The organism is Aurantiacibacter rhizosphaerae (assembly GCF_009807005.1).
GTDB lineage: Bacteria > Pseudomonadota > Alphaproteobacteria > Sphingomonadales > Sphingomonadaceae > Alteraurantiacibacter > Alteraurantiacibacter rhizosphaerae.
The window spans coordinates 1,423,589-1,481,259 of record NZ_WUBR01000001.1; the positions used below are offsets into that span (position 1 = coordinate 1,423,589).

Genomic DNA, 57,671 nt, shown 5'->3' on the forward strand with positions numbered 1-57,671 from the left:
GCTGCGCCGTTCGCGGCTGGATGAGCTGCCCGGCCTGTGGAACGTGGTGAGCGGGGACATGAACTTCGTCGGCCCGCGCCCGCTGCTGCCGCCGACAATTGCCGAAAAGGGCGAAGTGGGCCGCCGCCGCGGCGCGGTGAAGCCTGGCCTTACGGGCTGGGCGCAGGTCAATGGCAACACGCTGCTCTCGCTGGACGAGAAGATGGCGCTGGACCTGTGGTATATCGAAAACCGCAGCATGGCGCTGGACCTGCGGATCATCATGCGCACGCTGCTGGTAATGGTGGGCGGCGAGCGGCGCACGCCAACCGTGGTTGGCAACGCCAAAAACTAGGTAATAACCGGCTGATAGCTAGCCGAACTGGCGCAGTATCCCGGCCAGTTCATCCAGAGAACCGATATACTGTTCAGCCGCATGATCAGGCGATTTCGGGATGGGTGAATGCACGCCGCCCTCCCGCTCTATCTGCACCGTGCGCCAGCCCAGCGCACGCGGAGCGATAAAGTCCTTCGCCGGATTATCGGCGATGTAGACATGCTCTGGCCCCGGCTCGCCAGACCACGCCATCACGTTCTCAAACGCGCGCGGATGGGGCTTGCCCATGCCCTGCGGCAGTTCGCCGGTGGGGATGATGAGGCCGAAGAGATCGCCAAAGCCAAGCGCGGCGATTTTCGATCGCTGCATCGCGGCAGGGCCATCGGTGATGATCGCGCGGGGCCTGCTGTCAGCGGCCAGAAAACGCATCGTATCAGGGCAGGGGGCGATCTGCGGCGGATGCAGGCGATACACCTCCACCAGAGCGGCGATCGCCTCGGCATCGGCGGGCAGGCCGAACTGATCCAGCGCGCGGTTGAATATCTCTCCGCGCACGCCCTGCTGGTAAAGGGACTGGCACGTACCCGGCGACACCTTGTCGCCATGCGTTGCCTGCAGATGCGCCTCCACCGCGGCAAAGCCGCTGAAGGCGAAGTCCCGTTCCAGATAGAGCGTATCGTCCAGGTCGAAAACCAGGACGCTGGGCCCCTTGCCGTCAGACGAAGACGGCATTGTCATAGCGCAGCATCGTCACCCCGTCGCGCCAGTCGGCACAATTCACCAGCGGTTCGCCCATGGCTTGGCGCAGCACGTTTTCTGCAAAATGGCCGCCGGCCTGGTCTGCCAGTGGATAGCCGCCGCCGAAACGGGCGTTGATCTCTATCACCCGCGGGCCAAGCACGGGATCGTCAAAAACCTGGAAACACAGAACCCCGCGCGCACCGGGCATGGCGGCGGCAAGATTGCGAGCAATCGCCTCGAAATCATCGCGGCGCACCGTGCGGCCCTTTTCCACCTCGCCCGCGCGGATGGATATGCGCAAATGCGGGATCGCGGCCTGCATCACGCCGTCTTCATCCACGAACAGGTTGATGGTGTATTCATCGCCGCGCAGCAGTTCCTGCACCAGCATCGGTTCGTCAAATTCGCGGTCGAGCGCCTTGATATCCTGCACCAGCTCCACCCCGCGGCTGGCGCTGCCCGATACGGGTTTCACGAAAAGCGGCCAGTCCCAGCCCGCGGGATCGCGGCGGAAATCTTCCAGCCGGGCAGTGCGGGGCACCGGCACGCCGGCCTCTGCCAGAACGTCCATCGTGCGCTTCTTGTCCCGCACGATATCGATCACCTGCGGGGAGGATACGTGGACGTATGTGCCCTGCGCGGAAAAGTCCGGCCGCGCGTCGGCCAGCGGTTGCAGCTCTGTATCGATGGTGGGCACGATCAGCCCGATGCCGTTTTCGCGCGTGTATTTGCGCAGCAGGGGGATGTAGCCATCATCGGTGCAGCGCGGCGCGGCGAAGCTGGCGTCTGCCAATGCGCAGGCGGCGCTGAGATCGGGGTTCAGGTCGCAGGCGTGGATTTCCAGCGCCACGCCCATGCGCTTTGCAGATGCGCGAAAGCATTCGAGCAGCCCTGCACGGCGACCGGCGGAGGTCACCAGCATCTTCAGTTCGCGGGTTGTCATGCGGCGGTTTCCTTCGTGTTCCGCGTGGGCTCATGCGGTATTTGTGCGTGCGGTGCCAGAGCTTCAGCCAAGGCCGCGTCCCATTGGCGCAAAACGCGCTGAGAAGAGAAAGCGGCGATATCTTGTGCGGCCTGTTTGCCGAGCCGTTCCCGCAAGGCAGGATCAACGATGCATTCGCGCATGGCATCGGCCAGCGCGGCGGGATCTTCCGGCGGCACCAGCAGGCCGGACTGGCCGTGATCGATCATTTCTTCAGGCCCGAAATCGCAGCGCGTGGATATCGCCGGAAGGCCCGCCGCCATCGCTTCGCCCAGCACATTGGGGAAGCCTTCATAGCGGGATGACAGCACGAACAGCTCTGCATTCTGTACCCAGCCGCCGGGCGCGGGGCTGTTGCCCATCAGTTGCACCTGATCGTTCAGCCCAAGCCGCGCGGCCTGCGCTTCCAGATCGGCGCGCTGCGGCCCTTCGCCGAAAATTTCAAGCCGCCAGCCTGCCGCCGCCGGCCCGATTCTGGCAAAGGCATCCAGCAGCACGTCGAAACCCTTTTGCTCGGTCAGCCGGCCAACCGCCACGATGCGCGGTGGATCGGCGGGTTGGCGCGTTTGCTGCCAGCCGCTGATCGGGTTGGGGATCACGCGCAGGCGATCGTGAACCTCTGGAGAGAAGCAGCGCTTAACCGCCTCTGTCTGGCAGATGATGAGTGTTGCGCGGCGATAGGCATGGGCCAGCATCATGTTCCACGCGGGGTGTTTCGCCTGCTTTTCCGGGTTGTTGCGTTCACAGCAGACGACCGGGATCGAAAGGCCCCTGGTGGCGATCAGCGCCAGCAGATTGTTCTTGGTGAGGAAGGATACCACCACATCGGGGCGCGACGATTTCAGCAAAGCCCTGAGGTTGCGCAGATTACCCAGCTTGGACAATTTGCGCGAAAGCTTGCCGCCCGATCTGCTGCCCAGCTGGTGCCGCACGATCTCGGGGCCGAAGTGATGAAATTCAGGGTCGCCCGGCGCATCGAAGCTGGCGATTTCAACCGCCACGCCGCGCGCGTGCCAATGGTCCGCGATCAGGGAGATCACCCGCTCCGCGCCGCCTGCACCAAGCCCGGAGATGACGAACATCACCTTGGGCCTTCCGCTGGGCGCTTGCTGGTTGCTGATCTTGGTCACGGCGCGCTGCACCCCTTTCGGATAATGGATCGGCCAGTTCGTAATCGAGAGAGCTTTTCTGCGATGCCGAGGCACCGCTGGCAGGTGTCAGCTTGCCTTTAACCACACAAGATTAACGGCCAACTGCCACATATTTGATGCCGAGCATTTCTATTTCCTCGCGGTCATAGATGTTCCGCAGGTCCACCACGATCATACCCTTCAGCTTGGACTGCACCTTGGCAAGATCCAGCGCACGGAATTCGTCCCACTCGGTGACGATGGCCAGCGCCTCTGCCTCTTCCATGGCGGCGTAGGGGTCATCGAAATAGACGACATCTTCCAGCACTTCACGCGCGTTTTCCGCGCCCGCCGGATCATAGGCGTGCACCACCGCGCCTGCATCCTGCAAGGTCTGCACGATGCCGATGGCAGGGCTGTCGCGCATGTCATCGGTGTTGGGCTTGAAGGTCAGGCCCAGCACAGTCACGATCTTGCCGCGCACATCGTGGCCGATGGCCTGGATCACCTTGCGGCCCATGGCGCGTTTGCGCTTTTCATTGCTGCGCACCACGGCATCCACGATATCCTGCGGAGCCTCAAAATCCTGCGCGGTTTTCAGCAGGGCCAGCGTATCCTTGGGGAAGCAGCTGCCGCCATAGCCGGGGCCTGCGTGCAGGAACTTGTTGCCGATGCGGTTATCCATCCCGATCCCGCGCGCCACGTGCTGCACATTGGCACCTGTCTTCTCGCACAGATCGGCGATTTCATTGATGAAGGTGATCTTGGTGGCCAGGAATGCATTGCCGGCATATTTGGTCAGCTCGGCAGAGCGGCGATCCATTTCCAGAATGGGGGACTTGTTCAGGCTGAGCGGGCGATACGCCTCTCGCATTACGGCCAGCGCACGCTCATCCTCGCTGCCCACGACGATGCGATCGGGCCGCTTGAAATCCTCGATAGCGGCGCCCTCGCGCAGGAATTCCGGATTGGAAACCACGGCAAAATCGCCATCGGGCCGGGTGCTTTGAATGATGCGCTCCACCTCGTCTCCCGTGCCCACGGGAACGGTGGACTTGGTAACCACGACGGTGAACCCGTCTATGGAGCGGGCAATATCCTCTGCCGCAGCGGCGACGAAGCTCAAATCCGCATGGCCATCGCCCCGGCGAGAGGGGGTGCCAACCGCGATGAAGACGATGTCGGCTCGCGCCACAGCCGGGCCAAGATCCGTGGTGAAGGACAGGCGGCCCGCCTTGGCATTGCGGGCGATCAGGTCGGCAAGGCCGGGCTCGTAAATCGGCACCTGGCCGTTTTGCAGAGCGCTGATTTTCGCTTCGTCCAGATCCACGCACACGGTGTCGTGGCCGAAATCGGCAAAGCATGCTCCTGACACCAGGCCGACATAGCCTGAACCGATCATCGTGATTTTCATGACAATTCCAATTCGCTGGATGCAGCGTGATGGCCGCAGGTGGCAATCTTGGCGCAGATCGCCTGCCGGTATCAATTGCCCATTCGGATGATTTTTCAATCCGATGGATAGGCTGGCACCGGCAACCTTGCCGTGTCAGGGGCGCGTTTGCCCCATGACATGCAAGGCTGGTGCGGCTTTTAGGTTAGATCGCCCATGCGATCTGCGGCCTCGTTTCAAGCCGCCGATTTACGCTCAGACTTCCGTTGCGTATTCCTTGGTGCGCTTGTCAGCCAGCATGAAGCTGCCGGGTTCATCGCTCTCGCAAGTTACGGCGACATCGTCCGTCATTGTGGAGGAAGTGCGCACTGCGCTTTCGGGCAGGGCAGCCTGCACGCCGTAGTTCACGCCGCAAATGGCGGCCTGCGTGCGGTTCTGGACATTCAGCTTACGCAGGATGGCCTTTACATGCACCTTTACCGTGGCCTCACCAATGTCGAGGCGGCGCGCGATAACCTTGTTGGGATAGCCCATGACAAGGCAGCGCAGCGTTGCGATTTCACGTTCGGAAAGGATGTCGGAAAGCTCACCCTCGGCCTTCACCTGGTCTGCCGTTGCATGCGCAAACTGCGGCAGTTGCTTCACCAGTTCACCCGGCACAACCTTTTCGCCGCATGCGGCCAGCTGCAAGGAATTCACCAGCGATTCGCAGGAGATGTTCTTGAGGATATAGCCGTCAGCGCCAGCCTCGAATGCATCGATCAGGCAATCCATCTCCAGCTCTTCACGCAGGATGACGATGCGCGTATCGGCAAAAGCCTCTCGCAGGGCAGCAACTTCTTTGCTGACGTTAAGAGATGCATCGGAATCAATCACGATCATCCCCACGTCCGATGCGCCTTCCACCTTGGCGTTGATCATCGCGGTGCAGGTCTTGTGCTGACCGACGATGGCGAAATCCTCGTCGATCAAAATCGACTTCAGCCCCTCACTCACGATAGAATTAGAGCAGATTAACGAAACACTTGTAGATACCTTGCGCATGATACGCACCCCCGGTTGCTTAAATTGTACTTTGCCAAACACCGTAATTACTTGGCAAAGGCACGATATACTTAATTAGGTTGCCCCCTAATTCACGAACCCTGCATCGTCGTGGCGCCTTGGCGTTGCTGCCAAAAGGCCGTTCGGATGCTCTGATTCGTTAAAAGTTAATTAACCCGAAATTGCCGCGGAAGCCAGTGGCTATGCTGCACTGCAACGCGCATGTGCCATATTGGGACTTGTTTGGACCCCGTATTCATACGTGCATACGGGCATCACAAATTGGCCTCCGAAAACATGCCCTTATTTGGCAGGCACCTGCTGAATGGAGAGTGTATGGGCGGCCCGCGATCCCCATTAGGGTAAGGCGCAAAGCCGCGTGAGGCGGGCAATTGCCCAAGTGGGGGCGCGGCAAGAGAAGACGGATCTGACGGGCAAAAGCCCTGCGCCAGAGTACTGGCGCAGGGCTTGCCACGCTATATTTACAGTAATGTGTCGCTTTTCTTAAAAGGTCAGTCGTACGGCATTGCCGCCAGCACCCGGTCGGGCGTCATCGGGAAGTCCATCACCCTTGCCCCGCAGGCGTTGTAGATCGCGTTGGCAATGGCCGCCGCGCCGCCGCACATGCCCAATTCGCCAATACCCTTGGCCTGGATGGGGCTGGCCGCCGGATCGCGTTCTTCCACCATGATCACATCCAGATCGGGCACGTCGCGGTGTACGGGCACGTGATATTCGGCAAGGTCGCAATTCACCAGATGGCCGTCCACCGGATCGAAATGCAGCGCCTCCGTCAGCGCGACGCCGATGCTCCATGTCATGCCGCCGATGCATTGGGAGCGGGCGGTCTTCTCGTTCAGCACCCGGCCAAAGCCGAATGCGCCCGTCATGCGTTCAACCCGCGTCTCGCCGGTAAAGCGGTTGACGCGCACCTGCGCGAAATAGGCGCCGAAGCCGGCGGCAACGAAATCCTCGTCAATATCGCCGGGCTCGTAATGGCCTTCCTCGGCCAGATCCTTGCCATCCAGCAGATCGACCAGCGATGTGCCGCCGGAGATTGCGCCGTCCTTCAAGGAAAGCTCGTCTTCTGAAACACCAGCACGTTCGGCCAGTTTCTTGCGCAAGGCCTGACATGCCACGAACACCGCAGAGCCGACCGAGGCCGCGCCCCAGCTGCCGCCGGAACCGGAGCCGCGCGGGAATTGCGTGTCGCCCAGTTCCACCAGCACCTTGTCGCGCGGCAAGCCGAGCATTTCGCCCGCTACCTGGCCAAGGATGGTGTAGGTGCCGGTGCCGATATCGGTCATATCGGTTTCCACCATCGCCGTGCCATCCGCCTTCAGCGTGACGCGGGCCTTGGCTTCTGAAACATTGTGCACACGCGCGGCGCTGGCCATGCCGGTGCCGATCCACCATTCGCCATCCTTCGTGTGGCGTGGTTTTCGCTTGCCACTGTCCCAGTTGAAAGCTTCCGCGCCCTGTTTCAGGCATTCGGCCAGCTTGTGGGAGGAGAAGGGCGTACCCTCCACCGGATGGTTTTCAGGGATGTTGCGCAGGCGCAGCTCCACCGGATCGACGCCAGCTTCCTCTGCCAGCATGTCCATCGCCACTTCCAGCGCGGGCATGCCCACAGCTTCACCCGGCGCGCGGACGGAGCCTGCGGTCATCCGGTGCACGCGGGCCACGTCCATTTCCAGCAGGCGGTTTTCACCGGCGTACAGGAATTGAGAGCTTTGCAGCACGGGTTCGGCAAATTCCTCTCCCGGCAAATTCGATACCAGCGCATAATGGCCAAAGCCCGTCAGCGCGCCATCATCGCCGGAGGCAAGCCGCAGCCGCTGCGTGGTTTCGGATCGGCGCATGATGCATTGGAACACCTGCTGGCGGCTCATCACCACGCGCACGGGGCGTTCCAGCTGCATGGCTGCGATTGCCGCTGCCACGGTTTCTTCCGAGATGCCCAGCTTCGATCCGAAGCCGCCGCCCACATAGCGGGAGATAAGGCGGACATCGTCCTCCTCCAGGTCAACTGCATCGGCCAGTTCGGCGATATTGTAATTTAGCATTTGCAGCGAGGCATAGACGGTCAGCTTGCTGCCATCCCACTCCGCAATCGCGGCATGGGGCTCCATCGCGGCGCTGGCGTGGCCGCTGGTGGTGAGCCGGGCATCCACGTTGCTGGATGCCTCGTTCATGGCTCTGGTCAAGTCGCCCTGGCTGGTGCTTTCCTTGTTTTCAGGATCAACCGCGTTCGGATCGAAGGCAACGTCATCAAGATCATCGGCATCGAAGCTGATGACAAGGTGCTTTGCCGCATCGCGGGCCTGCTCGAACGTCTCGGCCACCACCAGCGCGATGGGCTGGCCCCAGTAACACACGGTGCGCGGCTGCTGCACGGGCGCTTCGCCAGCGGTGCCCTGCGCGGCGCGCGCCGTCATCCGCTCATCTTCCACCACGGCCACAACGCCATCCATGGCGAGGCAGGCCTGGGTGTCGATATCGGTCACGGTGCCACGCGCGAAGGGCGCGGTTACCAGAACGCCTTCGAGGCAATTATCGACCGGATATTCCGCCGCATAGGGCGCGGTGCCGGTGACTTTTGCCAAGCCTTCGGAGCGGGCGATGGGCTTTCCCAGCAGATCCTGCGACATCTGGTCCAGCTTGCAATCCGTGGCGGGCTGATCCTGTTTCATATGATTGCTCACAGTTCTACTCCCGTCGCATCCGCAAGGGTTGCCGCAAGCGCGCGACGCGTCAGCGGTATCTTGAAATCATTCTCGCCATAGCCCTGCGCATCTTCGAGCAGCAGGTCTGCCGCCTTGTCGAACACGGCAGCAGAGGGGGTTTCGCCCACCAGCAATTCGGACAGGCGCGGATCGTGCCACGGCTTGTGCGCGATGCCGCCAAAGGCGAGATTGGCGCGCGATATGCGGCCATCTGTCATGGCGACCACGGCAGCGACGGAAACCAGCGCAAAGGCATAGGAGGAACGCTCCCGCACCTTGCGATAGATCTGTTTGCCTTCGACAGGCGCGGGCAGGGTTACGCCGGTGATGATTTCGCCGGCCTCCAGCACATTGTCCTTTTCGGGCGTATCGCCGGGCAGGCGGTGGAAATCGCGAACCGGCACGGTGCGTTCCTTCTCCCCCTCGCGGGTGATGAGCACCTGCGCATCCAGCGCGGCCATCGCGACGGCCATATCGCCGGGATAGGTGGCGATGCAGTGATTGCTGGTGCCGAGAATGGCGTGAAGGCGCGCAATGCCCTTTATCGCGCCGCAGCCGGAACCGGGATCGCGCTTGTTACAGGGCTGATCGATATTGGTGAAATAATAGCAGCGCGTGCGCTGGCACAGATTGCCGCCGGTGGTGGCCTTGTTGCGCAATTGCTGCGTCGCCCCTGCAAGGATCGCGCGGGCCAGAAGCGGATAATCGCTGCGCACCCGATCATGCGCGGCAGTGGCAGTGTTGGTGGCCAGCGCGCCGATGCGAAGGCCGCCATCGTCGGTATCGGCGATTTCGCCCATGGTAAGACGGTTGATGTCGATCAGTTCCTGCGGCGTTTCCACCTGCAGTTTCATCAGATCAATCAGATTGGTGCCGCCCGCAATGGCCATGGTGTCTTCAGGCGCGGTCAGCTGCGTGGCGTGGTCCAGGCTGTCGGGCCGGGCGTATTGGAACGGCCTCATGCTGCGTCTCCCTCTGCCACTTCGGAAATGGCGGCGATGATGTTTGCATAGGCGCCGCAGCGGCACAGGTTGCCGCTCATGCGTTCGCGGATTTCTTCGGGCGTTGGCTTGATCGGGCCGTCCAGGCTTTCACTCGCATCGCTGGGCATGTTGTTGGCAATTTCCTGCAACATGGCTGTGGCGGAGCAGATCTGCCCCGGCGTGCAATAGCCGCACTGAAATCCGTCATGCTCCAGAAAGGCCTTCTGCATGGGGGAGGGGGCATCGGGTGTGCCGAGCCCTTCAATCGTGGTCACGCTGTCGCCATCGTGCATCACGGCCAGCGAGAGACAGGAATTGATCCGCTGCCCGTTCACAATCACGGTGCAGGCGCCGCACTGGCCATGATCGCATCCCTTCTTCGTTCCGGTAAGCCCGCAGTCGCGCCGCAGGAAATCCAGCAGGCTGGTGCGGGGATCGTCGGGAAGGGGGTGGGCGGTGTTGTTGATGGTGATTGGCACGATAAACTCCAGTTTCATCATGCAACGCGCGGGATTGGCGAAGTGTCCAAGCGAGGGTCCAAAAGCTGGAAATTAGTTTCAACGGATAACAATTGTTGCGCGCGCCCATTCGTTTCCATCGCACAATCCCGCGTAGCTCTGCGCGAAATAGATGGGGTGACTCTCCCGCCGAAGCTGGCATTATCCCTCCCTATAAAAAGACAAATAGCTGGGAGTGTGAAATCATGCGTATCGCATTGGCTGTTGCTGCAGCCCTGCTTGTTCCCATCGGCGCCGGCACCGTTGCCGCCCATCATTCCATGGCGATGTTCGACAACACGCGGGAAGTGACGGTGCGCGGCACGGTGAAGCAGTTCCAGTGGTCCAACCCCCATGCCTATATCCAGATGGTGTCCACCGATGCGGGCGGCAGGAACGTGGAATGGAGCATGGAAATGGGCTCCCCCATGTATCTCTACGCGCGCGGCTGGCGGCCCCGCACCTTGCGTCCGGGAACGGAGGTGACGGTGCGCGCCCATCCCCTGCGCAGCGGCAAGGCAGGCGGCGTGGTGCTGGATGTGGTGGATGCCGATGGCAGAGCGATTGGAAGCAACCAGTGAAAGCCCCGCTGTTGGCGCTGGCGGCGATGCTGGGCCTTGGCGCGATGCCCACCATGGTGCAATCGCAGGATGCGCCCGATGCTCAGGCTGATCGCGTGGAGCAATTTTCGCAGCTGCCCTTCTGGCCGGGGTACTGGGTGGCGGAGGAGCAGGCAGGCACCACCGTCGGCGGGATCGCCCCGTCAGTGCTTGCCGCGCGAGAGAAAGGCGAGGCCGTCGCCAATTTCATGAACCTGCGCGGCGGCGCGGCGAAATGGAACGCGGAAGGCCAGCGACGGCTGGAAGCGGCGCAGGCCATCAATGCGGGGCGAAAGGCGGCGGGCTGGGGCTTCCCGATGATGATGAACGCGGCAACGCCATTGCAATTCGTGATCACGCCAGAACACGTCCTGATCGTGAATGCCTACAGCGAAGTGCGCCACGTCTACACCGATCGCGATATGCCGGACGAGTTCGACCTGTGGCCCACGGTGATGGGCACCTCCGTCGGCCATTGGGAAGGCGATACGCTGGTGGTGGAAACGACAATGGTGCGATCCCCCATCGAATATTTCCACGGCGCGCCGCCTTTCTCTGACGATGCGCATTACGAAGAGCGGATCAGGCTGGAAGGAGACCGCCTCGTGTCCGATGTCACCGTCACCGATCCCACCACGCTGGAGGAGCCTTTCGTCACACAAGTGAGCTGGATCAGAGACGAGGGTTTCGACCGGATGATCATGGTCGATTGGGACAATGATCGCACTGGAGTGGACGAAAACGGCGTGAATACAATCGAAGCGGAGGTGGTGGAATGATCCGCGCTTCCCTGGCCCTTGCTGCCCTTTTCCTGTCCGCCCCCGTGTTGGCGCAAACAGCGCCACTTGCGGGTGAGAAAAACGCCGAGATCGAAGCGATAGACGGCGTCGTTTCCGGCGATGCGGAATGGCAAATCGCGTGGTCCGGCCCGATGACGGCGGACGGCATGACCACCGCGCCCGACGGCCGTCTGATCTTCGCGCAGGAGCAGAGCAATGCGATATGGGCGCTGTGGCCCGATGGCGAAAATGGCGAGCGTGCCTTTGTGGAAGTGCCCTATGTGCTGGGCGCGGGCGCTGCCTCCTATGCCGCGGACGGTACGTTGCTGGCGGTGGAGCGCGGCTGCAGCGATCCGGGGCTTGGCGATCTGGAATGCAGCCAGCCAAGCGCGCTGGTGCAACTGCTGCCGGAACGGCGCGTGATTGCCGATAGCATGGGCGATGGCGAGACGCTGGGCCGCCTCAACGATGTGCTGGCCGATGGCGAGGGCGGGGCTTGGGTTACGCAAGGCGCGCTGTGGCATATCGACGCCGATGGCAGCGTGACGAAACTGTACGAGCCTGAGGCCTTTACCAACGGCGTGGCGATCAGCCCCGATGGCTCTCGCCTCTACGTCACCGATATGCGCACGATCCATGCCTTCGATCTCGCGAGTGGGGAGCGCACTATCTTCGCCACGCTGGACGAGGATAGCGAAGGTTTTGGCGGCGACGGCATGACCGTCGATACCGAGGGCCGGCTCTACGTCACAGGCGACGCAGGCGTCTATGTGTTTGCGGACAGCGGCGAAAAGCTTGGCGTGATCCCGGTGCCGCGCCGCTCCATCACGTTGGCGTTTGCAGGTGCGGATCGCAGCACGCTGTATGTCGGTGCCATGGGCGCGGTGACGCCCGCTGGGGAGGCCTGGGAAACGCCAGAGGGCGTGCGCAATGTGGCGATGACGATCTATCGCCTGCCGATGCTGGCCAGCGGTAACTAGAGCCGACTACCAGTATTTCTCGCTGGCGAGAGCGGCCCCTTCGGACAGCGCGGCCAGCTTTGCCCAGACGATTTCGGGATCGAGGCTGTTGCTGCCCGCGTGAACGCTGAAACCGCAATCGACGCCCGCCATCACGCGCTCTTTTCCCAGCAAATCCGCATAGCGACCGATCCTCTGCGCAATCAGCTTAGGATGCTCGATGTAAGGGCTTTGCGGCTCAATCATTCCGGGGCACAGGATCTTGCTGTCCGGCAGCTTGTGCTCCTCGAAATAGGCGAATTCATGCGCGTGACGCGGGTTTGCGCCTTCCACCAGCACGGTTTGCGGCTTGGCCTGCCAGACGAGATCCGCGATCAGCGCGAAATCCACGTCGCAATGGTGCGGGCCGGGGTAATTGCCCCAGCACAGATGCATACGGCACTGCTCAGCCGGGACATTTTTCAGCGCGTGGTTCAGCGCTTCTATATTGATGGAAATGCGCTTGCGAAATTCCGCGTTCGAAAGGCCGGTGAATTGGACATGGCGGCCCATCGCAAGGTCCGGGCAATCGACTTGCAAGGTGATGCCTGCATTGGCGATCGTCTCGTATTCGTGGCGCAATCCCTCGGCCAGCGCGAAAACATACTCCTCGTCACTGGCGTAATACTGGTTGGGGAAGAACAGCGCGGTCACGCCGGGCGATGCGGCGGACATGAAGGTGGCGTGCCCATCGGCCAGCCGGTTCAGCCGCTCCGCATCCTGACGCGGGGCGTCCATGTCGATCACTTCGATGGGGCCGGTGCAGGCGGGGGCGGAGCGTTTGGCGCGGCCCTTGTTGCCGAACACCTGGGCCTTTGCGCCGGGAAAATCCTCCAGGTCCTGGAATTCATACTGGCCCGCCTCGCCGCCGAATCCGGACAGGCGATGCTTGATATAGGTGGCGTAGCTGGGCTTCGACATTTCGCCATCGTTGATGACGGCGATGCCAGCCTGCTTCTGTCGCATCACCACTTCGGCGGTGGCGCGCTCAATCGCCTCGTCCAGCGGGGGCTGCTCGAATTCCTCTCCGCTTTCGCGGACAAACATTAGATCCAGCAGGTATTCCGGGCGCGGCAGGCTGCCCGTGTGCGTGGTGACGAAGCCGCTCACGCCAGCTCCTCTCGCACGATGCGCGCGCCATCTGTCATGGCCTTCATCTTCCCGAATGCGACATCGCGCGGCAGGTATTTGAGGCCGCAATCAGGCGCCACTATCACGCGGCTCGCATCGACATGCGGCAGCGCCTTACGTATCCGTTCCGCCACCCTTTCCGGCATCTCCACCTCATGCGTGGAAAGGTCCAGCACGCCAAGGATGATGGTCTTGTCCGGCAGGCTTTTCAGCACGGTGCAATCGAGGTTCTGCTGCGCGGTTTCGATGCTCACCTGGTCCAGCGCGGTGCCCGCCAATTCGGGCAGGAAGGAATAGCCTTCGGGCCGTTCATGGATCAGCGCGGCATAGCCAAAGCAGATGTGCAGCGCTGTGGTGCCCTCAACGCCCTCCAGCGCGCGAGCCAGCGCCTTCAGCCCGTATTCGCGCGCCGCATCGGGACGGGCCTGCATGTATGGCTCATCCAGTTGCACCACGTCCGCACCGGCTTCGTGCAGATCCTTGATCTCCTCATTCACGGCGGCGGCATAGGCCAGTGCCAGAGCTTCCGGGTCGCCGTAATGATCGTCCTGCGCCTGCTGGCTCATGGTGAAGGGGCCGGGCACGGTGATCTTGATCGGCTTGTCGGTGAAGCGGCGCATGAACTTCACGTCCTCCACCTGCACGGGATGCTTGCGGCTGATATCGCCCATCACGCGCGGCACAGGCACCGGCTCTCCGCTGCGATCCAGCGCGGTGCCGTGGTTTTCCATGTCGATGCCGTTAAGCGCAGTGGCGAAGCGATTGGAGTAGCTTTCGCGCCGCATCTCGCCATCGGTGATGATGTCGAGCCCCGCCGCCTCCTGCTCCCGAATGGCGACGATGGTGGCATCGTCCCATGCTTGCTGAAGCAGGTCCGGTTCCACCTTCCACAATTCCATTGCACGGGTGCGCGGAGGGAAACGACCGGCCAGCTTGGCACGGTCGATCAGCCAGTCGGGCTGGGAGTAGGAGCCGACCAGCGATGCCGGCAACAAGGGCGTCGCCATCAGGCGGCTTCTTCGTCGTGGCGGAAGGTGTTGTTGTTGGTGTGATCGCCGTCCAGCCAGCGCTTCAGCTCGGCATGGGCCTTGGCCTTCCGCTCCTCCGCACCATCGGCAGCGCGCGGATCGTCGCGGCAGAATTCCACGATCATGCCATTGGGATCTTCCACATAGACGCTGCGGCAATAGCCATGTTCGAGGACATAGGTCTTGGGCGGCTGAATGCCTGCATCCTTGATGCGCCGTTCCACGTCTGCCTGGAATTCATCGTCCACATTCAGCGCGATATGGCGGAATGGCGACGGCGGCAGGGGCGGGCCGAACTCGGCCTGGTCTTCAGGATCGGCGAAGGAAAAGAATGCCAGCGAGCTGCCATCGCCCAGATCGAAGAACAGGTGGCAATAGGTGCGATCCTTGCCGAACAGGTGATCGATCTCGGTCCAGCAGGCAGACAATGGCAGGCCAATCACGTCTTCGTAAAAGGCGCGCGTTGCTTCCAGGTCTTCGGTAACGAAGGCGGTGTGATGCAGGCGGCTTGGCAGCTTTGCCATTTTCTCTCTCCCATGTGGCCGATTCTTCGGCGCTTGTTTCGGACTTTATCAAAGAAGGCGTAGGTCGCCAATCACCCCTTGCGGCCGAGGATCTCCTCGTTGTGCTGGCCCAGTTCCGGCGGCGGCGTGACATCGCTTTCAACCTCGCCATCGAAGCGGATGGGATTGCGGATGGTGCGAAACGTGCCGCGCTGGCCTTCGCCGCTGATCTCCAGCTGGTGATGCTTGGCAAGATCGCCCTCCAGCACCTCTTTCGAGCTGAAGACGGGAGAATGCGGGACCTCGCAGCTCGCCAGCCTTTCTTCCCAATGGCTGCGCGGCTTTTCGGCAAACAGCGGAGCGAGGAAGGTGATCACCTTCTCGTAATTTTCGATGCGGGCCGGGCGGCTTTCAAATTCGGGCCGCTCCAGCATATCGGGCTGGCCCACTGCCGTTGCCAGGTTCTCCCAGAACTTTGGCGGGCTGGACATATGCAAGGCGATCCATCCGCCGTCCTCGCACTGGAACACATAGCTTTGCGAAACATGCGGGCGGCTCATCGGGCCCATCACCTCGTCAGCGCTGAGGTAATGGGTGAAATCGTCGAGATTGAAGTGCGACATCGCCTCGAACATGGAGGTTTCGACCTTGCGCCCCCTGCCGGTCGTCTCCCGCTCATACAGGGCGGCCAGCACGCCATAGGCGGTGTAGAAGCCGGTGATCGCATCACCGATGGCCGGGCCGACCACGCGCGGGTTGCCGGGGTTTACCAGCAGGCGAAGGAAGCCGCTGGCCGCCTGGCTGACGGTGTCGAAAGCGGGGCGATCCTTCCAAGGGCCCTCGTTGCCGAAGCCGGAGATATCCGCATAGATCAGCTGCGGGTTGATGCCCTGCAAACGCGCTGCATCAACATTCAGCCTTTCGGCCACGCCGGGGCGGAAGTTCTGGATGAAAACGTCGGCGGTCTTCACCAGCTCATCCAGCGCATCCAGGTCTTCCGGGTTGGCCTTGGTGTTCAGCTCGATGCTTTTCTTGTTGCGATTGTAGGTCTGATAATGGGGTGAATACAGATCGCCCTTGAAGGCGCGGAAGGGGTCGCCCGTTTCGGGCATCTCCACCTTGATGACCTCTGCCCCCAGATCGGCCAGCAGCATGCCGGCCGCCGGCCCGGTGATGAAGGTGCCCATGTCGAGCACGCGGATGCCTTTGAGTGGTTTGGCCAAGCTTTCTCTCCCTTGCCTCTTTACTGCATCGCTATAGGCAGGGGGGCAGCGCCGCAACCGGATAGAATCAAGGAGAGACACTTTGCGCACCAGCAAGCAGGACACGGGCTACTCTGCCATTTGCACATCGGATGCGGACACAATCACCGTGCGCGGGCGTGACCTGTGCGAAGACCTGATCGGGAAGGTCGATTTCTCCAGCTATTTCTGGCTGCTGGTGACAGGGCAGGAGCCTGACGAGAACCAGAGTTTCTTCCTCAACGCCACACTGGTGGCATTGGCGGAGCATGGCATGGTGCCATCGGTGGTGGCCGCGCGCATGACGCTGGCCGCCGCGCCGGAGGCGGTGCAGGGCGCGGTTGCGGCGGGCATTCTCGGCTGCGGATCGGTGGCGCTGGGGAGTGCAGAGATTGCTGGCAATTTCTACGCCGAATGCGTGGCCGACCAGCGCGAGAGCGGCGATCCGGTGGACCAGGTGGCCACGCGCAACATCAAGCGCTGGCGAGAGCACACGAAGGCGGTGCCCGGCTTTGGCCACTGGCAGCATGTGAATGGCGATCCGCGCGCGCTGAAATTGCTGGAACTGGCAGACGCGCGTGGCGCCAGTGGGGAGCATGTGGCAATGATGCGCGCTTTGCAGGCTGCATTGCCGGAAACGATCGGGCGCGAACTGCCCGTCAACGTCAACGGACCGATCCCTGCCATCCTGCTGGATATCGGCTGGCCGCTGGCGGCGCTGAAAGGCATCGGCCTGCTGTCGCGCACCGGCAGTTTGATCGGCCATTTGACGGAAGAGGCGGAGCGGCCCGTGGGCTTTATCATGAGCGGGGCCGCATCGGGCGCAGTGGAGTATGACGGGCACTGATAGCCCGCACTGCAATGGCTGATAGTGGCCGCTGACGGCGCCAATGGTTGCAGTTGCTACCGCTTTGCGTAAGGGTGCTGGCTTTCCAGAGTCTTAGAAAGCCCCCCACATGCTCGGCAAACTCCTCCTCCTCTCGACAACCGCCATGCTGGCGACTGCGGCAGCAGCACAGCAGCCCGATCCCGCGTCCGGCCCGACGCCGGATGAAGCATCCGAACCCATGTTCGAGCCCATGCCCGATCCGGTTGCCGAAACTGCGCCAGATGCGGGGGAAGATGATGCGAAGTGGGATGTGAACAACCCTCCCGGCGTTGAGATAACCGAAGTGCCCATCAATGTGAGCGAGGGCACGTGGATGGACGTCGATGTCTCTCCCGATGGGCGCACCATCGCCTTTTCCCTGCTGGGCGATATCTACACCATGCCGATCACCGGCGGCACGCCAACGCGCATCGCGCAAGGGCTGGCGTGGGAAGTGCAGCCGCGCTTCTCCCCCGATGGTAGCCGCATCGCCTTCACCTCCGATCGCGGGGGCGGGGACAATATCTGGATCATGAATGCCAACGGCAGCGATATGCGCCAGCTGACGGATGAAAGCTTTCGCCTGCTGAACCAGCCCACATGGTCTCCCGATGGGCAGTACATCGCGGCCAAGAAGCATTTCACCACGGGCCGTTCGCTGGGCACGGGCGAGGTGTGGCTGTACCACGTCAGCGGCGGCAGCGGCATCGCCCTGGTAGAGCGTGCGAACGAGCAGTTGCAGAAGGAACTGGGCGAGCCGACCTACGCGCCCGATGGCAGCGCCATCTATTACACGCGCAACATAACGCCGGGTAACACCTTCATTTATGCGCAGGATTCCAACACCGATCTTTTCAACATCGAACGCTACGATCTGGAAACCGGCGAAGTCACCACCGCAATCAGCGGGCTGGGCGGCGCAGTGCGGCCTCAGCCTTCGCCCGATGGCACGAAGATCGCTTTCGTGCGGCGCGAGAACACGCGGTCCCAGCTTCATGTGAAAGACCTGAAGACCGGGCTGGAACGCATGATCTATGCCGATCTGGATCAGGACGTGCAGGAAACCTGGGCCGTAACCGGCGTCTATCCCAATATGGACTGGACGCCCGACAGCCGCTCCATCGTGTTCTGGGCAGGCGGCAAGATCCGCCGCGTGAATGCCGATGGCACCGGCGTGGCGGAAATTCCCTTCACCATCGCCGATACGCGCGGCGTGCTGCCCGCGCCGCATCCGGTGATCCCCGTGGCAACGGACATGGTGGACGTCACCATGGCGCGCTTTGCCGAGGTTTCGCCCGATGGCGATACCGTGGTGTTTGAAAGCCTTGGCAAGCTTTATACCATGCCTGCCCGCGGCGGCACGCCGCGCGCGCTGACGGGAGAGGGGGACGCGCTGGAACTGTTTCCAAGCTGGTCCCGCGATGGAGAGCAGATCGTATTCGTGCGCTGGACCGACGATGGTCTGGGCCAGATCCGCACGGTGGGCCGCAATGGCCGGGGCGGGCGCACCGTCACCGCCACTCCGGGCCATTACGCACGGCCGCATTTCTCTCCCGATGGCAACACCATCGTGTTTGAAAAGAGCGCTGGCGGATATCTCACTGCACCGGAATATTCCGATAACACAGGAGTTTACCGCATCTCTGCCAATGGCGGAGACATGGTGCTGATCAGCCGCGACATGTCGGCTCCGCATTTCGGCGCCAGCAATGATCGCATTTTCATGACCGGGTCAGACGGTAACGCCAGAGTGCTCGTCTCCACCGATCTGAACGGCAACGATCCGCGCACCCATGCCAGCGGCGAACTGGTAACGGGCTATCACGTGTCTCCCGATGGCAAGTTCTTCGCCTTCAGCGAGAATTACGATGCCTTCGCCACGCCGCTGATGCCCGGCGGACAGACGGTGACGATTTCGGGAGAGGCGAAGAGCCTGCCCACCGTGGAGGTTTCCGATTCCGGCGCAAGCTACATCCATTGGTCCGATGGTGGGCAGCGCCTGAACTGGTCGCTTGGTCCTACGCTGTATTCCGCCACGCTGGCAGATCTGTTCGCCGATGCTCCCCCGGCAGAAGGGGAGACGGTGGACGCATTTACCCCGCCGGAAACCGGCGTGTCCATGCTGCGCCAGGTCGCTGCAGACCGGCATGACGGCAGGCTGGCCATCACGGGTGCGCGCGTCATCTCGATGGCGGGCGAAGATGGCGGCATCATCGAAAACGCCACCATCCTGATAGAGGATGACAAGATTGCTGCCATCGGTGCAGCTGGCAGTGTAACGGTGCCCGCTGGCACCCCCACCATCGATGCCGCTGGCCGCACGATCGTGCCGGGCTTTGTGGATGCACACGCGCATGGATCATATGCGGTGGACGAGCTGGTGCCGCAGCAGAACTGGAACCTGCTGCAAACGCTGGCGCTGGGCACCACCACGATCCACGATCCCTCCAACGATACGCCCTTCTTCGTGGCGGACGATATGCAGCGTACCGGCATGATCCTGGGGCCGCGCATGTTCTCTACCGGGCGCATCATCTATGGCGCGCGCAACCCCTATGCCTATGCGCAGATCGATACTCTGGACGATGCGCTGGATCACGTGCGCCGCCTGCGTGCAGAGGGCGCGCCCAGCGTGAAGAACTATAACCAGCCGCGCCGTGATCAGCGGCAGATGGTGGTGGAGGCCGCGCGGCAGGAAAACATGCTGGTGGTGGCCGAAGGCGGATCACTGTTCGGTATGGATCTGAACCTGATCGCGGACGGCAACTCCACGCTGGAGCATAACATCCCCGTGATGACGCTGTATGAGGATGTGCTGCAGTTCTTCAGCCAATCCAACACCAATTACACCCCCACGCTGGTGGTGGGATATGGCGGATTGGCGGGCGATCCCTACTGGCGTCAGGCGACCAATGTGTTTGAGCAGCCATTGCTGATGGCGCACACGCCGCCCGCGATCCTGCGCGCGGAGAATGCCCGCCGCACCACTGCGCCCGAAGGCGATTTCGTGGATGATGATATCGCCCGCGAATCTGCCAAGCTGGCCGACAGGGATGTTCTGGTGTCCATCGGCGCGCACGGCCAGCAGGCCGGCATCGGCACGCATTGGGAAATCTGGTCCTTCGTGCGCGGCGGTATGACTCCGCTGGAAGCCCTGCAGGCCGCCACCATCGTACCGGCAAAATCGCTGGGCATGGATCGCGAGATCGGATCGCTGGAAGTGGGCAAGCTGGCGGATCTGGTGATCCTGGATGGCAACCCGCTGGACAATATCCGCAATACAGAGCGGGTGGATACCGTGGTGCTGGGTGGCCGCGCCTATGATGCGCAAACGATGAATGAAATCGTGACAGGAGACGCGCAGCGCGCGCCATACTGGTGGGAATAGGCTGAGGTTAGGGCGGGGCGCCTAGTCCCGCCCGATACCGTTTCGCAGCAAGTCATTCGCCATATCGGCCACCCGGTCCGCATCGGTATCCTCGTCCCACACGCAATAGCGCAGGCCGAGGAAGACGTTCATACCCATCAGCGCCCATGCGTGCGCCTCCTCCATTCCGGGCTGGAATGCGCCTGCGGCCTCTCCCTTTTTAAGGCGGGTGAGGATGCGCCGGGCCGTGGTTTCATAATGTTCGCGAAAGCTTGCCGGATCGACGAATTCGGCCTCGTCAACGATGCGGTAGACTTCCTTGTTGTCGCGCGCGAATTCCAGGAAGGCGCGCAGGGCAGCACGCTCCACCTCGAACGGGGCGAGGTCTGGCGTGATGGCGCCGCCTGCATGGCTGGCAACCTGTCCGCTCATGTCTTTCACCAGCGCGCGGAAGATTTCATCCTTGCTGTCGAAATAGGTGTAGAAACTGCCCAGCGCCATGCCCGCCCGGCGGGTTATCCCGCTGATGGACGCTTCGTGAAAACCTTTTTCGCCAAATTCCTTGGCCGCTGCATCCAGCAGTTTGCGCAGCGTCTGCCGCCCGCGTTCGGTACGCGGAACCTTGGTTTCGCTGCTGGGTGCGGGCGGGGTACGTGTTGCCATTCTGCAATGGCTAACCGCTTTTCCGGGGAAGCGCAAAACTTAAAAGTTGAAAGGTGGTTCATGTTTCAATAAGAGGGCGGCAATAGAAAAGACGTTCTTGGGAGAATACTGATGTCGAAGGCCACTCTCTGGCAATCCGCCGCTACTGCCGCTGTTCTTTGTGCGACGGCCGTGCCCGCCCATGCGCAGCGGGCGGCAGACACCCCGCCGCAGGCAGAGGAAGCCACCGGCGGTGCCATCATCGTGACAGCGCGCCGCCGCGAAGAACGGCTGGTGGATGTGCCCGTTGCCGTCACCAGCTTCGGCGCAGAGGAACTGCAGCAGCGCGGCTCTGTCGACATTACGGATATCGCGCAGGTCACCCCCAACACCACGCTGGAAGAATCGCGCGGCACCAACTCCACCCTGTCCGCCTTCATCCGCGGCATCGGCCAGCAGGATCCCGTCTCCGGGTTTGAGCAGGGCGTGGGCATCTATCTGGACGATGTATATCTGAACCGTCCGCAGGCCGCCGTGCTGGATATCTATGATGTAGAGCGGATCGAGGTTCTGCGCGGTCCGCAGGGCACGCTATATGGCCGCAACACCATCGGCGGCGCGGTGAAATATGTCACCAAGGATCTGCCTGACGAACCCAGCCTGCGCCTGCGCGGAACCATCGGCACCTATGGCCGTGCAGAAGGCGTGGTAACGGCATCCACGCCGATCACGGACATGATCCGCATCGGCGGCTCTGTTGCGCGGATTTCGCGCGATGGCTTTGGCGAGAACCTCACCACCGGGGAAGAAAACTACAACAAGAATATCTGGGCAGGGCGCGGCACGCTGGAAATCGGCGCGAACAGCGAACCTGTGCTGATCCGCGTTTCGGGCGATTACTCGCGCGATAAATCCAATGCCCGCGGCGGCCATCGCCTGATACCCGGCGCGGCATCGGGTGCGCCTGTGCTGGACAATGTGTTCGACACGCGCGGCGGCCTCACCGATCCGGAGCAGGACGTGGAAGCCTATGGCTTTGCGATCAACGCCCGCGTCGACATTTCGGATGCGCTGACGTTCCGCTCCATCACCTCCTACCGCGAGGATGAAAGCGCCTCTCCCATCGATTTCGACGCGCTGCCTGCCGTCGATCTCGATGTGCCCGCATTCTATCGCAACGATCAGATCAGCCAGGAAGTGCAGCTGATCTGGGACAATGGCGGCCCCCTCAGCGGCCTGCTGGGCGGCTATTACCTGGATGCGAGCGCAGACACGCAGTTCGACGTGCGCCTGTTCACCACATTTGCCGGCTTCACCGCCTTCACGCAGGCGAATGTGGACACGGAAACCTATGCCGTCTTCGGTGACTTCTCCTATGATCTGACCGATCAGCTCAGCCTGTCGGTTGGCGGACGTTACACCTGGGATGAACGCACGGCCGACATCCTGCGCCAGAATTACCTTGGCGGCGGCTCCCCCGTATTCGGCGGCGCCGGCATCCCCTTCGGCGCGCCCAGCACCGATTTTCAGGGCAGCGCGGATTTCAACAAGTTCACGCCGCGCGTCTCGCTCAGCTTCCAGCCGACGCCTGATCACAATCTTTACGCCAGCTATTCGCAGGGCTTCAAGGGCGGCGGGTTCGATCCGCGCGGCGTGGGTGTGAACGCACCCTCCGCAACGCCGGGTGCACCTACGGATGCAGAGGTTGCCGACTTCCTCAGCTTCGCGCCTGAAACGGTGGATAGCTATGAAGTTGGCTACAAGGGCAGCCTGCTGGACGATGCCGTCTATGTCGCGGTGGCGGCCTTTTATGCCGATTACACCGATGTGCAGATCCCCGGCTCCACCGCATGTAACGTGGGCGGCATTGCCACCTTCTGCGGCGTGGTGACCAATGCCGGTGCGGCAGAGATCAAGGGTCTTGAATTTGAAACCAACGCCCGCCTTGGCCGCGACATGTTCGCCGCAGGGGATGCACTGCGGTTCCAGGGTTCGCTTGGCTGGATCGACGCGGATTATACGGAATATCTGACGCTGGTGGGCGGCCAGCCCACCGATGTTTCCGATCAGCGTGTGGTGCAGAACACCCCTGAATGGAGCGGCAGCGCCACGCTGGGTTATACGACGCCCGTTGGCTCTGGCGATCTGTACCTGGGCAGCACCGTGTCATACCGCAGCAAGACGACGCAGTTCGAAGTGCCAAGCCCGTTCCTGGATCAGCCCGCCTATGCGCTGGTTGATGCCAGCATCGTGTGGACCAGCCTGGACAGCGGTTTCAGCCTCGGCCTGTACGGGCGCAATCTGACGGACAAGGAATATCGCACGTCCGGCTACACCTTCGTGGCGGGTGATCCCCCCGTTCCGACGCTGGGCACCGAAGGCACGCTGACGGCGTTCTACGGCAATCCGCGCCAGGTCTATCTCACCGCCACGATCGAATTTTGATCCGCGTGTCTGCGGGCCAGAGCGAGATGGTGAGATGACGGCGTATTCAGAGCACCGCTACAAAAGCGCGTGCGGGCAGCTGGAGCTGTTCGCACGTGACTATCCCGGCGATGGCCCGCCATTGCTGCTGATGCACGGCTTGACGCGCAACAGCGCGGATTTTGAGCCGCTGGCGCAGCATCTTGCCGGGCATTATCGCCTGATCGTGCCTGATCAGCGCGGGCGCGGGCTTTCGCAATATGATCCCGATGCGAAAAGCTATCGGCCCGATATCTATGCGCAGGACATGTTCGCCCTGCTGGATAGCCTGGATATCCAGCGGCCCGGCCTGATCGGCACCAGCATGGGCGGGCTGATGGCGATGGTGATGAACATGATGAAGCCCGGCACCTTTCCGGCCATCGTATTCAACGATGTCGGCCCCGTGCTGGACGAGGCGGGGCTTGACCGGATCGGCGGATATGTCGGCCGGGTGGAGCCGTTTGCAGACTGGGACGGTGCCGCAAGGGCCAGCGGTGCTGTCAACGCCAGTGCCTTTCCCGATTTCGCGGAAGCGGATTGGCAGACATGGGCGCGCCGCACTTGCCGCGAATTACCCGATGGCCGCGTGTCCTTCGCCTATGATCCCGCCATTGCCGATGGCTTTGCCGATGTCGACGACAGCGCGCAGCCCGATCTGTGGCCGATGTGGGATGCGTTGGGGCAAACACCCGTGCTGGTGATCCGCGGCGCCTTGTCCGATCTGTTGGCGAGACAAACCGTTGCCGGCATGAAGGATCGCCACAAGGGGCCATTCGTGGCCGTGGATGTGCCGAACCGCGGTCACGCTCCCTTGCTGGATGAACCCGCGGCACTGGATGCCATCACGTCTTTCCTGAAAGAGCATATGTCATGACCACCACGGCCAGCACCACCCGGCGCGACCCCAATCGCAATGTCGTGCTGGGCATGTTGCTGGTGGTGTACATCTTCAACTTCGTGGACCGGCAGATCCTGTCGATCCTGGCAGCGCCGATCCAGGCCGATCTGCAATTGAGCGACAGCGAAATGGGCCTGCTGGGCGGGCTGGCCTTTGCGCTGCTCTATTCCACCATGGCCGTGCCGCTGGCCGCGCTGGCAGACCGGACCAGTCGAAGCTGGGTGATCACCGTATCGCTGGCAGCGTGGAGCGGCTTTACCGCGCTGTGCGGGCTTGCGGGCAATTTCTGGCACATCTTCCTGGCCCGGCTGGGCGTGGGCATTGGGGAGGCGGGCGGGGTGGCCCCGTCCTACGCGCTGATCGGCGATTACTTTCCCAGCGAACGGCGTGCCACGGCGCTTTCCATATATTCGCTGGGCATTCCCATCGGTTCGGGCATCGGCGTGCTGCTGGGCGGATATATCGCCGCGACTGTAGACTGGCGCACGGCCTTTTTCGCCGTTGGCATCGCGGGCGTCATCATCGTGCCGATCTTCAAATTGCTGGTGCGGGACAAGGCAAAGCCAAAGGTTGCGGCAGACAATCCCGCCCCGCTGCCGGTCTCGCCCACGCTGAAGGAAACGGCGGGCATTTTGGCGCGCAAGAAAAGCTTCTGGTTCCTGTCCTTCGGTGCCGCCATGTCATCCATGCTGGGATATGGCATCGCCTTCTGGCTGCCCAGCCTACTGATGCGCAGCTTTGGTTTCGAACTGGTGCAGGCATCGCAATTCTTCGGCGCGCTGCTGCTGATCGGCGGCGTGGTGGGGGTGATGGCCGGCGGCCTTATCGCAGACAGGCTGGGCGGGCGAGACAGGGCCTTCTACGCCTGGCTGCCGGGGCTGGGGTTTTTCCTGGGCGCGCCGCTGTTTGCCGCGGGCATTTCCAGCAGCAATGCGCAAACTGCCTTCCTGCTGTTCCTGCTGCCGCAGGCGCTGGCCTATATCTGGCTGGGCCCGGTGCTTTCGGCTGTGCAGCATCTGGTGGTGCCCGCTGCCCGATCCACCGCATCGGCACTGTTCCTGCTGATCAACAATCTGATCGGCCTTGGCGGCGGCATCTATGCGCTGGGCGCATTGTCGGATTTTCTCTCGCCCATCTACGGGGATGAAGCCCTGCGCTATTCCATGCTGTACGGATTATCGCTGTATGGCGTTGCCGCCCTGCTGATGGCCCTGGCCGGACCGGCGCTGCGAAAAGATTGGGTGGCGGAATAACCTGGGTCACGGGATAATCAGGGTTACGGGATAATCAGGGTTACGGAATTAAAAGGTCCACACTCCATCATGGCTAGGTGATTGCCACATGGCTTTGCCATACGCATTTCGCTGCGCTAAAGAGATGGGGTGGTGGAAGTGAAACGAAAAACCTCTGATCCGGCGGTGCTGGAATTAATCGATTCCAACCCGATAGCCTCCGTGGTGAGCGACCCTCGCTTGCCCGACAACCCGATTATCGCCTGCAACGAAGCGTTCAAGCAATTGACTGGTTACGATGATGACGAGATTATCGGGCGCAATTGCCGCTTTCTGGCAGGCGAGGGCACGGAACCCTGGCTGACAGAAACGATCCGGCAGGGCGTGAAAGACCGCAAGCCGGTGATGGTAGAAATCCTCAATTACAAGAAGGGTGGCACGCCGTTTCGCAATGTCGTGGTGGTTGCGCCCATCTTCGATGACGATGGCGAACTTGCCTATTTCTTCGGCTCCCAGGTGGAGCTGGAGGAAGACGCAAAAGGCCCCAGCCTGACGCGCCGCGTGGCCGCGACGGAGAAGATCAAGGGCCTGTCAAAGCGGCAGATGGAAGTGTTGCAGATGGTGGCCAGCGGCCTGCGTAACAAGCAGATCGCCTGGGAACTGGGCCTGTCTGAAAAAACCATCAAGATGCACCGCGGTATCGCCATGGAAAAGCTTGGCGCGCAAAGCTCTGCCGAAATGATCCGGCTGGCGGTAGAGGCGGGTATCTGATCGGCCGCAGATACAGGCTTTGTGCCGATGCACCAAAGCCCGTATTTTCATTGACGGGCACCGATGTAGAAAGAGGGTGCATCGTAGTACGAAGCGGATGAGGCTCCGTAATCCCCCATCGCCTCATACTTCCTCCACCATCACAGCCCTTCTGCTACGATGCCCCCATTCTTACGCCGGGGCTGCAACAGCGCGGATGATGATTAGCGGAACAGGCGTGGCAGGAAATCGCGCAAATATCGCCGCCAGTTGATCCAGGTGTGGCCGCCATCGCTCTCGTTATAGATATGGCTGATGCCCTGCGCATCCATCATGGCACGCGTGGGCGCGACGGTTTCGTACAGGAAATCATCCGTTCCCATGGCATAGTACACCAGGTCCATCTCCTCGCCTGCGCGGCTTAGCGCTTCGGCGTTGTCCTTGGCATAGCTTTCCACCTCGCCGGGCTGCATGCCGAAGCCCATTGAGAAAATGCCGACCTCGCTGAACACGTCCGGCCGCGTGAGGCCAAAGCGCAGCGTGTGTGCACCGCCCATGGAAAGCCCCGCCATGGCACGATGATCCCTGTCGGCGATGGTGCGGAAGGTCGCATCCACATAGGGGATCAGATCGCCGTGCAGATCATCGCCGAAGCCGCTGTTGGTCAGCATCTCCATCCCCTCCACCACGGGGGTGTGGCCAAAGGGCATGACGATGATCATCTCCTCCGCGCCATCCTGTGCCAGCAGATTGTCGAGGATGTAATTGGCATGGCCAACGCTGGTCCAGCTGTCAGCGGAGTCGCCCGCGCCGTGCACAAGATACAGCACGGGATAGCGATCGCTGCCGTTCATGTATCCGGGCGGCGTGTAGACATAGGCTTCGCGCATGGCGCCCAGCGCGCCGGAGACATATTCCACCCGGCTGACGATGCCGTGCGGCACATTTTCGCGGAAAGTCTGGAAGGCGCCGTCTTCTCCCGGCATCTCGAAAGTGGAGTTGATGCCCTTGCGCTGACGGCTGAAGGTGGTGGCCAGCGGATCGGGAACGCGCGCACCGTCAATCTCGAAATTGAAGCGATAGGTGTCGGGCGCGATGGGCAGGGCCGTCGTCACGCTCCACAGTCCCGATGCATCCTGCACCATGGGCAGGCCGCGTTCTCCTCCGCCGAAACCGGCAGGGATCGCGGGGTCCAGATCGTTGCTGACCACGCGCACATTGTCTGCCTGCGGCGCACAGATGCGGAATGTCACGCGGCCATCGGGCAGCGGCTCCACCGATGCGTAATCCGGCACGGCAAACATGCCCTGCGGCAGGCATGATGCCGCTTCCTGATCATCCTGCGCCAATGCAGGCGCGGAGGGGATTGCCAGGATGGCAAGGACAGTGGCCAGTCCGGCAATTCGCGTGGTGGTTGGGCGCATGGTGTTTCCTCGTCGTCTTCAGCGGTTTGGCGATGGTGCAGGTCAGGTTTCAATCGCACGAATGAAAACGGGGGCGCTTCCAATGGAAGGCCCCCGCATCGTGTTCCGTTTGCGCGGAAAGCTTAGTTCTGCGCGCGGCGGCGTGCAGCGGCAACGGCTTCCGTCGTCGGGTTGCCGAGCGACAGTTCACGGCCGTTGGGGAAGCGGATTTCCGCAGCCGAGGCGCGGGTATCGCCATCGCGAGCCTGGAAGGCGTCGACGATGATATCCGTACCGGCGGGCAGGGAATTTCTGTTCCAGCCACGACGCAGCAGCGCGGACGGGGCACCGCCCTCGATACGCCAGCGTTCGGTCTTGCCGCCGCGGTTCACATCGATGTGAATCCAGCTGTGGGGATTGACCCATTCGAACATCACGACTTCGCCTTCAAGGCGGATCGGGGCATTCCGGTCAAATTCAGTGGCGAACGAGTGGTGCGCGAAAGCACCTGCGCCCGTCACAGCGAGCACGGCGCCGATTGCGGCAGCGCTGAGCTTCTTGATCTGCATGGTTGAACTCCTGATTATAATAAACATTAGCAAGCTGTCAGACGGACGAATCTTTACGTTGACTTTGTCCGAATAGCAAACGCTACATTACTCTGCGATTAAGTCCCCATAGAGCAATCGCTCCGAAAACGGCACGCACTTGAACTCCAGGATCTGCGCATCGTCCTCCACATGGCGGTACAGAACCATGTCCATTTCCCACGGCTGTTCGTAGATCGAAGGGTCTTCGATGGTGACGTGGTAATCGATGTGATTGCCGCCTTCACGCAGCGTGAAACGTTCGGTCACGGTGGCATTGCTGGTGAGGTAATTGCCCGCGCGATCCAGCCAGGTAACGCCCTGAACCATCTCGCCCGCAGGCAGTTTCACCAGGCCCGGGCCCTGCGCCAGCGTGGTGACGACCAGCGTATCGCCGTCCCACTCGCCATAGCTGGTGCCCATCCAGGTATCGATCGGCGGAATGCCGACCTCACCGATGTTGATGACGCGGTTGGCGGAGGCATATTCATACACCATCAGGATATCGTCACCATCACCCTGCACGATCTGGAAGGGATGCGGCATGTAGGTGGCGCGGGGGATGCCGGGCAGATAGCATGCGGCTTCAGGATCGTAATTGATCACGTTGTCACGGTTGTATTGAAGCCGTTCCTGCGCGGCATCGTTGTAAGGGATCGCGCCCCCTTCCACCACGCCAAGGCCAGCAGGCACGGCACCGATCGCGCCCATCAGCCGGTCACCGGCTTCGAGCGGATTGGGGCCGGCGCTGTGCGGCTCCACATTCCAGTTGGCAGAGTTCATCACCTGCCACACGCCATTCAGGTTGGGATGGTCGCCAATACGCTCCATCGCCATGCCTTCGTGGTCATCGGCCAGAGCCGGAGTGGCCGGAACCATGGCAATGGCCATTGCCATACCAGCGACCGTCGCCAAGTTTTTAAGAGCCCGCATATTCTCTCCTCAGATATTGCTATTGTTCGAGAGCAAATGAAACGATCTGCCCACCGGCATTGATCGCGACATATTGCCTGCCGTCGCTGCCCCGATATGTGAACGGGTTGGCGTTGGCGTTGCCTTGCAATTGTGCTTCCCATAGCTGTTCGCCGCTATCCGCGTCAAAAGCGCGGAATCGCCGATCATTGGTCGCACCGATGAAAACCAGGCCGCCCGCCGTCACGCTGGGGCCTGCACTTCCCGCATTGCCCAGCACGCGGCGCCCTTCCGGCAGCTCGTCATACTGGCCCAGCGGCACGGCCCAAGCGATTTCGCCCGTGTTCGCATTCACCGCCGTCAGCCGCGCCCAGGGCGGCTTGTAACACGGCAGGCTTGGCCCGACAGGGCGGCCATTGTCGTCATATTCGCCGGAAAGCGGCGCGCTGAAAGTGAAGAAGGGGCCTTTGCCATCGACGCTGGCACGATCGTACTCGGGCAGGGGACCGCCCGCCAGCGTGTCGAAAGAATAAGGTTCGTCACCCTCAACCTTTTCCACCCAGCCAACCAGCGATGTGTCCAATGCGTTGACATAGACCATGCCCGTGGTGGGATCGGCTGCCGGACCGCCCCAGTTCACCCCGCCAATTCCGCCCGGAAGCTGAATGGTGGAGTGCGGCGGCTCACCCTGTTCGTGATACATGAAAGGCGTAAACGGCCCCATGTTAACGAAGCCGCCGGCCTTGTCCCACATGGCATAGCATGCCTCTGCATGGGCGGCGCTGGTATCCTCTGGCCCCACGATGTCCTGATAGTTCATCTCCATCCGGCTGAGCGGCGGGGTGATGACGGGGAAGGGCTGCGTAGGGCTGTAATATTCGCCCGGAACATCGCCAGGAGGAACGCGGCGTTCCTCGATCGGGTGCACCGGATCGCCATCCTGCGCGCCAAGCACGTAGAAAAGGCTGGATTTGCCGACATTGGCCAGCGCCATAATCTCGCCATCTGCCGTCTGCACGGGCAGCAGCGGCCCGGCGTGGCTCATGTCGATATCCCAGATATCGTGATGCACGGTCTGGAAATGCCATTTGTATTCGCCCGTCTTCGCATCCACGGCGACCACGGAATTGCCGAACACATTGTTGCCGGGGCGATCCCCGCCATAGTAATTATGCGCCGGTCCGGCGATGGGCAGGTATGCGGTGCCGGTGCTTTCATCCACCGTGGCGGCAAAGCCCCACATATTGGTGCCGCCGCGCCCCTCCGCGCCGCCGCCCCACGTTTCATGGAAAGGCTGCCCCTCGTCAGGCGTGGTGTCGAATTCCCACAGCTTTGCGCCCGTAATCACGTCGAACCCGCGCGGATTGCCTTCCGGTCCCTGCGGGTTTTCAAGGCTGTCCGCACCGATGATGGCCACGTTGCCGGTGATGGTGGGCGTGCCGCGATGCCCCGGATCGACGGCAACCACGCCGCCATCGCCAAAGGAGGTGACAGGTTCGCCGGTTGCCGGATCGAACGCCATCAGCGATTGAGCCGCGGTAACGATCAGGCGCGGGGCGTGAGTTTCATCGCCCGGCCAATAGGCCAGCCCCCGGCCGGAGAAGCTGGGCGGCGGGCCCGGCTGGGTGGGGGTGGGAAAATCATGCTCATGCACCCACACTTCCGCGCCCGTTGCGCCATCCAGCGCGATGATGCGGTTCTGCGCGGTGAAATACATGACGCCATCGATCACCACCGGCACCGCGCTGTTGAAAGCGCGAAATGGATAGGCCCATGCCTGCGTCAGATTGCCCACGTTATCGCGATTTACCTCCGTCAGCGGGGAATATCGCGTGGAGGCAAGATCGCGGTGGATGGTCTGCCAATCACCATCGGGCATGGAGTGTGCAGCGCCATGATCATTGGCGGCCGTGGGTTCTGAAGACACGGTGGTGCAGGCGGTGGAGCACGCAAGCAGGATGGCAAGCTTGAAAGCCGAACCTACTCGCATCCCATGATCTCCCGAATCGCTTTGCATCAGTGACGGACCGTTGAGGGAACCGCTCTTGTTGATTATGTCCTAAACATACTGCATGGCTTTGACAATGCCTCGCACCGCCTGTTCCAGCAGCAGGGGGTGGCAGGGTGTGGATTGCGATCGCTAAGTCCATGATAACACGCGTGGTTGTGGACTGGATGCGGCGGAAAAACAGCGGTTTGCAGCACATTTTGCGCGGCTGCGAAGTGGATGTTCCGGCGCGCCGGACTTGGCGAAAGGACAAATGATCGCTAGCCAATTTGCAGGCGATCAAGGCGTAAAAGCGCCGGACAGGATCAATCTGGGGTAAGCCTGGGGTAAAAATATGAGGACAAGAGGGAATGGGTGACTTCTTTTACGGACTGACAGAGCAGCTTCGGGAGACGTTTCTCCTCGATGCTGCGTTCTGGATGCAGGAAACTGCGCTGAACAAATTAATGGTCCTGAACTTCTGGGCCGTGCCGCTGGCGCAGGTGATGCACATCATGGCCATCGCGGCAGGTTTCGGCGCCACGCTGATGCTCACGCTGCGGGTGAACAACCTTGCCGGCGGTGCGCGCACGGTGCCGCAGGTGGCCGGGCGCTATATCCCGTGGGTGTGGTGGGCGCTGATCTTCATCGTGATCAGCGGTTTCCTGATGCTGATCGCCGAACCGGTGCGCAACATGATCAACGGCGTGTTCTGGGTGAAGATGGCGCTGCTGCTGGTCACCGTGCTGATCACCGTTGCATTTCAGAATGCCGCGCGGGCGCAGGCCCATGCTGCGGGCGTCGCGTGGAACGCGGGCGGCGGCATGCGCCTGACATCCTGGCTCATCGTGATCCTGTGGTGCCTTATCATGGTTTGCGGTCGCTGGATCGCTTACGCGCCGGTTTGAGGGGAATTGAATACAATGGCTTCTTACTATCCTGAACCCACGAATATCTGGGAATCACTGGAATATTCGTCCCTCGGCACGTCCATCGCGGAAAGCCTGTGGGCCTTCCCCACACTGGAAACGATCCATGTCATCGCGCTGGTGACGGTGTTCGGCACGATCATGATCATGGATCTGCGCCTGCTGGGCCTTGCCTCCAATGAATGGGCGGTAACGCAGATGAGCAGGGACACGCTGCCGTGGACCTGGGGCGCATTCGTGCTGGCCGCCATCACCGGCACTCTGCTGTTCGTCAGCAAGGCGTCCACCTACATGGTGAACCCGTACTTCCTGTGGAAGATGAGCCTGATGGCGCTGGCCGGGCTGAACATGCTGTATTTCCATTTCAAGACGTATCAGACGGTGAGCGAATGGGATGCAAAGCCCGTGCTGCCAACCGGCGCAAAGGTGGCGGCGACACTGTCTCTGGTGCTGTGGATCGGCGTTATCTTCTGCGGCCGTGCCATCGGCTTCACGCTGGGGATTTACTACTGACCCGGCGCGTCAAAGCGTGACACGAAAAAAGGCCGCGCGGGACACCCTGCGCGGCCTTTCTTGTTTTTCGCTCCGGCCTCCGCCGGGGCGTCCTCGGTGCTGTTCGCTCCGCTTCGCTGCGCGGCACCTGCGGGCTGCGCGGTCGCGCGCTGTCGGTCGCTTGTCGCGACCGAGCCTGACGACCTCTCAAGCCTTCATCTAATCCAGCGCGAACACGTACACTGCGGCGCTGTTCACTTCGGGTAGCGGTGTTTCCGGTGTGAAGTTGGGCAGGCCGAAAGCCAGCGGATTGCCCATGCCGGTGACGAAGGCGACATACTGTTTGCCGTCCACGGCATAGGTGATGGGGCTGGCATTGGGCACGCCCGTTAATGCGCTGCGCCACAGCTCCTCACCGGTCGATTGATCATAGGCCAGCACCTCCCGGTCCATCGCGCCGCTGAACAAAAGGCCGCTGCCCGTGGCCAGCACGCCAGCGTTGTATGGCGCGCGGCGGCGGTGTTCCCACATCACCTTGCCCGTTTCCATGTCGATGCCCTGCAAGATGCCGAAATTGCCATCGCTGTCTGCAGGCGCAGAGAAGAAGATGTCCACCCCGCTGGTGAGAAAGCCGCCTTCGACAGGGCGCAGTTCCATACAGGTATCGCGTGCGTTGATGAACAGCATGGCGCTGCTCTCGTCAAAGGCGGAGGGGCTCCAGTTACGGCCACCGCCCGCGTGCGGACACATGAACACCGCATCCCTGTCTCGGCCCGGCAACAGCGCGGGATCGGGCGTCTTGCGGCCCGTTTCAGGGTCAATCGCGGTGACGAGTGTCTGAAAGCCCATGTCGGCTGTGGAGATATATTCGCCTGTGCGAGCATCGACGGTGTCGAACAACCCCTCCTTGCCGCCGGTGATCACCACGCGGCGTGGCTGGCCGTCCACCTCGATATCGGCGATGACGCGTTCAAACACCCAGTCCAGATCATACTGGTCATTCGCCATATGCTGGAAATACCACACCAGCTTGCCCGTGCGCGGTTCGAATGCGAGGGTGGAGTTGGTGAAGAGCCCGTCGTTGTTCTCGCCCGGCACCAGATCGCGCAAGGGGCCGGTGTCATAGGTTTGTGCAACACCCCACAGCGCGAGGCCGGTTTCAGCGTCATAGCTGCCGCTGGTCCAGACAGAGCCGCCCTTGCGCTCCGCATCGGGAACAGCGTTCCACGTGTTGCCGCCCAAAGTGCCGGACTTGGCGACGGTATCGAAATTCCACAGATGCGCGCCTGTGTCAGCATCGAAAGCCGCGATCAGCCCGCCGCCGGCGCGCTGGGTGGCAAGGCCCACCATCACCACGCCGTCGGCCACCAGAGGCCCGCCATTGCTGCGCGTATCCTGCGCGTTGGGAATGGCGACATCCCACACCGGGCGGCCCGTTCGCGCGTCCAGCGCCATCACGTGCAGATCGCTGGTGGCAAGGATCAGCTTGTCGTCCCACAGCGCGATCGTCTTCTTGCCCTGCATCAGTGTGCCTTCCGGCATCTGGCGGCGATAGCGCCACAGCTGGCGGCCGGTGGCGGCATCGAAGGCGAACACCTCCTCCCCATAGGCATGCACATACATCACCCCGTCACGCACCAGCGGTTCTGACATGGTGGGGCCAACGGGCAGCGCCTGCGCCCAAGCGATGGAAAGATCGCCCACGTTTTCAGGCGTGATCTGGGAAAGGGGGGAGAAGCCTTGCCCCTCATGTCCGCGCCGCCACGCCATCCAGTTTTCAGGGGCAGGATTGGTCAGCATCTCCTCCGTCACCGGGGTGAAACTGGCGAAGGGGTCTGCCAGCGGCGGAGATTCGGGGAAGGGGTAGCGGCTGCTGATGCCGGGAAGGCCAAGCTCGTTACCCGCCTCCGCATCGGCGGGCAGGGCGGGCACAGATGCTGCTGCCAGCGTCATGGAAGTGTCGACACCGTTCTCTGCCAGCACCAGCGCGGTGAGGGCAGCGTAAGTCTCTGCATCCAGCCGTCCACCACCGCCCGGCGGCATGGAGGTGGAGATGTAATCGAACAGTTCGCCTGCCGGTTGCTCTCCCCAGGTGGAGAGGAAAACAGGGCCCTTCAGCGTGCCGGCAAATTGCCCGCCGGAAAGGTCTGCACCGTGGCAGGTGGCGCAATTGGCGGCATAGGCAGTGCGGGCTGCATCAAGCTGGCTGTCCAGCGAGGCACCCTGCTGCGCATTGCCAGAGGCGGCCAGCGCCAGAGCCGAAACACCCGCACTTGCGAGCAATAGTCTACCGATCATCCTTGCTTCCCTCTCCCACGGAAAGCGCGCATTTGCCGCCGCCTTATTCCTGCGGCGCGATCCCCAATGGACCTCCTACACGCTCCTGATACATTGCCTCGTAAAGCTGCGCCTTGGTTGGGCCGAACCACTCGGCAACGCCGGATCCATCTGCGTCGAGGACGAAAACCTCGTTGGCATCGAGATCACCGATGGCGGGCCATTGCGGCAGGCCATTGCCATTGGGATTGCCCGTGGCGGCGAAATTCACCCAGTATTGCGAAACCTGGTCTGCAAAGGCTTCTTCGGCTGCATTGCCGCACATCATCTCCACCGACGATCCGCCGGGGAAGGTGCGCGGGGCGCACAGGTTGTCGAACACATAGGGTATCTCGCCCGTATGCGCCGCGCCCAGATCGCCGCGATCGGCATCGTAAGGCGGATCGTGGCGGAACCAGTAGTGATAGGCGTTTGTCCCGATGTTCGATTGCCACTGCGCAAACTGGCGCATCAGCCAGCTCATATTGTCGCCGAAAGGCTGCGTCGCGGTGACGCGCGCCTCGTCATCGGTGGTGACGGGGTAGGCGGTGCGGCCCAATTCGGCCTGCTGGCCCCAGCGCATGGGCTCGCCCTGTTGCCAGCTTTCCAGCGTGGCGGGCGGGCCGAATATGGCGGTGAAGCTGCCTTCATCCTCGTTCGATCCCACCAGCACGTCCACCGGCAATTGCCGCCCTTGCGCGAAGGTGATGGCAAGATCCTCGGGAATGATGCGCCCGTCCACGATCATGCCCTGGCCGGGAATATTGGCGAAGATTTCCGCGGCGGGCAGGGCGCGCAGTTCCGCAAGGCTGGCGGTGCCCAGCTTTTCCTCCGCCGCATCCAGCGTGCGCTGCTGCGCGACATCTCGCGCCACCATCTGGCCGATGTTCAGGCCCTGGAACGTGCCGCTTTGCGCAATGGCGCGGGCGAACAGGCCATCTGCGGGCGGCGCGCCAACCAGCGCGGCGTTCATGGCAGAGCCCGCGCTTTCCCCGAAAATCGTGACGCGGGAAGGATCGCCGCCAAAGGCCGCGATATTGTCCTGCACCCATTGCAGGGCGGCGATGGCATCGCCCAGCGCCTGATTGCCGCTGGCGCCATTTGCCGCCGTCAATTCGGGATGGGCAAAGAAGCCCAGCGATCCCACGCGATAGTTGAAGGTGACCATCACCACGCCCTTGTCGGCAAGGTAATCGCCCTGGCTGAAAGGGCTGGAGCCGCCGCCTTCGGTATAGGCACCGCCATACAGCCACACCATCACCGGCAGATTGGCATCGGGGCTTTGCGCAGGCGTCCAGACGTTGAGATAGAGGCAATCTTCGGATGTGCCGGGGCTATCGGGCATGTCCGTGGCGGAATTGACGGGGAAGCGCTGCAGTGCCGGGTTCTGCACGCAGCTATCGCCCCATTCGTCGGCCACCAGCACGCCATCCCAATTGGCGGCAGGCTGCGGCATTTCCCAGCGCAGATCGCCCACTGGTGGTGCCGCAAAAGGGATGCCCCTGAATACGGTCACGCCATCAACCGCAGTCGACGGAACGCCCTGCACACGGCCATTCGCCGTGGTGACCGGGCCGCTGGATATCGGCGTTTCGGCAATCTGCGGCGCTGTTGCCGTAGTGGAGGTTTGCGGGGATACAGCGGGCGTCGTCGCGCAGGCGGATAGTCCAAGTCCTGCCGTCGCCAACAGCGCCGCGCGTGCCCAAAGCTTCATCATCCCGTCCGTCCCCGATCTTGCTGGCTGTCTTGTTGTGCGAAAGGCAGCGGACGCGCCGATAATGGCGGCGTGCCCGCTCACCCTTTTTACCTAGTGGCCGCCGCCGTCTTCACCGCTGGCAGCGCCGCCCTCGGTGTTTTCCACCCCGGCTGCGGCTGCGGTGATGTAGTTGCGGACCTGCACATTGCCTTCGTGGCAGGCATATTCGAAGAAGCTGTATTCCTCGTCCCTCGTCCAGTCGAGGCGGGCCGTCCACTTGTCGGTGAAGACTTCGGGATCGTTGTAATCCAGTTCATAAACGATGTGGTCCGGGCCCGTCATCGTCAGCCGCTCCGTCACCGATGCCTTGGCACTGGTGGGAATAGTGTTGAACGGCGGCACGCCGAAGGTGGCCATGTTCAGCGGGCTGGGGCCGCGTTCGTAATTGTCTTCCGAAACGCTGTCGCCATCCTCGATATTGCTGGTCTCGATAACCAGCGTATTGCCTTCCCACCAACCGATGGACTGGCCCATCCACGTGCGCACGTTTTCCGGCCAGCGCATGGCTGCGGCGGCCTCCGGTCCATCCACGATGGGGATCACGCGGGCATCGTGGATCATCTCCAGCGAGATGATGACATAGCCGGGCGACTGCATCACGCGGATGCCGTTGTTATAGCGGAAGGGGAACATCGAGGCCGGGAAACCACGGGTGACGCAGCGATCCCAGGTGTCAAAATCGGAAACCCAGTCGAAATGGGTGTTGGGTGTCCAGCTGGAACGGCCAGCCTTGTAACGCTCCTGCGCCCACTCGGTCATCGCCGGAAGCTGGCCGTCTTCGGGGTAAACCAGCAGCGAGGTGCGGCGGCCCGATGCATCCGATTCCACCCAGTGGCCCATGCCGATGGTGCCGGATTCGTCTTCGGCGGCATAGGCGGCATCGCTGCGGCCTGCCTGTTCCTCACGCTGCGCATATTCCTCGTCGGTCAGGTAGAACCGGTCTCCGAACTGCGCAGGACGCTGCATCGGCAGCTGCGCGATATTGTCGATGGGGAAGGTGCCGCGAAGATCCGGATCGCCCCAGCTGGTGCGGGGCGGATCGAAGTCCTTGGGAACAGGTGCAATCGTCGTCAGATCGTCGGGCACCGCCTCCTGCGCTGCGACAGGCGTTGCCAGAGCCAGCACGCTGGCCGAAAGTATGGCGATTGTTTTCAGAGTGCTACGGGCCATTATTCAGTCTCCTTGCGTATTTCTGTTTTGCGTGCCCCGGCTGGCAGGATCCATCGCCGGGGGCGGGCCTGCATCGGGATCGATTTCGTCCACCATCGCGCCGCGCGCATATTCCTGCTCTCGCTTCGTGCGATCGGCGGTGATGTAATTGCGGACCTGCACATTGCCTTCGTGGCAGGCGTATTCGAAAAACTCGTAATCGTCGTCGCGTGACCAGTTGTAGCGAAGGGTGAAATCATCCTCCCACACGACAGGATCGGAATAGTGCATTTCGTAGGTAATCGTGTCGGGGCCGACCATGTGGAAACGCTCGGTAACGGATGCGCTCTCGCTCATCGGAATGGTGTTGCCTGATGGCACACCCCGCGTCGCCACGTTCAGCACCGATGCGCCGGGCTTGATGTGATCGGTGACGACTTCCAGCGTGTTGCCATCCACCCAGCGGCCCCGGCTGTTACCGAAATATCCGTCCACGCCCGCAGGCCATTCCTCGCCCTGTCCGGCGACGGGAATGATCCGCGTACCCAGCATTTCCAGCGCGATCACCACGTATCCGGGCGACTGGAAGATGCGGATGCCGTTGTTGTATCGGAAGGGGAACATGCTGGCCGGAAAGCCGCGCGTGATGCACCGGTCCCAGCTGTCGAAGTCTGTCACCCAGTCGAATGTCTGCCCGGTGACCCAGCTGGCGCGCATCAGGGACGATCGGTGGATGCCCTCTTCCGTGAAATCGGGAAGCTGGCCGTCCTGCGATGATACCACCATCGATGTGCGACGGCTGCCCGCCTGGTATTCGATCCAATGGCCAAGGCCGATAGTGCCGTCCTCGTCCTCTGCCTCGTAAGCCTCTTCCAGCTGTTCGACACGGCCCTGTTCGGAGGCGATTTCCTCCGGTGTTTTCCAGAACCGGTCGCCATATTGGGCGGGGCGGTTCACCGGCAGTTCGGCAACATCGTTCAGCGGCCAGATGCCGCGAAAATCGGGATCGCCCCATGGCGTGGTTGCCGGCGTGTAGCCTTCGGGCACCTCGGGCATGGTGGTCAGGTCATCGGGCACCTGCTGCGCGGCGAGCGGGAAGGACAGGGCCATCGCCCCGGCCGTGACCCCGGCGAGAAGGGTGTGGCGGATCATTCTGAGCCTCCGTTGGCGGCCGCGGCGCGCTGCGCCCGGCTGGCGGAAATGTAATCGCGGATCTGCACATTGCCTTCGTGGCAAGCGTATTCGAACATCTGGTAGCTATCGTCGCGGCTCCAATCGAGGCGCGCCGTCCATCCTTGCGTGAAGACCTGCGGATCTGTGTAGTTCACCTCGTAAACCAGCGAATCTGGCCCGGTCATGGTGATGCGTTCCACCACGCGGGCCTCCTCGCTGGTGGGCAGGGTGTTCCACGGCTCACGCCCGTGCGTCGCCAGGTTGAGAGGGGAGGGGCCGCGGGCGAGATGATCTTCGTCCGCGCTATTGCCCGTGCGCAGGTTCGTGGTTTCGATCACCAGCGTATTGCCGTCCCACCAGCCAAGCGACTGGCCAAGCCATGTGCGCGTGTTTTCAGGCCAGCGCCGCGCCGCCATCTCGGCGCGCGCCATGACGGGGATGATCCGCGCCTCGTGCACCATCTCCGTCATGATGATGACGTAGCCGGGTGCCTGCATCACGCGGTAGCCGTTGTTGTAGCGGTGCGGCATCATCGTGGCGGGAAAACCGCGCGTGATGCAGCGATCAAACGTATCGAAATCGGATACCCAGTCGAACGCAACGCCATCGGTCCAGCTGGAGCGACCGGCCTCGTATTTCGCCCTCGCGTCCGGCGTCAGCGCGGGCACCCGGCCATCGGCGGGGGACACCAGCAGCGATGTACGCCTGCCAGACGTGTTGGCGCTCAGGAAGGCCGCGAAACCCAGCCTGTCGCTCGCCTCCGCCGCGGCATCGGAATTGCGCTCTATCGTCTCGGTCTGTTGCTGGCGCTCTGCAAATTCCGCCTCTGTCAGCCAGAAGCGGTCTTGAAACACCGGCAGGCGCTCGAACGGGATGCTGGCGATATCGTCGATGGGATAGGTGCCGCGAATATCGGGATCGCCCCAGCTGGTGCGCGGCGGCGCGAAATCGGTGGGGACGGGCGGCATCACGGTCAGGTCGTCCGGCACGGTCTGCGCGCTCACCGGCAAGGCCAGTGAGGCGGCAGCAAGCGCGAGGACGACCCGGCCGATCACTGTTGCGCACCCTCTGGCAGGGCGAACGTCACATAGCGGCTGGGACCGGGATCGGGCAGCCCAAGTCCGCCGAGGAAATGGCCCATGCCGCCCACCGGCACGGTGATCATCTGCCGTCCGTTCACCTCGTAAACTGCGGGCACGCCCTCCGTTCCGGCATCAAAGCGATGCTCCCACAATACGGCACCCGTATCGGCATCGCGTGCGCGGAAGGCGCGGTCGCTTGCGGTGTTGACGAACAGCAGGCCGCCCGCCGTGGACACGGGGCCGGATCGCGGCGTCTGCGCGCCGACGCCGGTGATGCCCTGTTCTTCCAGCGTCAGGATCTCACCATTGGGGATGGAATAGATCTTCTCGCCGGTATTCATGTCATAGGCGGTGAGGTTGGAGAATGGCGGCTTCATCGCGCCCATGCCATTGCTTTGCAGCATGAAATTCACCGGCCAGCGATAGGGAAGGTCTTCCCCCTCGGCATTGGGCATGGCATCCAGCGCTTCCGGGCGCTTGTCCGCCTGGATGCGCAGCATCAGCGGCAGTTCGCGGCTGACCACATACAGGCGCTGGCGATCGGGATCGGCGGAGACATTGCCCCAGTTCAGCCCGCCATTGTGGCCGGGAAAGGCAATCGTGCCCTGTATGCTGGGCGGAACGAAAGGCCCGTCACCCCAGCGGGAATTGGCGAAGAGTTCGCGCAAAGCTTCCTGATCGCTTTCCGGCAAATAGGGATTGATATCGTCTGGCGTGAAGCTCAGCCGCATATATGGCTCTGGCCAGGTGGGGACAGGCTGGGTGGGGCTGGCATGCTCACCCGGCACATCGCTTTCGGGCACGGCCACTTCCTCGATCGGCCAGATCGGCGTGCCGTCGCGACGATCGAACACGAAGATATAGCCGTGCTTTGTGCCCTGGATGACGATGGGAACCTGCTTGCCATCATGGGTGATCGTCATCAGCTTGGGCGCGACGGGAAGATCGAAATCCCACAGATCGTGATGCACCGTCTGGAAGTGCCACACGCGCTCTCCCGTCTCGGCATCGATGGCGATCAGGGAATTGCCGAACAGATTGTCGCCTTCGCGGTTGCCGCCGTAAAAATCATAACGCGGCGTACCGGTGGGGATGAACACCATGCCCAGTTCGGTATCCACCGTGCTTTCAGACCAGTTGTGCACGCCGCCGAACTTGCTGAACTCCTCCGTTTCCGGCCAGGTATCATGGCCGAATTCGCCTTCCTGCGGAACGGTGTTGAACGTCCACTTCAGCGCGCCCGTGCGCACGTCATAGGCGTGGATATTGGCAGGCGCGCTGGCATAGTCATAGGCGCCTGCGGGCAGGCTCATGATGATCGTATCTTTGTAGATGCGGCCCGGATTGTTGGTTTGCAGCGGAGCCGTTTCAACCACGTCATCCGGCAGGGCATCGCGCAGGTCCACCCCGCCATCGCTGCCGAAGCTGGCGATCACTTCGCCCGTGGCGGCGTTGATCGCGCGCAGCAAGCCGTTGTTCAGCACCATCAGGCGTTCATCGCCTGCGCCATCTGTCCAGTAATTAATGCCGCGCGTGCCGATGCGGCCTTCAAGGCTGCTTTCCCAGATCTGCGCGCCGGTGGCGGGATCCAGCGCGACAAGCTGGCTATCGCCATTCATCACATACATTCGCCCGCCCGCAACCACGGGGTTGAACAGCGGCGGCATGCCGTCGCCGGTGGGAAATTCCCACGCGATTTCCAACTGGCCAACGTTCGAGCGGTTGATCTGCGAAAGGGAGGAATATTGCGAACTGTCCGCACCGCCAAGATAGCCGTCCCAGCTTTCATGATCGAAGCTGGACCCTGCCACGGCTGCGCCCGATGCCGATGTCATCTCGCCCTGCGGCGTGGCGGCGCAGGCGGCCAGCGCCATGCCCAGCGAAGCGGCCAGGGCAAAGCGCAGCGCCTGCCGGGTACGGGTGTGATGTGGACGGTTCGCGGTGTTCAAGCCAAAGCTCCCATAAGCATGCGCAGCCTGATCGGCTGTCTTTCATGCCGATGCCTAGACGCAATCACCCCCGATCAACAAGGGTGAAACGGCATCGAGATTGATAAAATCCGAAATTATCGGACTTTGGCAAGCATCGTCAATCCCCGCTGGGGGTATCTCCGGGGGATTGCATGGTGTGGCCCTCCACCGCGCCCTGCGGCCCCTCGGCAGCGCCCTCCAGCGGGCGGTCCTCCTCCCCGGCGGAACTGAACACCGTGGCCTTCGTCATCGCGCCGCTGGCTTCCAGTCGCAAGGTGACATTGTCCATCGTGCGGTTCTCCCAGAACCAGCCGTGGATGCCGGTGAAGGCAGGGGTGTAAACGCCATACATCTCGCGCGCGGAATCCACGCCATAGCTTTCCGTCACGTCCTCCCCGCCATCGAACGGGTGGGCGTGCATATCGAAGGCCAGCGTATCGCTGCCTTCCCAGTGGAATGTCATCGGCTGGCCCGCAGGCATGGTGTATTTGAATTCCACCGACTGGAACGGCATGAGTTCATATTCCCACACATCGGTGACGCCGGGCGAAGCGGGCAGGGGCGTGTCCGACAAGGTCAGCACGTCCTCCTGCTCCATGCGCGCCATGCCGCGCTCCAGCTCAAGATTGGTGGGCTCCGCAATTTCCGTCAGGCCCAGCGCGCCGCCAACGCCCGTCGGGTCCCACCCGGTTTCTGCGGGCAGCACGACGAGGACGGCAAGTGCAGCACCTGCAAGGGCGACACCGGCGATGATCGGGGCTTTGCTCATGATGAAAAATATCCTTGAATTTGATAAGCGGTAAGCGCGATCCCCACCAGGATCAGCGCAATATTGGCGGCAAAGGCATAGCGTTTGAAACTGGGCGTGTCGCGCCATGCGGCCAGCAGCAGAACCACCAGCGTCAGCACGATGACCTGGCCCAGTTCCACGCCCACGTTGAAGGCGATGAGATTGACCAGCAGGCCATTGGGCGAAACGCCAAGATCCATCACCTTGGTGGCAAGGCCCAGCCCGTGGAACAGGCCGAACACCAGCACGGCAATGCGCGTGTCGAAATGCCAGCCCAGCTTCGCAAAGCCGCCGATATTCTCCACGCCCTTGTAAACCACGGAAAGCCCGATGATGGCATCCACGATATTGGCATTTGCGCCCGTGCCCAGCAGCACGCCGCCGATCAGCGTGATGGAATGGCCGATGGCGAACATCGAGACATACAGCAGCACGTCCTTCAAGCGGCGCAGGAAGAACACCACGCCCACCAGGAACGCGATGTGATCGTATCCTGTCACCATGTGCTTGGCGCCAAGGTACATGAAGGGGATGATCGCCGGCCCGTCTATCGTACGGACGAAGGCCTTGTCCCCCTCCGCCACATCATGGGCGAAGGCGTCTACCGGAATGGCCAGCATCACCAGCACCAGCAGAACGGCAAGGGGCAGCGCTGCTGGCATTCGGCCTGGCATCGGGCCCGGCATCCGGCTTGTCACTCGGCTCAGCAATCCCAGGCAGTGCCTGATCGGCATCGGTCCTCTCGATCTATTCCGAAGCGGGTGTCTCTTCGTTCGGTCGTGGCTGCGCGATGTCATCCACCGTCATGCCTTCTGGCAGGACATCGGGCGGGTACATGCGATGGCAGGCACTGCATACTGAATAAATCGTGCCGCCCACTTCGAAAATTGCATCCGGGTCGCGTGCCATTGCAGCTTCGGACGCCTGGGCGGACACATCCACCAGACCTTGCGAATAGGCCATCCAGTCGTCGCCGCGCCCCTCGGCATAGGCCGGGGTCTTGAGAATTTCGCCGAGCTCGCCCAGCCGCACGGCGGCAGCGTGCACTTCATCCCACTCGGCATCGGTTTCCGGCTGCCATTCGGTGAACACGGCCTCCCCGTCTACCAGCTCGCTTTTCGCGCCGACTGCGCCCCAGAATATCTCTGCCGTGGGCTGCACCTCGTTCGCCATCATCTGCTGCGCGGTGCCCAGCGGGGGCACCTCCTGCGGCTGATCGCAGGCGGACAGCGCCAGCGTGCCAGCCAGGATGACAGGGAACATTATCTTGCCGCCAAAACCCGTTTTCATATCTGTTCCTCTTGCCCCATAAGGCTGTGCTAGAAGCTGGCTTGCCGCGATGCAACCGAGATGGTAATTGCCCATAAGATTGACAATGTCCAGTTTATCGGCGGGATTCGCTCTACCATAAATCTCCGGTAAAGCTTGGTTCTGTTAGAACACATATTGACTAGGGCCGAAGAATGGCATTTGGCCAACGCAGATTTTTGAAGGGGTTTGAGGTAGATGGTTTTCAACGTGAGGAATAGTGGCAAGCTGGCGCTGCTGGCATTGGGATGTGCGGCACTGGCAGCACCTTCGTTCGCGCCCATGGCACAGGAAGAAGCGGCCGCAGCCGATGCTGCCCCGCTGACCGATGCCGAGATCGAATCGAGCCGCGCCCTGTTCAGCCAGTATGGCTGCGGCGCATGCCACAGCCTGGCCGATGCCAATGGCTTCGGCTCCATCGGCCCCTCCCTGGACGGGAATGACGCATTGAGCGTGGAATATGTGAACCAGATCATCAGCAACGGGCAGGGCGCCATGCCCAGCTTTGGCGGGATGGTGACCGAGGAAGAGATTGAGACCTTGTCGCGCTATATCGTGGCGAAAAAGGCCGACTGACTTCAGCCCTGGACGGGACGAGGAAAAGGGGGCTTCGCGGCCCCCTTTTTTGTGCCGATCATTGTATCAGTCACCTTGCGCCTGCGCGGTGCGTGAATTCGGCCCGACCTGCGCGAAGTAATTGGTCACGCCGTCGGGATCGTTCAGCCAGATGGTCGTCAGGTCAAAACCGCGCAGGCGATTCAGCGGGGTTTCCACCGGAACGCCGCGATGGCGCGCGCGGGCATCCACCAGCGGCGCGTCGCTCACCACGTACTGGATGCCAGAACTGCCGGTGTCGGCAGGCAGGCCTTCGCCAACTTCATACAGCAGCAGCACGGTTTCGCCGTGGCGATAGGGAGCGAAGGTCAGCCCTAATTGCGCGCTTTCGATATCGGCCCATTCCTCCAGCCCCACGAAATCGCGATAGAATGCGCGCGAACGTTCCAGATCGGACACGCCGATCCCCACGCCGATGCCATCATCCGATCGGTCGCTCGCCCCTTCGTGGATGGCGATCAGGATCGGCAATCCTGCCGGGTCCTGCACCAGTGCGGCGGGAAAGCCATCCGTGGTTGCAAATTCTGGCGCGGGAAAACCGGCGTCGCTAAAGCGTTGCCGCACCACATCGGCATCGGGATAGGTCAGGCGCAGAAAGCGGATACCTGTGCCGCCCTCGATCCCTCCTGAAAGATCATAGGAACGATCCCCCTGTTGCCCTGCGGAAAGCTTGATCTGGCCGCTGCCAACGCCGGTCAGGATCATCTGCTGCGTGCTGGTGAGCTGTATGGGGCTGAGTGATCGCAGCGCCAGCGCCTCTGTATAAAACCGCACCATCTGCGGTGTAAGCTCACGCGGGTAACGGCGAAAGACGTTGGCGGAATCCTGCACGAACAGCGCGCCGTTATCTGCATCCAGTACGTTCGCATCCAGCGTGTCGATATCATAGGCAAGATCGCCGCTGGTATCGAGCAGCGCACCTTCGGGCGTGCGCAGCTGGGCGTCGGATTGTGCGCCATCCTGAACACTGGTGGTGCAGGCGGCCAGCGCGCAGCAGGCAAGGGCGATAAGGGGGCGGACCATCATCATTCCTCCGGCAGCGCCCAGACTATCAGCGCCTCGTTATTAAGCGGGCCGTCCGGCCCCATTTGCGGCGGATCGAAGCCTGACCCGGCAGCGACGGCGGCGATATATTGGCGCCCGTCACTGCCGCGATAACTCATCGGGATTGTCATGGCGGAATATTGCAGCTTTTCCTGCCACACCACATCGCCCGTGGCCGCATCGAAGGCGCGGAAAATGCCGTCCGACGTCGCGCCGATGAAGACCAGCCCGCCCGCCGTTACCATCGGCCCGCCAAAGGTGTTGTTTGCGCCTGTATCCTGCTTGTCCTCGCCAAGTGCGGGCGTGGTGCCAAGGCGCGATGCCCAGGCGATCTCGCCGGTGTTGGCATCCACCGCCACCAGCCGCCCCCACGGCGGACGAATACAGGGCAGGTTGACGGTGGTGCCATCCTCGCCCGTAAAGCTGGCGGAGAAGGAGGAATAGGCACCGGGCCCGCTGAGGCTGCCGCGATCGAAGCGCTGCGTACTGGCAGCGGTGCCGCGCCCGTAATTACCATCCGGATCACGCGCCTCGATCCAGCCGATGGAACCGCTCTCGCTGGTGTTGACGAAGACATAGCCGGTAGACGGGTCCACCGCGCTGCCGCCCCAGTTGGAGCCGCCATTGTGCGGCAGGTTGATACTGGCGCGCGGCTCGTCGCCTTCCTCATGCAGGAAGAAGGGTGTGAATGGCCCGGCGTTGAAGAAGCTGCCGCCATAGCTATCCAGCAAGGCATGGCAGGCGGCGACATGCTCCGCGTTGGTGTCTTCCGCCGTCACGACATCGTCAGGCGTCCACCACATGCGGCTGAGCGGTTCGGGCTTGGCGGGGATCGGCTGGGTGGGGGAATACCATTCGCCCGGCACATCGGCAGATGCCACCAGCATCTCGTTCACGCCATGTACCGGCTCTCCCGTGCGACGATCGAGGATGTACATGAGGCCCGGCTTGCCGGTCTGGGCGAGGGCGGGGATCGTTTCGCCGTCCTTTTCCACGTCCACCAGCACCGGCGGGGCCGGTAGGTCCCAGTCCCACAAATCGTGGTGGATGGTCTGGAAGTGCCAGCGATATTCGCCGCTGCGCGCATCCAGCGCCAGGATCGAATTGCCGAACAGATTGTCGCCCGGCCTGTCTCCGCCGTAATAATTGGGGGCAGGGCTGCCCAGCGTCATGTAGATCGTGCCGGTCTCGACATCGCCGGTCATGTACCAGACCCACATGTTGTTGCCGGGCCTGTCTTTCCAGCCGTCGTCCAGCCAGGTGTCATGCCCCAACTCGCCCGGCTGCGGCACGGTGTTGAAATCCCACAGCAATTCACCCGTGCGCGCATCATAGCCCTTCTGGTTGCTGAGCGGGCCACTGGGCAATTCGGGCGTGGAGGCACCGATCACCAGCACATCGCCAAAGATGCTGGGCGGATAGGAATAGCGCACCTCGAAAGGTACGCGGCCGTTCTCGCCAAAATGCGTCGCGATCTCTCCTGTCGCGGCATCTAAGGCGACGATTTCATTGCCGCCGTTATAGTACAGGCGCGCGCCCGATTGCGCGTCCCCCGCCCAATAGGTGACGCGGCGGCGGATGGTCGTGCCCTCCACCGCGTGCCGCCAGATCTCGCGGCCCGTATGAGCCTCCAGTGCCACCACCGCATCGCCCAGCGGCATGTACATAACGCCGTCCACCACGCTGGGCACGGTACCTGCAAGGATGAAGCCGCCGCCTTCGGGGCGCAGTCGGTATTCCCATGCGCGCTCCAGCCGGTTCACGTTTTCGCGGTTGATATCGTCCAAGGGGGCATAGCGTTGCCCGGCGTGATTGCGCGCATAATGCGGCCAATCGCCATCGGCAGGCTCCTGCTGCGCGGCCAGCGGCGCGGCGACGAGAGCGGCGGAAAGCATGAGGAAGCGCAAGTGTCGCATCAGTAGATCTGCCCCTGCCTGTTGCCGATATCTATCGCCACATGCGCGCTGGGATCGGCATCGGCCCAGCGGCTGTCTGGGCGCAGCACGTCGCCTATCACCTTGTAGGCGAACAGCATCAGCAGCGCGCCGCTTTCCGGATTGTCATTCAGCGCGCGCAGATGCTGCATGTCCTGCCTGCGCTGTTCCGGATCGCTTTCCTGCAACATGCGCTTGTTCTCTGTCGCGGCGGGAGAGACGACGTCCCAGAACACCCGGCGGCGTTCGTCGGAGAACCTGTCCAATATCTCCTCGCTCTCCTCGCCGCGCAACACGGCGCCCAGCACATCGGCGAGCACCACGCCCGTCCACACGCCGGAGGTGAGGCCAAGCCCGCCGCAAGGATTGGTGGCATGCGCGGCATCGCCCGCCAGCAGCACGCGGCCCTTGCGCAAGGTTTCGCCAGCGCGCTGGTGCAGCATGTAGGGGCTGAAAGAGACGATCTCGTAATCCTCGCGCCCCTGCATGAACCATTCGTAGCGCTGGTGAATGCGCTCCTCGCAGCCCTCCACCGGCAGGGCGCTGTCCTCCATATAGGTGCAGCGCCACACGCCTTCGCGATCGAGCTGCGCGATCACCGCCATGTTGACCGGATCGCACACGAAGTTCGCCTGCTGATAGCCCAACTCCTGGAACGGGAATTTCACATTGGTCGCAACGAAGCGTTCGGGCCAGGTGTGGCCTTCGAACTCGATACCTGCAAGCTTGCGCACCGTGCTGCGCGCGCCGTCTGCGCCGATCAGCCACTTTGCGCGGAAATCCTGTCCGCTGGCGGATACGGTGATGCCGCCTTCATCCTCGGCAAACCCCGTGACTTCGTGGCCGAACAAAACCTCCACCCCCAGCTTGCGCGCATGCTCCATCGCCACCCGCGCCACGTCGTGCTGGCCTGCGTGAAGCTGGTAGTCGTAGGGAATGCCCTCCACCGGTTCGGTTTCGACCACCGAGTGATAGTCGAATTCCGGAATATGCGTGCCGAAGGTGCGGTTGGTGAAGCCGATTTCCAGCAGTTCATCCAGGATGCCGAGTTCCTGCAGGATGATCAGCGTGGAGGGGAAATAGACGGCGGCACGCGGGCTGTTGATGATGTGCGGCTCCTTCTCCAGCACCCGCACGCTCGCACCGCCCTGCGCCAATGTCAGCGCGGTGAGCATGCCCACCGGCCCTGCACCCACGATCAGCACATCGGTTTCGTGCATCATTCGCTACCTTCCTCGGCTGCGCGGCGGGCGGCCTCGCTCAGCACGTATGCGCGGATTGCCTCGGACTGTTCGGCATCGATCCACGGGGCGAAGCTGACCATGCCCTTGTCCGACAGGATGCCGTCCATCACCACCGCATTCCACGCATCGGCATCGGTGGCATAGACGCTGCGCAGCAAATTGGGGTTGACCGGGCCGTTATGGCAGATGGTGCAGAAACCCAGATACGCGCTTTGGCCCTTGGCGATGGTTTCTGCGCTGAATGCCTCGTCAGTAGAGACATATGGGGCGAGCTTCGCCGGCGGCAGCGGCGTGTATTCGCCTGTCCCGTCCAGCTTGAAGACGAACAGCATGCCGTTGGGCGGTGGGCGTCGCATCCAGTCGGCCTGTGTCGCCATGCCCATGCTGCCGCCGTATCCAGCCATGATGGCGACATATTGCTGCCCATCCACGGCATAGGAGATGCCGCCCGCCACGATGCCGCGATCGGTGTTGAAGCTCCACAGCGGGGTGCCATCCTCGGCGTTATAGGCGTTGAAGCTGCCATCGGGCAGGCCCTGGAACACCAGGTTTCCTGCCGTCGCCAGCGTGCCGCCGTTCCACGGGAATTCCCGCTCGATCGTCCAGCGCGCCTCCTGCGCCACCGGGTCCCACGCCACCAGTTCGCCCTTGGTGATGGAGGTGAGGTAGGCTCGCCGCGCTTCCGGCGTATCGCCCGGCACCAGCCCTTCCGGCGGGGTGAGGAAGATCACGCCGGTGTTCCAGCGCCCGATGTTCCGGGTGTAGTTTTCGTCGTCCATATAGGCGGACGGCGGCTGCATGGCGGGGATGTAGACAAGGCCCGTCTGCGGAGAATAGCTCATCGGGTGATAGGCATGCGCGCCAATGCCGCTGGGGGTGACGAGATAGGGCGCATCGGCATAGCGGGATTCCGGAATTTCCACCGGACGGCCCGTTTCAATGTCGATCCGCTCGGCCCAGTTCTGCATCGCATATGGCTCTGCGCTGATCAGCGTGCCGTCGCGGCGGTCTATCACGTAGAAGAAGGCATTTTTCGGTGCTTGCATCACCACGGGCACCGTTTCGCCGTCCACCTCCATATCCGTCAGCGTCATCTGCTGCGTGGCGGTGTAATCCCATGTCTCGCCGGGGTTCAGCTGGTAGTGCCAGTTATACGCGCCGGTTTCGGGGTCGAGCGAGAGGATGGAGGCGAGGAAGAGATTGTCACCCTTGCCATCGCTGCGGGCGCGGTGGTTCCAGGGGGAGCCATTGCCCACGCCCACCAGCAACTGGTCCAGCTGCGCATCGTAGACGATGGAGTCCCACACGGTGCCGCCGCCGCCCATTTCCCACCATTCGCCGGCCCATGTGTCGGTGGCAAATTCGGCAAATACCGCGTCCGAAGCCGCGCCATCGGGTCCGTCGGCCGGATTGCCGGGCACGGTGTAAAAGCGCCACACCTGCTCGCCCGTTTCGGCGTCATAGGCACCAAGGTATCCGCGCACGCCCAGTTCCGCGCCGGAATTGCCGATGATGACATTGCCTTTCACCACGCGCGGGGCGCTGGTGATGGTGTAGGGCTGGGACTGGTCGACGGTGACGACATCCCACAACTCGCTGCCCGTGGCGGCGTCCAGCGCCACCAGTCGCCCGTCGATCGTGCCGACGAAGACCTTGCCTTCCCATACGGCGACACCGCGGTTCACCACATCGCAGCAGGTGTGCGCGCCCTTCGCGCCGTCGACTTCGGGATCGTAGAACCACAGCTGTTCGCCCGTGGCGGCATCCAGCGCCATGACTTTTGACCATGCGGTGGAGACATACATCACGCCGTCCACCACGATGGGCGTCGCTTCCTGTCCGCGATTGGTATCGAACTCCACTGCGTAGGCGAGGCTGAGGCGGTTGATGTTATCGACATTGATCTGGGCCAGCGGGCTGAAGCGATCCTCGTTCCAGGTGCGGCCATGCGCCATCCAGTTGTCGGGATCGCTGTCCGCATCCAGCAGCCGTTCGTGCGTTACATTGCCGGCGAGGGTGTTGCTTGCCTCCAGACCGCCAAGGCCCGTCACAGCAAGTGCGAGGCCAGCCACGGTAACGGCGGTAACAACGCGTTTTGCGATCATCGACGCATCTCTCCCCGATGCACGCCCGTTGGCGGCGCGTCATCTCTTCCGGGAGGGAGCCTATGTTGGAAGAACGCCCGTGTCCATCGGGCAAAGTCAATCTTTGACCGGGTCGAGCGGGTTCTGGTCCGGCCCGATGGGGATAACCACGTCGGCACGGGCCGGCATTTCTTCCAGCATGTGGCGGGTCAGCCGTTCGTAATGCGCGCAGAAGCGTTCCAGTGCGGCATCGTCCATCGTCTGCGTCGCATCGGGATTGGCGGCGCGCAGCTTTTCTTCCTGCAGCGCGCGGTTGCGGCGCACGGCATCGAAACCCTCCACCTTCAGCATCACCAGCAGATCGATCTGGTCAAACAGGCGGGCATAGTCCTGCGTCAGCCAGTGGTTCACCAGATTGCGCCAGATGCCGTCGGGGTCTTCGTCGCGCTCAAGATCATTGATCGGCGCGGCCAGCGCTGCGGCATCCTGCGGCTTTGCGCCTACGCACCAGCCTTCCAGCAGCAGAACGTCCACCGGGCCGGTGATGGTGAAGGTTTCCGGTGCGCGGTCGTCCGTGGCCTTGTCGAAGCGTGGCAGTTCCAGCGGGCGGCCTGCCAGCATATCCTCGATCAGGCCAAGGCCCAGTCCCACGGCATGCGTGCCGGGCACGCCGCGCGTGGCGAACAGCGGGTGAACCTCCTGCGCCAGCGTCTGCCGCTTTGCCTTGGTGAGGTAGAGATCATCCAGCGACAGCGTGATCGCGCGGACTTGTCGGCGGGCCAGCAGCAGTTCCAGAAATTTGCAGGCCGTGCTCTTGCCAGAGCCTTGCGCGCCGTTGATTCCGATCACCAACGGGGCGCGGGCAGCGGGCAGCCGGGCGATGCGGGTGGCGAGCGGTTGCCAGTGGTTTGCCACCACCTCGGTATAGCTGTCCGGAAGCCCCTCGGCAGCGATCAGGTCGTGGACCTTGTCGCTCACTGGACAGGATCCGGCAGCGGCTCGCCTTTCGCAAAAGCCTCGATATTGGCGAGCGCGCGCATGCCCATCGCCTCGCGCGTTTCGGCAGTGGCGCTGCCGAGATGCGGCAGCAGTACCACGTTTTCTAAGCCGAGCAGCGCTTCAGGAACTTGCGGCTCTTGCGGGTAGACATCCAGCCCGGCCCCGGCGAGATGGCCGGATTTCAGCGCCTGCGCCAAGGCATCATGATCCACCACGCCGCCGCGCGCTGTGTTGATCAGGTAGCTGCCCGGCTTCATCGCAGACAGGGCCTTGGTATCGATCAAATTGGCTGTGTCATCGCCGCCCGGCACATGCAGGGAAACGAAGTCGGATTTCGCCAGCAGATCGGGGAGGGAAGGGCAGAACTCTGCATCCAGCGCCGCAGCCTCGTCCTTCGGGCCGCGCGCGAAATAGGCGATCTTCATGCCGAAGCCGTGATGCGCGCGCTGCGCCGTCGCCTGCCCGATCCGCCCGAAGCCGACCACGCCTAGCACCTTGTCCTTCAGCGCGCTGCCGATGAGGTGGGTAGGGCGCCAGCCGCTCCATTCACCGGCGCGCAATTCGCGCTCCCCTTCGCCAGCGCGGCGCGCGGCCATCAGGATCAGCGTGAGGGCAAGATCGGCGGTCGCATCGGTCAGCACACCGGGCGTGTTGGTGACGGCAATGCCCTTCGCCGAAGCGGCGGCGATATCGATGTGATCGAAGCCGACGCCGTAATTGGCGATCAGCTTGCAGCGATCCCCGCCCGCGATCACTTCTGTATCGATTCTGTCGGAAACGGTGGGGGCCAGCACGTCGAATGCCCCCATCGCCTCGCCAAGCTCCGTCTGGCTCAGCGGCGTGTCGCTTTCGTTCAGCACGACGTCGAAACGCTCGCTCAGTGCGCGTTCCACGGCATCGGGCCAGCGGCGTGTTACGAGTATGCGCAAAGTTCAGTCCTGCTTTCTGATCATCTTCGTTTCAGCCTGGGTGGAGGCAGGCCCGGTGTTGCGCTTGTATATCCCGCCAATGCCTGCGTCACGGATGAACAGTTCAGGGTCGCCCTCGCGCTGTTCCAGTCCGAAGATGGGGAACAGGCCGGGGTGATTGCCAAGCCCGCCGTAAAGGTCGCACACCCGTTGATACCAGCCGCGCAGCGGATCATCTGTGGCAAGCGCCGGTGTCTGCGCCAGCGATGCGAGCCAGAGGAAGCCGCCGATGATGCGATAATCGGCATAGTTGGGGCTGCTGCCACCAAGGAAATCAGCCTCCCGCAAGGCCAATCGCAATGGCTCCAGCGCGGCGGAAATGGCGGGCAGGCGATCTTCGCGCCCGGCCTGCAGATCCTCCAGCTTGCCGCCCAGCATCACTTCGCGCGAAGAGGTGACATAGTCCTTGTCATGCTCAAAACACACGTCGCGATAATCGGCGCAATAGCTGCGCATCCACGGGCCCACGGCCGCGCCCCAGAACCATGCGTCCAGCGCCTTCAGCATTACCGCCACGCTTTCATGCGGGATCAGCGGCGGCGCATCGGTGTAGGTTGCATCCAGATATTCCACGATGCCCCAGCTATCGAGAACCCACGTGCCATCATCCACGATGGCGGGCAGACGCTCCGTCTTGCCGCCGGTGCGATCCATAATGCCGGTGAAGCCGCCATCCACGATGTCCAGATCCAGCCCCTTATGCCGGACGGCGAATTTCGTGGCCCAGACGAAGGGGCTGATCGTCGCCCCCGTCGAAACCTGCAGATCGTAGAGTGTCACGCTTTTATCGGCCATTGGCTCTCCCCTCGCTTGAGAGGTGGCTTGCTAGCCGCATTTCAGACAGAGTCAAAGTGGTGCATGCGAACGCACGCAATCAGGCCAGCTTTGCCTCTTCCAGTTTCATCAGGTTCCACAGCGTTTCCAGCACCGGTGCCTCAACGCCCGCTTCCTTCGCCGCGGTGACGATGGCGCCGTTTATCGCGTCGACCTCGGTGCGCCGCCCGGCGTGGATATCCTGCAGCATGGATGGTTCGTGATCGGCGTGGTCCGTCATGCTGACCTCGGTCAGGTCATAGATCGGCTGGCCATCCAGCATCACGCCATTGGCATGGGCCGCCGCGATGCCTTCTGCCACGGCGGCGCGGATGGTGGCGCGCGATTGCGGATTTGCGCCAAGGAAGCCGGGCGTGCGGCGGGTGAGGGCGCACAGCGGGTTCATCGTGGCGTTGAATATCGCCTTGGACCAGATGCCTTCGTGGATCTTTGCGTCTAGCACGGTTTCCAGCCCGCCTTGCGTCAGCAGGTCAGCCACACGCGTGGCCATCGCCGTGTCATCGCCAAATGCGGGGTAGAGCTTGGAATAGCCTTCGCCATGGCTGCGGATGTGGCCGTGCCCCACAAGATCGCTGGGCAGCATGCTGGCGCCCACCATCACGCGCTCTTCAGCAACGAAATCAGCCAACCGTCGATCATTGCCAAGCCCGTTTTGCAGGCTGAGCAGATGCGTATCATCCCCGATGGCGGCGGAAATCCCCTCCAGCGCGGCGGCGGTGTGGAATGTCTTGGTGAACACCATCACCAGATCCGCAGCCTCGCTGACATCGGCGGGCAGGGCGGCGCGGATGGGCAGCGTTTCCTCGCCGCTGCGCAAATCCACCTTCAGCCCATCGGCGTTGATCGCGTCGACATGGTCGGCATTCACATCCACCAGCGTCACCTCTGCGCCGGCGCGATGAAAGGCCGCACCGAACAGGCAGCCCATCGCGCCCGATCCCAGCACGATCACCTTCATGCCATATCGCCCAGCATATGCGAGCCAAGCGCCAGCAATATGCGCGTATCGATGCCCACTCCGCGGGATCGGAAATCGGCGATCACCTGCGGCAAATCGGCCAATTTCACGCGGTGGACGATAATGTCCTCTGTCTCCGTGCCGCCGCCTTCGGAGACCTTGGTAAGGCCGCTCGCCTTCAGCAGCGTGAAGCTTTCGTTGGTCATTCCGGGGCTGGAGAAAAACTCGCCCATGTCCTGCCACTGCGCGGCGGCATAGCCGGTTTCTTCCTCCAGCTCCCGCTTGGCGGCGCTCAGCGGATCGTCGTCCGCCCCGCCTTCATCATCGCCGATCAGCCCGGCGGGCAGTTCGAGGCAGCGCTGGTCTGGCGCGATGCGATACTGCTCCACCAGCACGATCTCGCCATCGTCCACCGGCAGGATAACGGCGGCGCGGATATCGCGGGCGCGGGTGGCATATTCCCATTTGCCGCGCGTCTTGGCGACGATCCAATCGCCTTGCCAGGCAATCTTTTCGGGTTTGTCTCGATCTGGAAAGCTCATGACAAAGCGCGCTATCGAAGGCTTACAGTTCGATCAAGCGATCCGGCAATTCGTTTACATCGTCATCACGTCGGGGAAAGTGCGGGGCCAACACCTGGCCCACGTCGCGCACACCGGCGGCAATGCCCTCCGCGATGCAGCCCTTGCGGATTTCCACCAGCATATCGGCCATTGCTTGGCCCCAGACTTCCGGCTCCACCTTTTCATGGATCGGTTCGTCCGCGACGATTTCCGCGCGGTGTTCGCGCATGGAGAGATAGAGCAATACGCCGGTGCGACCATGGGTGCGGCCATCGGCGCCAACCTTGAAATGCCGGATGGCACGTTCTCGCACGCGCTGCTGCTTCACCGGGCTGGGCACCAGAGCAAACCGGATGGCGGGCACCAGCAGCACAAGCCACGCCGCGACAAAGGCGATGAGGCCCAGTGCGATGGTCATGGTGGCGGTTTCGCCCGTGGTCCAGTCATGTTCCCAGCCACCGGCCAGCCTGTCCCACAGATCAAGGAAAGGCACTGGGATGAATGCAAATATGCTCATCACGGTAAAGGCGATGGCGGTTGCCCACATCATGGCGATATCGGCGTAATTGTCCGATGCCTCTGCCAAAACGGGCACGATTTCACCGCTGGTGCCAAGCTCCGCCTGCGCCACGGCATTGGACACGATCTGGTGCTGGCTTTCATCGAGAATAGGCATGTCACCACCCTCCAGAGGCGCCGCCGCCCCCGAATGATCCGCCGCCGCCGGAGAAGCCTCCGCCGCCGCCGAAACCGCCGCCGCCAAAGCCGCCTCCGCCGCCCCAGCCGCCGCCACCGCCGCCGTCAATTCCGCGCGCGATTGCCTTGCCCGCTTCCCACAGCATGATGTCACCCACCACGCCGCCAACGCCGCCGCGGCGATAACGCTTGCGCTTGCCGCCGCCGATCATGGGCAGGATGAAGAAGAAGAAAATGAAGCCCAGCCAGATAAGTGTGCCGATAGGAAAGCCGCCGCCACTGGCGCGCTGCTGCGTGGCCTGCTGCGCTACCTGAGCAGCCTCTTCAGGCGGCAGTTCCAGCTGCTGGATAATCTGGTCTGCGCCCCATTCGATACCGGCAGAATAATTGCCATCGCGGAAATAGGGCTTCATCCCCTCGACATATTCGTAGGCCAGGCCATCGGGGATGATCGCCTCCAGACCATAGCCGACTTCGACGCGCATCTTTCGCTCGTTCGGGGCCACCAGCAGAATGATGCCGTCATTGTTCTCCGCATCGCCAAGGCCCCATTCGCGGCCCAGCTGGTAGCCGTAATCGGCAATGTCATAGCCATCCAGCGTAGGCACCGTGGCAACCACGAATTGCCGCTGGTTGCGCTCCTCGAAATCGTCGAGTTGCTGCGTCAGCCGCGCCTCGGTCGCCGGGTCGATGATATCCGCCCCGTCCACCACGGGCGATGTGCCGCGTTCGGGGAACACGGGCTGCGCGGCGGCAAGGCTCGCCCAGCAAAGCGCCATGACGACGCTGAGCAGGACGATGGCTTGCCGCAGCAGCAAGCGGGGTGCGGTGTGCGAAATCACTCGCTGCGCATGTCGAGTTCGGGTGCGACCTCTGCGCCTTCGGTGGCGGCTTCATACGGCACCATTGGTTCTGCGCCGTGGATGATGTTGGCGCCGATAGTGTCGGGGAATGTGCGGATGGTGGTGTTATACTGGCGCACCGCCTCGTTATAATCGCGGATGGCCACGCGCACGCGGTTCTCGCTGCCTTCTAGCTGCGTCATGAAGCGGCCGAAATTGTCCTGGCTGCGCAGTTCGGGATAGGCCTCGACGGAGACGAGCAGGCGCGACAGGGCGCTGCCGAATTCGTTCTGCGCGGCCTGGTATTGCTGCATCGCCGCCGGATCGTTCAGATCATCGGTATCCACCTGGATTTCGGGACGTGTGGCCGAAGCGCGCGCCTCGATCACGCCTTGCAGCGTCTCCCGCTCTTCCTCGGCAGAGCTCATCACGATTTCCTGGAGGTTGGGCAGCAGGTTGGCACGTTCCTGGAACGCAGCCTCCACATCGGCCCACTTCGCCTTCGCGTTTTCTTCGGCGGCGGGCACCGAGTTGATGCCGCAGGATGCAAGCGCCAGCGTGCCGACGAAAAGAGTGGCCGCCTTGGCCAGACGTGTGAACATTCCCGTGTACCCCTCGAAAAAACTGGCCATTAAACCCGACCGTAAATTTGGTGTGTTGCTGATATAGCACGGCTGCGCCTGCATACAAGTGACGTTCCGCTCTTGCATTGCCGCCAGTCG

At 62.4% G+C, this 57,671-nt stretch carries 51 protein-coding genes (1 of these 51 cut by a window edge); 13 read left to right on the top strand and 38 right to left on the bottom strand.

The features are described from left to right. Positions 1 to 334 carry the 3' portion of a sugar transferase gene (locus GRF63_RS06675; RefSeq protein ID WP_160485144.1) on the top strand. It extends 266 nt beyond the left edge of the window, so 334 of the gene's 600 nt are visible here — the last part of the coding sequence; its start codon lies off the left edge, out of view; the stop codon is at positions 332 to 334. An 18-nt stretch (positions 335 to 352) separates the two neighbouring features. Here GRF63_RS06675 and GRF63_RS06680 read toward each other — a convergent pair whose 3' ends face one another. From GRF63_RS06680 to GRF63_RS06715, 8 genes are all read right to left on the bottom strand, one after another. Then, positions 353 to 1,048, bottom strand: a complete 696-nt coding sequence (locus GRF63_RS06680; protein WP_160485145.1) for an HAD family hydrolase — start codon at positions 1,046 to 1,048, stop codon at positions 353 to 355. Then, a complete protein-coding gene (locus GRF63_RS06685) occupies positions 1,032 to 2,000 on the bottom strand; it encodes an ATP-grasp domain-containing protein (RefSeq protein ID WP_237392313.1) in 969 nt (322 codons plus the stop codon). The genes GRF63_RS06680 and GRF63_RS06685 overlap by 17 nt, the downstream gene beginning before the upstream one ends. Then, entirely contained in the window at positions 1,997 to 3,169 is a 1,173-nt protein-coding gene (locus GRF63_RS06690; RefSeq protein WP_160485146.1) for a glycosyltransferase, read from the bottom strand. The genes GRF63_RS06685 and GRF63_RS06690 overlap by 4 nt, the downstream gene beginning before the upstream one ends. Positions 3,170 to 3,281: 112 nt before the next feature. Then, positions 3,282 to 4,583 carry a UDP-glucose dehydrogenase family protein gene (locus tag GRF63_RS06695; protein WP_160485147.1) on the bottom strand — a complete coding sequence of 434 codons (1,302 nt, stop codon included), beginning with the start codon at positions 4,581 to 4,583 and terminating at the stop codon, positions 3,282 to 3,284. A 234-nt stretch (positions 4,584 to 4,817) separates the two neighbouring features. Beyond that, on the bottom strand, positions 4,818 to 5,558 hold the full coding sequence (locus GRF63_RS16665; protein ID WP_160485148.1) for a LuxR C-terminal-related transcriptional regulator: 741 nt from the start codon (positions 5,556 to 5,558) through the stop codon (positions 4,818 to 4,820). A 560-nt stretch (positions 5,559 to 6,118) separates the two neighbouring features. Next, positions 6,119 to 8,311 (bottom strand): molybdopterin cofactor-binding domain-containing protein, encoded by a 2,193-nt coding sequence (locus GRF63_RS06705; protein WP_160485149.1) that lies wholly within the window; start codon positions 8,309 to 8,311, stop codon positions 6,119 to 6,121. Continuing rightward, the gene (locus GRF63_RS06710) at positions 8,308 to 9,294 is read right to left on the bottom strand and encodes an FAD binding domain-containing protein (protein ID WP_160485150.1); all 987 of its coding nucleotides are present in this window, start codon (positions 9,292 to 9,294) and stop codon (positions 8,308 to 8,310) included. The genes GRF63_RS06705 and GRF63_RS06710 overlap by 4 nt, the downstream gene beginning before the upstream one ends. After that, complete coding sequence (locus GRF63_RS06715) at positions 9,291 to 9,815, bottom strand: 2Fe-2S iron-sulfur cluster-binding protein (protein WP_419865945.1); 525 nt, start codon at positions 9,813 to 9,815, stop codon at positions 9,291 to 9,293. Before GRF63_RS06715 ends, GRF63_RS06710 begins: the two co-directional genes overlap by 4 nt. Positions 9,816 to 10,018: 203 nt before the next feature. Between GRF63_RS06715 and GRF63_RS06720 the strand changes: the two genes are divergently transcribed. The 3 genes from GRF63_RS06720 to GRF63_RS06730 are packed head-to-tail and all read left to right on the top strand — an operon-like array spanning position 10,019 to position 12,170. After that, positions 10,019 to 10,393: a DUF6152 family protein gene (locus tag GRF63_RS06720; RefSeq protein ID WP_160485151.1), complete on the top strand. Its 375-nt coding sequence runs from the start codon at positions 10,019 to 10,021 to the stop codon at positions 10,391 to 10,393. After that, positions 10,390 to 11,190 (top strand): hypothetical protein, encoded by an 801-nt coding sequence (locus GRF63_RS06725; RefSeq protein WP_160485152.1) that lies wholly within the window; start codon positions 10,390 to 10,392, stop codon positions 11,188 to 11,190. Before GRF63_RS06720 ends, GRF63_RS06725 begins: the two co-directional genes overlap by 4 nt. Continuing rightward, positions 11,187 to 12,170 carry an SMP-30/gluconolactonase/LRE family protein gene (locus tag GRF63_RS06730; RefSeq protein WP_160485153.1) on the top strand — a complete coding sequence of 328 codons (984 nt, stop codon included), beginning with the start codon at positions 11,187 to 11,189 and terminating at the stop codon, positions 12,168 to 12,170. The genes GRF63_RS06725 and GRF63_RS06730 overlap by 4 nt, the downstream gene beginning before the upstream one ends. A gap of 6 nt (positions 12,171 to 12,176) precedes the next feature. On the opposite strand, the gene GRF63_RS06735 is transcribed toward GRF63_RS06730, so the two are convergent. The 4 genes from GRF63_RS06735 to GRF63_RS06750 all read right to left on the bottom strand — a co-directional run bounded on the left by GRF63_RS06735 (position 12,177) and on the right by GRF63_RS06750 (position 16,073). Beyond that, positions 12,177 to 13,298: a uroporphyrinogen decarboxylase/cobalamine-independent methonine synthase family protein gene (locus tag GRF63_RS06735; protein ID WP_160485154.1), complete on the bottom strand. Its 1,122-nt coding sequence runs from the start codon at positions 13,296 to 13,298 to the stop codon at positions 12,177 to 12,179. After that, the gene (locus tag GRF63_RS06740; protein ID WP_160485155.1) at positions 13,295 to 14,326 is read right to left on the bottom strand and encodes a uroporphyrinogen decarboxylase family protein; all 1,032 of its coding nucleotides are present in this window, start codon (positions 14,324 to 14,326) and stop codon (positions 13,295 to 13,297) included. The genes GRF63_RS06735 and GRF63_RS06740 overlap by 4 nt, the downstream gene beginning before the upstream one ends. Next, on the bottom strand, positions 14,326 to 14,871 hold the full coding sequence (locus GRF63_RS06745) for a VOC family protein (RefSeq protein ID WP_160485156.1): 546 nt from the start codon (positions 14,869 to 14,871) through the stop codon (positions 14,326 to 14,328). The genes GRF63_RS06740 and GRF63_RS06745 overlap by 1 nt, the downstream gene beginning before the upstream one ends. A 71-nt stretch (positions 14,872 to 14,942) precedes the next feature. Further along, positions 14,943 to 16,073, bottom strand: coding sequence for a CaiB/BaiF CoA transferase family protein (locus tag GRF63_RS06750; RefSeq protein ID WP_160485157.1), 1,131 nt, complete (start codon positions 16,071 to 16,073; stop codon positions 14,943 to 14,945). A gap of 82 nt (positions 16,074 to 16,155) precedes the next feature. On the opposite strand from GRF63_RS06750, the gene GRF63_RS06755 reads away from it, so the two are divergent. Together GRF63_RS06755 and GRF63_RS06760 are read left to right on the top strand one after the other, a co-directional pair. Continuing rightward, positions 16,156 to 16,938, top strand: coding sequence for a citryl-CoA lyase (locus GRF63_RS06755; RefSeq protein ID WP_160485158.1), 783 nt, complete (start codon positions 16,156 to 16,158; stop codon positions 16,936 to 16,938). Between the two features lie 109 nt (positions 16,939 to 17,047). Further along, positions 17,048 to 20,347, top strand: a complete 3,300-nt coding sequence (locus GRF63_RS06760; protein WP_160485159.1) for an amidohydrolase family protein — start codon at positions 17,048 to 17,050, stop codon at positions 20,345 to 20,347. 21 nt (positions 20,348 to 20,368) lie between these two features. Here the strand turns inward: GRF63_RS06760 and GRF63_RS06765 are convergent, their stop codons facing one another. Continuing rightward, the gene (locus GRF63_RS06765; protein WP_160485160.1) at positions 20,369 to 20,989 is read right to left on the bottom strand and encodes a TetR/AcrR family transcriptional regulator; all 621 of its coding nucleotides are present in this window, start codon (positions 20,987 to 20,989) and stop codon (positions 20,369 to 20,371) included. Positions 20,990 to 21,100: 111 nt separating this feature from the next. On the opposite strand from GRF63_RS06765, the gene GRF63_RS06770 reads away from it, so the two are divergent. The 4 genes from GRF63_RS06770 to GRF63_RS06785 all read left to right on the top strand — a co-directional run bounded on the left by GRF63_RS06770 (position 21,101) and on the right by GRF63_RS06785 (position 26,335). Further along, entirely contained in the window at positions 21,101 to 23,413 is a 2,313-nt protein-coding gene (locus GRF63_RS06770; RefSeq protein ID WP_160485161.1) for a TonB-dependent receptor, read from the top strand. 34 nt (positions 23,414 to 23,447) lie between these two features. Continuing rightward, the gene (locus GRF63_RS06775) at positions 23,448 to 24,308 is read left to right on the top strand and encodes an alpha/beta fold hydrolase (protein ID WP_160485162.1); all 861 of its coding nucleotides are present in this window, start codon (positions 23,448 to 23,450) and stop codon (positions 24,306 to 24,308) included. Next, complete coding sequence (locus tag GRF63_RS06780; RefSeq protein WP_160485163.1) at positions 24,305 to 25,585, top strand: spinster family MFS transporter; 1,281 nt, start codon at positions 24,305 to 24,307, stop codon at positions 25,583 to 25,585. The genes GRF63_RS06775 and GRF63_RS06780 overlap by 4 nt, the downstream gene beginning before the upstream one ends. A gap of 138 nt (positions 25,586 to 25,723) precedes the next feature. Continuing rightward, the gene (locus GRF63_RS06785) at positions 25,724 to 26,335 is read left to right on the top strand and encodes a LuxR C-terminal-related transcriptional regulator (RefSeq protein WP_337189621.1); all 612 of its coding nucleotides are present in this window, start codon (positions 25,724 to 25,726) and stop codon (positions 26,333 to 26,335) included. Positions 26,336 to 26,538: 203 nt separating this feature from the next. On the opposite strand, the gene GRF63_RS06790 is transcribed toward GRF63_RS06785, so the two are convergent. From GRF63_RS06790 to GRF63_RS06805, 4 genes are all read right to left on the bottom strand, one after another. Further along, positions 26,539 to 27,738, bottom strand: a complete 1,200-nt coding sequence (locus GRF63_RS06790; RefSeq protein ID WP_160485164.1) for an esterase — start codon at positions 27,736 to 27,738, stop codon at positions 26,539 to 26,541. A gap of 122 nt (positions 27,739 to 27,860) precedes the next feature. Further along, positions 27,861 to 28,286 (bottom strand): DUF6152 family protein, encoded by a 426-nt coding sequence (locus tag GRF63_RS06795; RefSeq protein ID WP_160485165.1) that lies wholly within the window; start codon positions 28,284 to 28,286, stop codon positions 27,861 to 27,863. Positions 28,287 to 28,373: 87 nt separating this feature from the next. Further along, positions 28,374 to 29,201: a hypothetical protein gene (locus GRF63_RS06800; RefSeq protein ID WP_202131579.1), complete on the bottom strand. Its 828-nt coding sequence runs from the start codon at positions 29,199 to 29,201 to the stop codon at positions 28,374 to 28,376. 55 nt (positions 29,202 to 29,256) lie between these two features. Next, positions 29,257 to 31,206, bottom strand: coding sequence for an outer membrane protein assembly factor BamB family protein (locus GRF63_RS06805; RefSeq protein ID WP_160485167.1), 1,950 nt, complete (start codon positions 31,204 to 31,206; stop codon positions 29,257 to 29,259). A 368-nt stretch (positions 31,207 to 31,574) separates the two neighbouring features. On the opposite strand from GRF63_RS06805, the gene GRF63_RS06810 reads away from it, so the two are divergent. Next, complete coding sequence (locus tag GRF63_RS06810; RefSeq protein ID WP_160485168.1) at positions 31,575 to 32,111, top strand: DUF6644 family protein; 537 nt, start codon at positions 31,575 to 31,577, stop codon at positions 32,109 to 32,111. 15 nt (positions 32,112 to 32,126) lie between these two features. Beyond that, positions 32,127 to 32,645 carry a DUF6644 family protein gene (locus GRF63_RS06815; protein ID WP_160485169.1) on the top strand — a complete coding sequence of 173 codons (519 nt, stop codon included), beginning with the start codon at positions 32,127 to 32,129 and terminating at the stop codon, positions 32,643 to 32,645. Between the two features lie 198 nt (positions 32,646 to 32,843). On the opposite strand, the gene GRF63_RS06820 is transcribed toward GRF63_RS06815, so the two are convergent. The 9 genes from GRF63_RS06820 to GRF63_RS06860 all read right to left on the bottom strand — a co-directional run bounded on the left by GRF63_RS06820 (position 32,844) and on the right by GRF63_RS06860 (position 44,150). Further along, positions 32,844 to 34,922: an outer membrane protein assembly factor BamB family protein gene (locus GRF63_RS06820; RefSeq protein ID WP_160485170.1), complete on the bottom strand. Its 2,079-nt coding sequence runs from the start codon at positions 34,920 to 34,922 to the stop codon at positions 32,844 to 32,846. 43 nt (positions 34,923 to 34,965) lie between these two features. Continuing rightward, positions 34,966 to 36,657, bottom strand: coding sequence for a carboxylesterase family protein (locus tag GRF63_RS06825; protein WP_160485171.1), 1,692 nt, complete (start codon positions 36,655 to 36,657; stop codon positions 34,966 to 34,968). 90 nt (positions 36,658 to 36,747) lie between these two features. Then, entirely contained in the window at positions 36,748 to 37,866 is a 1,119-nt protein-coding gene (locus GRF63_RS06830; protein WP_160485172.1) for a hypothetical protein, read from the bottom strand. A gap of 3 nt (positions 37,867 to 37,869) precedes the next feature. Further along, a complete protein-coding gene (locus GRF63_RS06835; protein ID WP_160485173.1) occupies positions 37,870 to 38,997 on the bottom strand; it encodes a hypothetical protein in 1,128 nt (375 codons plus the stop codon). After that, complete coding sequence (locus GRF63_RS06840) at positions 38,994 to 40,073, bottom strand: hypothetical protein (RefSeq protein ID WP_160485174.1); 1,080 nt, start codon at positions 40,071 to 40,073, stop codon at positions 38,994 to 38,996. The genes GRF63_RS06835 and GRF63_RS06840 overlap by 4 nt, the downstream gene beginning before the upstream one ends. Then, positions 40,070 to 42,049 (bottom strand): outer membrane protein assembly factor BamB family protein, encoded by a 1,980-nt coding sequence (locus GRF63_RS06845; protein WP_160485175.1) that lies wholly within the window; start codon positions 42,047 to 42,049, stop codon positions 40,070 to 40,072. The genes GRF63_RS06840 and GRF63_RS06845 overlap by 4 nt, the downstream gene beginning before the upstream one ends. A gap of 139 nt (positions 42,050 to 42,188) precedes the next feature. After that, positions 42,189 to 42,839, bottom strand: a complete 651-nt coding sequence (locus GRF63_RS06850) for a hypothetical protein (protein ID WP_202131580.1) — start codon at positions 42,837 to 42,839, stop codon at positions 42,189 to 42,191. Next, a complete protein-coding gene (locus GRF63_RS06855; protein ID WP_237392314.1) occupies positions 42,836 to 43,522 on the bottom strand; it encodes a HupE/UreJ family protein in 687 nt (228 codons plus the stop codon). Before GRF63_RS06855 ends, GRF63_RS06850 begins: the two co-directional genes overlap by 4 nt. Positions 43,523 to 43,607: 85 nt before the next feature. Beyond that, the gene (locus GRF63_RS06860) at positions 43,608 to 44,150 is read right to left on the bottom strand and encodes a hypothetical protein (protein ID WP_160485176.1); all 543 of its coding nucleotides are present in this window, start codon (positions 44,148 to 44,150) and stop codon (positions 43,608 to 43,610) included. Positions 44,151 to 44,366: 216 nt separating this feature from the next. Here GRF63_RS06860 and GRF63_RS06865 point away from each other — a divergent pair, with 216 nt between their 5' ends. Beyond that, on the top strand, positions 44,367 to 44,744 hold the full coding sequence (locus GRF63_RS06865; protein ID WP_160485177.1) for a c-type cytochrome: 378 nt from the start codon (positions 44,367 to 44,369) through the stop codon (positions 44,742 to 44,744). Positions 44,745 to 44,810: 66 nt separating this feature from the next. Here GRF63_RS06865 and GRF63_RS06870 read toward each other — a convergent pair whose 3' ends face one another. The 12 genes from GRF63_RS06870 to GRF63_RS06925 form a co-directional block, all read right to left on the bottom strand. Then, complete coding sequence (locus tag GRF63_RS06870; protein WP_160485178.1) at positions 44,811 to 45,806, bottom strand: VOC family protein; 996 nt, start codon at positions 45,804 to 45,806, stop codon at positions 44,811 to 44,813. 2 nt (positions 45,807 to 45,808) lie between these two features. After that, a complete protein-coding gene (locus GRF63_RS06875; RefSeq protein ID WP_160485179.1) occupies positions 45,809 to 47,743 on the bottom strand; it encodes an outer membrane protein assembly factor BamB family protein in 1,935 nt (644 codons plus the stop codon). Beyond that, a complete protein-coding gene (locus GRF63_RS06880) occupies positions 47,743 to 48,984 on the bottom strand; it encodes an FAD-dependent oxidoreductase (protein WP_160485180.1) in 1,242 nt (413 codons plus the stop codon). Before GRF63_RS06880 ends, GRF63_RS06875 begins: the two co-directional genes overlap by 1 nt. After that, a complete protein-coding gene (locus GRF63_RS06885) occupies positions 48,981 to 51,110 on the bottom strand; it encodes a PQQ-dependent dehydrogenase, methanol/ethanol family (RefSeq protein ID WP_160485181.1) in 2,130 nt (709 codons plus the stop codon). The genes GRF63_RS06880 and GRF63_RS06885 overlap by 4 nt, the downstream gene beginning before the upstream one ends. Before the next feature lie 96 nt (positions 51,111 to 51,206). Continuing rightward, positions 51,207 to 52,067 (bottom strand): kinase, encoded by an 861-nt coding sequence (locus tag GRF63_RS06890; protein ID WP_160485182.1) that lies wholly within the window; start codon positions 52,065 to 52,067, stop codon positions 51,207 to 51,209. Next, entirely contained in the window at positions 52,064 to 52,981 is a 918-nt protein-coding gene (locus tag GRF63_RS06895; RefSeq protein WP_337189622.1) for a 2-hydroxyacid dehydrogenase, read from the bottom strand. The genes GRF63_RS06890 and GRF63_RS06895 overlap by 4 nt, the downstream gene beginning before the upstream one ends. Before the next feature lie 39 nt (positions 52,982 to 53,020). Then, the gene (locus GRF63_RS06900; protein ID WP_160485184.1) at positions 53,021 to 53,851 is read right to left on the bottom strand and encodes a beta-etherase; all 831 of its coding nucleotides are present in this window, start codon (positions 53,849 to 53,851) and stop codon (positions 53,021 to 53,023) included. Positions 53,852 to 53,930: 79 nt separating this feature from the next. Continuing rightward, the gene (locus GRF63_RS06905) at positions 53,931 to 54,848 is read right to left on the bottom strand and encodes a ketopantoate reductase family protein (protein WP_160485185.1); all 918 of its coding nucleotides are present in this window, start codon (positions 54,846 to 54,848) and stop codon (positions 53,931 to 53,933) included. Further along, complete coding sequence (locus tag GRF63_RS06910) at positions 54,845 to 55,390, bottom strand: NUDIX hydrolase (protein WP_160485186.1); 546 nt, start codon at positions 55,388 to 55,390, stop codon at positions 54,845 to 54,847. Before GRF63_RS06910 ends, GRF63_RS06905 begins: the two co-directional genes overlap by 4 nt. Positions 55,391 to 55,412: 22 nt before the next feature. Continuing rightward, the gene (locus tag GRF63_RS06915) at positions 55,413 to 56,087 is read right to left on the bottom strand and encodes a TPM domain-containing protein (RefSeq protein WP_160485187.1); all 675 of its coding nucleotides are present in this window, start codon (positions 56,085 to 56,087) and stop codon (positions 55,413 to 55,415) included. A 1-nt stretch (position 56,088) separates the two neighbouring features. After that, complete coding sequence (locus GRF63_RS06920; protein ID WP_337189623.1) at positions 56,089 to 56,925, bottom strand: TPM domain-containing protein; 837 nt, start codon at positions 56,923 to 56,925, stop codon at positions 56,089 to 56,091. Between the two features lie 20 nt (positions 56,926 to 56,945). Beyond that, a complete protein-coding gene (locus GRF63_RS06925; RefSeq protein ID WP_160485188.1) occupies positions 56,946 to 57,551 on the bottom strand; it encodes a LemA family protein in 606 nt (201 codons plus the stop codon). Positions 57,552 to 57,671: the final 120 nt, after the last annotated feature.

Bases quoted from the DNA above. Each gene is read 5' to 3' on its own strand.
- GRF63_RS06820 (WP_160485170.1), bottom strand. From the start codon at position 34,922: ATGATCGGTAGACTATTGCTCGCAAGTGCGGGTGTTTCGGCTCTGGCG.
- GRF63_RS06810 (WP_160485168.1), top strand. From the start codon at position 31,575: ATGGGTGACTTCTTTTACGGACTGACAGAGCAGCTTCGGGAGACGTTT.
- GRF63_RS06720 (WP_160485151.1), top strand. From the start codon at position 10,019: ATGCGTATCGCATTGGCTGTTGCTGCAGCCCTGCTTGTTCCCATCGGC.
- GRF63_RS06815 (WP_160485169.1), top strand. From the start codon at position 32,127: ATGGCTTCTTACTATCCTGAACCCACGAATATCTGGGAATCACTGGAA.
- GRF63_RS06925 (WP_160485188.1), bottom strand. From the start codon at position 57,551: ATGTTCACACGTCTGGCCAAGGCGGCCACTCTTTTCGTCGGCACGCTG.
- GRF63_RS06860 (WP_160485176.1), bottom strand. From the start codon at position 44,150: ATGAAAACGGGTTTTGGCGGCAAGATAATGTTCCCTGTCATCCTGGCT.
- GRF63_RS06695 (WP_160485147.1), bottom strand. From the start codon at position 4,583: ATGAAAATCACGATGATCGGTTCAGGCTATGTCGGCCTGGTGTCAGGA.
- GRF63_RS06710 (WP_160485150.1), bottom strand. From the start codon at position 9,294: ATGAGGCCGTTCCAATACGCCCGGCCCGACAGCCTGGACCACGCCACG.
- GRF63_RS06680 (WP_160485145.1), bottom strand. From the start codon at position 1,048: ATGCCGTCTTCGTCTGACGGCAAGGGGCCCAGCGTCCTGGTTTTCGAC.
- GRF63_RS06910 (WP_160485186.1), bottom strand. From the start codon at position 55,390: ATGAGCTTTCCAGATCGAGACAAACCCGAAAAGATTGCCTGGCAAGGC.
- GRF63_RS06715 (WP_419865945.1), bottom strand. From the start codon at position 9,815: ATGATGAAACTGGAGTTTATCGTGCCAATCACCATCAACAACACCGCC.
- GRF63_RS06765 (WP_160485160.1), bottom strand. From the start codon at position 20,989: ATGGCAACACGTACCCCGCCCGCACCCAGCAGCGAAACCAAGGTTCCG.
- GRF63_RS06830 (WP_160485172.1), bottom strand. From the start codon at position 37,866: ATGGCCCGTAGCACTCTGAAAACAATCGCCATACTTTCGGCCAGCGTG.
- GRF63_RS06685 (WP_237392313.1), bottom strand. From the start codon at position 2,000: ATGACAACCCGCGAACTGAAGATGCTGGTGACCTCCGCCGGTCGCCGT.
- GRF63_RS06835 (WP_160485173.1), bottom strand. From the start codon at position 38,997: ATGATCCGCCACACCCTTCTCGCCGGGGTCACGGCCGGGGCGATGGCC.
- GRF63_RS06885 (WP_160485181.1), bottom strand. From the start codon at position 51,110: ATGATCGCAAAACGCGTTGTTACCGCCGTTACCGTGGCTGGCCTCGCA.
- GRF63_RS06760 (WP_160485159.1), top strand. From the start codon at position 17,048: ATGCTCGGCAAACTCCTCCTCCTCTCGACAACCGCCATGCTGGCGACT.
- GRF63_RS06800 (WP_202131579.1), bottom strand. From the start codon at position 29,201: ATGGCAATGGCCATTGCCATGGTTCCGGCCACTCCGGCTCTGGCCGAT.
- GRF63_RS06875 (WP_160485179.1), bottom strand. From the start codon at position 47,743: ATGCGACACTTGCGCTTCCTCATGCTTTCCGCCGCTCTCGTCGCCGCG.
- GRF63_RS06740 (WP_160485155.1), bottom strand. From the start codon at position 14,326: ATGGCGACGCCCTTGTTGCCGGCATCGCTGGTCGGCTCCTACTCCCAG.
- GRF63_RS06880 (WP_160485180.1), bottom strand. From the start codon at position 48,984: ATGATGCACGAAACCGATGTGCTGATCGTGGGTGCAGGGCCGGTGGGC.
- GRF63_RS06870 (WP_160485178.1), bottom strand. From the start codon at position 45,806: ATGGTCCGCCCCCTTATCGCCCTTGCCTGCTGCGCGCTGGCCGCCTGC.
- GRF63_RS06775 (WP_160485162.1), top strand. From the start codon at position 23,448: ATGACGGCGTATTCAGAGCACCGCTACAAAAGCGCGTGCGGGCAGCTG.
- GRF63_RS06745 (WP_160485156.1), bottom strand. From the start codon at position 14,871: ATGGCAAAGCTGCCAAGCCGCCTGCATCACACCGCCTTCGTTACCGAA.
- GRF63_RS06865 (WP_160485177.1), top strand. From the start codon at position 44,367: ATGGTTTTCAACGTGAGGAATAGTGGCAAGCTGGCGCTGCTGGCATTG.
- GRF63_RS06825 (WP_160485171.1), bottom strand. From the start codon at position 36,657: ATGATGAAGCTTTGGGCACGCGCGGCGCTGTTGGCGACGGCAGGACTT.
- GRF63_RS06780 (WP_160485163.1), top strand. From the start codon at position 24,305: ATGACCACCACGGCCAGCACCACCCGGCGCGACCCCAATCGCAATGTC.
- GRF63_RS06900 (WP_160485184.1), bottom strand. From the start codon at position 53,851: ATGGCCGATAAAAGCGTGACACTCTACGATCTGCAGGTTTCGACGGGG.
- GRF63_RS06855 (WP_237392314.1), bottom strand. From the start codon at position 43,522: ATGCCAGCAGCGCTGCCCCTTGCCGTTCTGCTGGTGCTGGTGATGCTG.
- GRF63_RS06770 (WP_160485161.1), top strand. From the start codon at position 21,101: ATGTCGAAGGCCACTCTCTGGCAATCCGCCGCTACTGCCGCTGTTCTT.
- GRF63_RS06905 (WP_160485185.1), bottom strand. From the start codon at position 54,848: ATGAAGGTGATCGTGCTGGGATCGGGCGCGATGGGCTGCCTGTTCGGT.
- GRF63_RS06850 (WP_202131580.1), bottom strand. From the start codon at position 42,839: ATGAGCAAAGCCCCGATCATCGCCGGTGTCGCCCTTGCAGGTGCTGCA.
- GRF63_RS06915 (WP_160485187.1), bottom strand. From the start codon at position 56,087: ATGCCTATTCTCGATGAAAGCCAGCACCAGATCGTGTCCAATGCCGTG.
- GRF63_RS06790 (WP_160485164.1), bottom strand. From the start codon at position 27,738: ATGCGCCCAACCACCACGCGAATTGCCGGACTGGCCACTGTCCTTGCC.
- GRF63_RS06730 (WP_160485153.1), top strand. From the start codon at position 11,187: ATGATCCGCGCTTCCCTGGCCCTTGCTGCCCTTTTCCTGTCCGCCCCC.
- GRF63_RS06805 (WP_160485167.1), bottom strand. From the start codon at position 31,206: ATGCGAGTAGGTTCGGCTTTCAAGCTTGCCATCCTGCTTGCGTGCTCC.
- GRF63_RS06795 (WP_160485165.1), bottom strand. From the start codon at position 28,286: ATGCAGATCAAGAAGCTCAGCGCTGCCGCAATCGGCGCCGTGCTCGCT.